Consider the following 49,823-nt stretch of genomic DNA (forward strand, 5'->3'; position numbering starts at 1 on the left):
AGGACGCCCAGTGCGCGAGGGGGAAGAGTGAATTTCCTGGATCTAGCCCCTTTGGCCGTGGTGCTGCCGATCTTCGGCGCCGGGGCAGCCTTCCTGGCCCGCCGCCAGGTCCGCCTGCAGCGCCTGATCACCATCGGCATCCTGTGCCTGACCCTGGTGCTCGAAGCGGGAATGCTCGCCGCCGTATGGGGCGGGGAAAGCTATGCCATCCATATTGGCGGCTGGGAGTCGCCCTTCGGCATCGCCCTGATGGTCGACGGGTTCAGCGCCTTCATGCTGCTGGTCTCCACCGTCGTCTCGCTGGCTGTGCTGCTCTTCGCCACCAGCCAGGGCCTGGCCGACGGGGACGAGCCCGGACCGGTGTCGATATTCCACCCGGCGTACCTGATCCTGCTGGCCGGAGTGTCCAACGCCTTCCTGGCCGCTGACCTTTTCAACTTGTACGTCGGATTCGAAATCCTGCTCACCGCCAGCTACGTGCTGCTGACCTTGGGCGGTACCGCCGAGCGCATCCGCGCCGGTACCACCTATGTGGTGGTTTCCGTGGTTTCCTCGGTGATCTTCCTGATGGCCATCGCGATGACCTATGCGGCCACCGGCACGGTGAACATGGCTGACCTTGCGGTGAAGCTGCCCGAGCTGGGCCAGGGCCCGCAGCTGATCTTGCATGTGCTGCTGCTGATCGCTTTCGGCATCAAGGCCGCGGTCTTCCCGCTGTCCCTGTGGCTGCCGGACTCCTACCCGACCGCACCGGCCCCGGTGACCGCCGTGTTCGCCGGGTTGCTGACCAAGGTGGGCGTCTACGCGATCGTCCGCACCGAAACCCTGCTCTTCCCGGGCGGCTCGGTCAACGCCGGACTGCTGGTGGTGGCCGCGCTGACCATGGTCATCGGTATCCTCGGTGCGCTGGCGCAGACGGACTTCAAGCGCATGCTTTCCTTCACGCTCACCAGCCACATCGGCTACCTGATCTTCGGCGTGGCCGTGGGCGGGCCGCTGGCCATCGCCGCGACCATCTACTACGTGGGCCACCACATCATCGTGCAGACTTCGCTGTTCATGGTGGCGGGACTGATCGAACGCCGTGCCGGTAGCTCGAATGTCACCCGGCTCGGCTCGCTGGCCAAGCTCTCCCCGGCATTGGCCCTGCTCTTCTTCATCCCGGCCATCAATCTGGGCGGCATCCCGCCGTTCTCCGGATTCCTGGGCAAATTCGGGCTATTGCATGCGGCCGCGCAGGATGCCGATCCGCTGACCTGGGTCGTGATCGGCGCCGGATTGCTGACCAGCCTGCTGACCTTGATGGCGATCATCCGCGTGTGGGCCCGTGTGTTCTGGCGCCGTGCCGCTGATGCCGAGGTGCCCAACCAGGACCTGGTGGCCGAAGCGACGCAGGTCGCCGACGAGACGTTGGCCGGCGGCGCGCAGAACCCCCGCTTGGGGTTGAAACTGGCCAAGCAGCTGGAAGCCGACTCCTTGCCGTGGGGCATGCGCTACGCCACCGGTTCGCTGGTGCTTGCGGGCATCGCCCTGACCGTCTTTGCCGGGCCGATCTTCGAATTCTGCCAGCGGGTGGCTGCGGAACTGATCGCCCGCGAACCGTATATCAGCTCGATCTTGCCATTCTGATTGGAGGGATGATGCCGAACAAGAACTTTGAACCGCGTGACCAGCGCATTGACGATGCGCTGGATACCTCCGGTGTGCGCCACCGCGCGACACTCAAGCAGGAATGGCCGCTGCTTCTGCTGCTGCTCTTTGTCTGGGGTGCTCTCTGGCAGGACTTCTCCCTGGGGAACATGGTCTTCGGCGTGATCATCGCGCTGCTGATCGTGAACCTGTTCCCGCTGCCGCCGGTGGTCCTTTCGGGCCGGATCAATGCCTGGTACTGCCTGAAGCTGTTCATCTGGTTCCTCGGACAGGTCTTCGCCGCCAGCGTCCATGTGGCCTGGCTGGCGCTGGTCCGCGGGAAGCGCACCCGCAGCGCGGTCATTGCGGTCCCGCTGCGCACCGACTCGGACCTGATCGTGATGACCGTGGGACACGTGCTCACGCTGATCCCGGGCTCCTTCGTGATCGACGTGGACCGCAGCTCGTCGACGCTGTACCTGCACTACATCGACATCGAGTCGCCTGCGGACGTGGAGAAGGCGCGTGCCGGCATCCGGGACATCGAACGCCGGCTGATCATGGCTATTGGCAGCCGAGACGAGTACGAAGCGATCAAGAGCGAATGCGGACCGAACTTTGATGCGAGGAAGGGGTAACATGCTGGATATCGTCATTTGGATCTGCGGCATCATGCTCGGGCTCGGTGCTGTCGCCTGCCTGGTCCGTGTTGCCAAGGGGCCGTCAATCCTTGACCGGGTGCTGGCCCTGGACGTGATGCTGCTGATCATCTCCGCCGCGCTGTGCCTGGAAATGGTGCTGCACAAGCACACCGACTACTTGCTGTTCGTCGTGGCCGCCTGCATGCTCGGGTTCATCGGTTCGGTGACCGTCTCGCGCTTCGTTTCGGATCAGAGGAACGCCTAATGGAAATCTTCCTCGATGTCCTCGTTGCCGTCCTGCTGATCCTTGGCTGCCTGATGTCATTGATCGCAGGTATCGGCTTGCTGACCTTCCCGGACATGCTCACCCGCATGCATGCAGCGACCAAACCGCAGGTACTCGGCTTCCTGCTGATTTTCGCTGGACTGGCCATTTACCTGCGCAGCTGGGCTGTGGTCCCGGTACTCGTGCTGGCCTGGGGAATGCAGCTATTGACCGCACCGGTTTCGGCCCACATGATTGGCCGTTCCGGCTACCGGACCAAGCACGCTGCCAAGGAAACCCTGTTCTCCGATGAGCTGAGCCACGTGGTCAACAAGGTCAACGGAACACCGCCGACCGGAACCACCCCGGTTTCCAAGACCGGATCGCCAGACGAACAAGATTGAGAAAAAGCGGGAGCCGCCCCTCTGGGCGGCTCCCGCTTTTGGCTCAACGCCGAAGCTTACTTGGTGAACTTGGCAACAACCTTGTTGGCGCTGCGGTCAGCCACGGTCTGCAGGATTGCTGCGACCAGGGCCGAAACGACTGCGAAGCCCAAGGCACGGCGGAAAGAAGCTTCCGCTGCTTCCTCAGTGCCCTTGCGTGGTGCTTTGCTGCCGGTTGCCTTCAACCAAAGGAAATCAACCAGCTTGCCGCCGAGCATGCCAGCGCCAACGGTGATACCGGTAGTGGCAAGTTTCTGCACTTTATCCATTTTTTCCTCGCGATCAAGCTCTTGACATATCGTTCCTCTGCCCAGCATACCTGCGGTATGGTGGGGGAGCAGTAATTATTCCGACAGGGGAGCGTCAGACTTTTAAAAAAGTCGCAAGACGCTGAGAGTGCGATAGATCGCAGACCCTCGAACCTGCCCCGGCTAGTACCGGCGAAGGAAGTCGAGCATCTCGGATGCGGATAGGCGCGGCAGTATGCCCTCATTCCGTCCATCTCCCCTCCTTTCCACAGGAGGACCAGCAATGAACGAAACAGTTTCGAAGCAGCGTACCGGCTGGCGTGTAGTTGATATCGTCGTCGCCTCGGTGATCGCCGTCGCTTCAGGGGTCATTTTCTGGGCGTGGAGTGCCGGCTATGGCCTGTTCTCGCTCGCCTTTGCGGCTTTCCCGCCAGCCACCGCGTTGCTCACCGGCATGTGGCTCTTCCCGGCGGTGCTCGGCGCACTGATCATCCGCAAGCCAGGCGCCGCAATCTACTGCGAGCTGCTGGCCGCTGTGGTTGAAGCGCTGCTCGGCTCGCACTACGGCTTGACCGTACTGATCTCCGGCCTGGTCCAGGGCCTGGGTGCAGAGCTGGTCTTCGCAGCATTCCGCTACCGCAAGTGGAACCTGGGCGTGGCGCTGCTGGCAGGCTTGTTCGCCGGCTTGTTCGCCGGCATTTCCGAGGCCTACATCCTGGCCTACTATGTTGAGTACACCGCCGGAATGAAGATCTTCCACGTGATCGCCACCGGCATTTCCGGCGTAGTCATCGCAGGGCTGCTGTCCTGGTTGGCCACGTGTGGACTGGCGAAGACCGGTGCATTGAGCGCCCTGCCGAGCCGGCGTGCTCACCTGGAAAGCGCAAAATGAGTTCCTTTGCCAATTCCGGCGCAGCCTCGCTGACCCAGCGCGGTGCCGCCATCACCGCAACGGGGTTCGGCTGGCAGCACTCCGAGAGGAAGAATCCTGCCATCTCGGGACTGGACCTTGTGATCCACGCCGGTGAGAAGGTGCTGCTGGTCGGTCCATCGGGCGCCGGCAAGTCAACCTTGCTGCACGCGATGGCCGGGTTGCTGGAAGCGGATGAGGACGATCAGGTCGCTGGCCGGCTGCTCATAGATGGCAGCGATGCCTTCATCCGGAGCCACCCGGTGGGCTTGATGCAGCAAGACCCGGAAACCCAGGTAGTGCAAAGCAGGGTCGCCGATGACGTGGCCTTTGGCGCCGAGAATCTCGGAATGGATCCCGAACTGATCCGCCAGCGGATCCCCGAAGTGCTGGACGCTGTGGGTCTGGGTGCGCTGTCCTTCGAGCACCGCACCCAGCAACTTTCCGGCGGACAGAAACAGCGGTTGGCCTTGGCCGGCATTCTGGCCATGGAACCCAGCGTCATGCTGCTCGATGAACCGACTGCCAATGTGGACCCGCAGAGCATTGAGCTCTTGCGCGATGCGGTGCTGAACGCCGCCCGGCTTTCCGGTGCCACGCTGGTCGTCGTGGAACACCGGATTGAAGCCTGGGCGCAGCATGTGGACCGGGTTATCGTGCTGCAGCCCGGTGGGGGAGTCGCGCACGATCTGGACCCGCAGCAGCTGTACACCGATGAAACGGTGCGCGAGGAGCTGGCTGCTGCCGGGCTGTGGATTCCAGGCTACTTCCCGCAGGTGGCTCGGGCAACGAACGGTGCCGGTGCCACGCTGCTGGAAGCGCAGCAGCTGGTATCCGCCCGCACCGCCACGGCACCGCGCACCCAAGCGGTGGACGTGAATGTGCAAGCGGGCACCGCGACGGTGATTCGCGGTGAGAATGGCGCTGGAAAGTCGACGCTGGCCTTGACCTTGGGCGGATTGCTCGTCCCGGCCGACGGCGGGTTGGCGGCCACCGCGCAACTGGCCGACGGCCTGGGCAACTCCCCGTTTGCCTGGAAGGCCGGTGCATTGATTGGGCGGATCGGTTCGGTGTTCCAGGAACCCGAACACCAATTCGTGACCCAGAGCGTTCGGGAAGAGCTGGCTTTCGCTCCCAGCCGCGCGCAGGCCAGCAGCGCCGATGCGCCGAAATACGAGCCGGCCCAGGTCCAAGCGCGCGTGGACGCGTTGCTGGAACGCTTGGGCCTGGCGCATTTGGCAGACGCGAACCCGTTCACTCTCTCCGGGGGCGAGAAGCGGCGCTTGTCCGTGGCCACTGTTCTGGCCGCATCCCCCCAGGTGCTGATCCTCGACGAACCGACCTTCGGGCAGGATGCGAATACGTGGAGGGAACTGGCCGGGCTGCTGGTTGAGGAATTGCAGCAGGGCACCGCGATCATTGCTGTGACCCACGACGATCACTTTGCCTCGGTGCTCAAAGCAAGGGACCTGGTGCTCACTGCCGGCACCCCGGAAGCTGGTACCCCGCGACAGGGGCCGGTGCTTGATGCGCCGGTAGGGCATAGCTGGTTGGCGAAGATCAATCCGCTGGCCAAGCTCGGTGCGGTGGCTGCGGCAACACTGCCGTTGATCACCACCTTGGATTGGGTTTCGGCGCTGGTGGTGATCGTGGCGACCGTGGTGTTCTTCCCCCTGGCAGGGCTGAGCCCGCTGAAATTCCTCAAGCGCGCGTGGCCACTGCTGATTGCCGGAATCCTTGCGGCGTGGGGCATCGCCTTGGTGGGCCAGGATAGCGGCATGGTCTACGCCCAATTCGGCGCCTTCAGCATCACCGAGGGATCGGTGGCCGGGGGCATTGCCACCGGACTGCGCGCTTTCGCGCTGGCCATCCCGTGCATCTTGCTGCTGGCCACCACGAATCCAAGCGATTTGGGCGGGGCGCTGTCTCAGCAGCTGAAGGTACCCCACCGGTTTGTGCTCGGGGCCTTGGCCGGCATGCGCCTACTCGGGTTGATGGTGGAAGAATTCACCACGCTCACGCTGGCCCGGCGCGCTCGCGGTGTCGGGAACTTCGGCACCGTGGGCCAACGCATCAAGGCAACCCTCGGCCAGGTGCTGGCCTTGCTGGTGCAAGCGATTCGCCGCGCCGGACGGTTGGCCACCACGATGGAGGCCAAGGGGTTTGGCACGGCCAAGCGTACATGGATTCGCACGGCCACCTTCACCTGGCGTGATGGCATGGTGCTGGCCACGGGGATCCTGTTTGGCACGGCCGCAATGGCTGCGGCCGTGCTGGCAGGGACCTACAACTTGGTGTGGTCCTAGCGGATTGCTTCGCTCAGGGCGCTGAGCTCTTCATGGAGCTCAGCGTCCAGGCGCAACGGCTTGGCATCGATGGTGCGCACCGGGGTCAGCAGGCGGATGGAGGAAACCAGCCACACGCCATCGGCCTGGTACAGGTCTTCCGGGCGCAACGGGCCGTAGCCCAGCTCCCAGCCATCCTGGGCCGCGGCGTCGAAAATGGCGCTTTGCGTGGTGCCTGGCAGGATGCCGGTTTCAAGCATCGGGGTCAGCAGCCGCTTGGTCTCGCCATCGCGCTGGGCTACCAGCACGGTCGAGGTCGGAGCTTCCAGGATGATCCCGTCGGCGGAGGTGAAAATGACATCATGGGCGCCGTGCTTGTGCGCGTAGCGCAGGGCGGCCATGTTGATCGAATAGGAAAGGGTCTTGGCGCCCATCATGAGCCATGGCGCACGTTCGGCCAGCTTCGAGTCGTAGCCGCGATCCAGCATCAGGACATCCACACCGGTTTCACGCTGTTCCCTGCCCAAGGCCGGGGCAGGGGTCACGGTGACCCAGCAAATGGCAGGATCATTGTCGTGCTCGCCGCGCGCGGCGACCAGCTTGACCACCGCTTCTTCAGCGCCGCCGGTGGCATCGAAATCGGCCACAGCGGTATCTACCGCGGCAAACCAGCTGCGCGCATCGGGAATGGCCAAGTCGGCAACTTCAGCCGAGGTCGCCAAGCGTGCCAGGTGCGCTTCGAATTTGCGTACGGCCTGGTTGGTGTAGAGCATCGATTCAAAGATGCCATCACCTCGCGTGACTCCCTGTGCTGTGACCAGAAGTTGCGGTGCAGTGATGTCTGCAAGACGACCAGCCGGATAGGCCGGATCCAAGAATACAAGTGAGCTCATAAAGACAGATTATCGAACCCCAGCGTCTTCTGCGCGATTTCTGCAGGCGGAGATTCAGACAAGTCCGGCAATGTTCGATAAGCTAAGCGAAGGATTTTGGCCTGTACATCGCAGATCAGAGGCCGATAATGCCGAATTCGCGGGGTGTAGCCAAGGGGGTGCCCGAGTGTGGCCAAGTAATGAAGTCTTCTTGCAGATTGGCGGCGTTCTCTGGAGCGTGCTGGTCGCAATAGAGCTAGCGGTTCGCTACTTCATGATCGGCATCGTTCCGGGCAACCGGCGCCCCACCACCGCCATGGCATGGCTATTGGCTATCTTCTTCCTGCCCGTTGTGGGACTTGTCGCATACTGGCTTTTCGCCAATCCGCACCTGTCGCGCCGCCGCTTGGAAAAGCAGCGGCGTGCGCACGATGAAATCATGAAGGCCACGAGCCACATGCAGCTGCCCGAAGAATTCCATTCCCAGGAGGAATGGGTCGAATCGGCAGTCATGCTCAACCGCAATCTTGGTGCCATGCCGCTGGAAGGCGGCAACCAGGTAGAGGTCATTTCCGATTACCGGGCTTCGCTCGATGCCATGCGCAAGGAAATCGATAACGCCACCCGCTATGTGCACATCCAGTTCTACATCATGGGCGATGACCCGGATTATGTTGGACCGGTACTCGATGCGCTGGAAGCGGCCGCGGAGCGCGGCGTGCACGTCCGGTTGCTCTTCGACCACCTGGGAACCTTGCGCGTCAAGGGCTACAAGGATTTCAAGAAGCGGCTGAAGAAATCCGGTATCAACTGGCGCCCGATGCTGCCCATCGACCTGATTGGCCGTCGTTGGCGCCGCCCGGATCTGCGCAACCACCGCAAGATCCTCGTTGTTGATGGCGAGGTGGCCTTCACCGGAAGCCAGAACCTGATTGAACCCGGCTACAAGCGCGAGTCCTCGCATAAGGTGGGCCGCGAATGGGTTGAAATGATGCTCCGGGTCGAAGGTCCGCTGGTGCGCAGCCTCGACGTCACTTTCGCTACCGACTGGTGGCAGGAGGACGACGACCAGGAAGTGCTGATGGACATGGCCGAGGCCCGCCACCCGCTGGCCTATGAGGAACGTCCCGGTTCCACCCTGGCGCAGCTGCTGCCCAGCGGCCCCGGATACGGTACCGAGAACAACCTCAGGCTGTTCAATACGCTGATCTATTCTGCCTCCGAACGCCTGGAAATCACCAGCCCCTACTTCGTTCCCGACGATTCGCTGCTCTATGCCATCACCACTGCCGCCCAGCGCGGAGTAGAAGTGGAATTGTATGTTTGCGAAGAGGGCGACCAGTTCCTGGTGCACCACGCGCAGCAGTCCTACTACCAGCAGCTGCTGGAAGCCGGCGTGCGCATTCACCGCTACCCGGCACCGATGGTGCTGCATACCAAGTGCTTCACCGTGGATAACGACGTGGCCGTGGTGGGATCCTCGAATATGGACATGCGCTCATTCAGCCTGAACATGGAAATTTCCGTGATGCTGCTGGGCAAGGAAATGGTCGATGCGGTTAACCAGGTGCAGAACCACTACCGCGGGATTTCCTCGGAAATCACCCTCTCGCAGTGGCGCCGCCGTCCTCGCATGCAACGCTGGATCGACAATGTGGCTCGCTTGACGGCCACCTTGCAATAATTCAGTTGGCTTAAGTGTCTTGCGGGAAACTGGCGCCCAGTGCTTGAAGCACGCCGCGGGATTTGGTGATGACCTCGTCCCACTCTTCAGCGGGCACCGAATCAGCGGTGATTGCCCCGCCAAGGCCCAGGCTCAACCGCCATGACTGGTCAGCTAGCCGGTCGCACACCAGGGTTCGGATCACCACGGAGAAATCGGCGGCACCATCAGCACCCAGATACCCCACGGCCCCGGAGTACAGGCCGCGGGCACGGTGCTCTTCGAGCTCATCCAAGATGCTCATCGTGGACAGCTTCGGTGCACCGGTCATGGAGCCCGGCGGGAAAGCTTCGCGCAGGGCTTCGGCGGCCAGCTGCGGGGCGGATAGCGTGGCGTCGATGGTGGAGACCATCTGGTGCACTGTCGCGTAGGTTTCCACCGCGCACAGCCGGGCAACCTTCACCGACCCGGGAACCGCATGGTGCGAAAGGTCGTTGCGCAACAGGTCAACGATCATGATGTTCTCGGCCCGGTCCTTGGGATGGGTGGCCAGATCATGCTTCAACGCGAGATCTGATTCTTCATTTTCGCCACGCGGCCGGGTGCCCTTGATAGGCTCGGCCCGCAACTGCCCGTCCTTGGACAGCGCGAGGAACCGTTCCGGTGAAATGCTGGCGATTTGCAGATCAGTGAAACGCAGGTAGTGGGCAAACGGTGCAGGGCTGGAGCGGCGCATCCGGCAGTAGGCCTCGAACGGATCGAACAGTTCGGCATGGGCCGTCAGTTCGGTAGTCAGGCAAACTTCGTAGGTGTTGCCTTCATAGATCTCGCGTTGGGCCTGGCGTATCTTTTGCTTGTAACCGGCTTCGGTATCCGCGCAGCTGAACTGCGGGATAGGCAACGGGTGGTGGGCGCGCAGTTCTGGAGGATTGCCCAACAGGATGCTCAGCGCTGCTGCCGGTTCGCTAATGCTGTGCAGATGCATCTGGCCTTCTTGATGGTCAATGACCACCACGGTATCCGGCGCAAAGAACTGGGCATCGGGGCGCACCCGCCCGGGTTCAACCACTGCCTGCAGATCCGCGGCGCCGAGCTCGCGCTTGAGCTCATAACCGAGGTACCCCACCCATGCCGGCAGCGGGTAGCCGACTTTAGCGGTGGTTCCGGCAGGCCAGAGGCCTGCCAGCGCGCGGAAGAAATCCTCGCCCAGCCGTACTTGCGCTCCGGGCAAGCTGACGGTGGTGCCGTGGCTGGTGGCGCTCAGTACCGGGGGCTGTTCTGCCGCCGAAAGCGCGATCAACGAATAGCGGTTGCGTCCCAACGGGTCGCTGAGCTTATGGCTTGTTGATTCCAGTAGTGCGGCATGCGGAAGGGACCGGGCCAGTTCCTCGAAGAGTGACGCCGTATCGGCTGGCGCCTCGTAGCTCTGGCGGAAGGTTGGGGCAGTGGGGGACTGGTTGGAGCGGAGGCAAAGCTGGCGCATCATGGCAGGCAGGTAGCGGCAGGAACGCGCCCAGATCTCGATGGGGTCGTGGTCGCCAGCGGCATCAATGATCAGGGTTGCTGCGGCGTGCGGCTGATGGGCCAGCAGGTACCGTTCCTCTTGTTCGGCCCACATCTGCCAGTACGGACGGTAGGCCTGTCCATCGCGTGCCAGCGCCCGATCGCGGCGGAAGCTTTCGGGTGCTTCCAGCCAGATCCCGATATCGAGGAATTCTCGGGCGTCGGAATGGATCGCTCCTACGCCTTCGATGATCACTACCTCGGCCGGAGTGAAGTTCTTGGATGCGCCAAGGGCACCCGCGGCCCAGTCCCAGGTGGGGTAGGTGATCGTGTTGCCTGCTGCGAGCTGAGGCAGGATCCGGTGGTAGAGATCGAAGGACAGGTGCAGCCCGTCCCAACCGTGGTAGAGCTCTTCGAGGCGCAAAATAGCTATGGAGGCGGTGGCTTCCAGGTATTTCGCTAGGTCTGTTGCAAAGGTGCTTTTGCCGGATCCGGAACGCCCGTCAATGGCAATCAGCGTTGGTCTAGCGGTTTCCACGAGAGGCGATGTTACTCCGCACGTAATCTACAAGGGCAGGCAGGGAAGCAGAAATGAGTTTCCAGGTCTCGCGGAAGTCTCCGGCATCACCGTACCAGGGGTCATAGATGCCCTGCTGGTCGTGCGGGGAGCTCGCGGTTCCCGGATCAAAGGAACGGAACATCCGCAGTTGCGGACGTTCGCTCGGATCGATTTCGGCCAATTCGGGAACGAGTTCCTCGAAGTGGTCGGTGTCCATCGCCAGTACGAGATCCATCTTGGCGATTTCGTCCGAGTCGATCTGGGCAGCAATGTGCTCGGATGCATCAAGTCCATGGCTGCGCAGAGTACTGGCAGCACGCTCATCGATGCGCTTGCCGACTTCACCATCGGTGATGGCTCGCGATATGACCTCGACCTGCGAGACCTCGGCATCCTTGAGCGCATTCTTGAGCATGTACTCGGCCATAGGCGAACGGCAAATATTTCCCGTGCACACGATCATTATCCGGAACATGGCATCAGTCTATGGGCACAAGGCGATTCGATCGATAGCTACGCGCCCGTTTCCCGGCAACAAATCGGCAACGATTCGGAAATTGGCCCGGGAATCGGTTCACGGCTAGGAGTTCTGCGGCAAGAGCGGGGCGAAAATGCTAGTGCATGAGCAGCAGGAGCGCGGCGACCAGGATGAACAGTACGCCGAAGAGGACGTTCAGCAACTTGGCGCCGCGGTAAGTAGCGGTGAAGCGCTGGAAGGTGCGGGCCGTGCCGGCAAAGAAGAAGAACATCACCGCAATGTCCACCACGATGACCGTGCCGATGAAGATGGCGTATTGGGCCAGGAGCGGCTGATCGGTGCGGATGAACTGCGGGGTGAAAGCCAAGAAGAAGACGATGGCCTTCGGATTGAGCAGGTTGACCAGGATGCCCCGGTTGAGCATGGACCAGCGGGTCAGGCGGTGCCCGGTGCTGGTTCCATCGGAGGCGACCTCCGGCTTGGAGAGCAGCATGCGGATACCGAGATACACCAGATAGGCAGCGCCTGCGTAGCGGATGATGGCGAACAGCAACGGCGAGCTGGCCACGAGCAAACCGACTCCGGCGGCAACGATCACCACATGGATCAGCAAGGCGATCTGCTGCCCGAGCACGCCCCAAATGGAAGCACGCCAGCCTTGGCGCATCGAATTGCTCATCGTGTTGATGGCTCCGGCGCCGGGGGTGAAGCTGATGACGATGCAGGCGCTGAGAAGGGATATCCAGAGTGAAAGGGTCACTGCTTAAGGCTAGTGTCCGTCGCGCTCTTGGCTGGTTTCGTTGCCCGCTGTGTTACGACTTCTTCGCGCGCGCTGTCCACGCCGGCGACGGCTTCTGCCATGAAGCGGGCTATGACCTGCAGCTGCTGTTCGTCGTAGTGGCTGATCACTTCCCGCATTTTGGCACCTAGCGGCATGAACATTTCCATGCCCTTGCCGCGGGCTTTGGGTGTCATGGCGATGCGGATGACACGGCGATCCCGGTCCGAGCGCTGGCGCTCGATCATTCCCAGTTTTTCCAGGCGGTCGAGCATGGCGGTGGTAGCCGGAGAACTCAGTTGCAGGTCGCGGCTCAGGTCGCGCGGGGAAGGCAGAAGGCTGCGCTGCTCGTATTTCATGATGATCGACAGCGCATTCATATCCGTGCGGTGCGTTGCGTAAAGTGCTCCGGTGGACTCAACGTAGCGGTCCGAGGCTTGGCCGAATTCCTGCAGGAGCATGACCAAATTGTGCTGTTCTCTTGCGCTCATAGGCGCAATCCTAGTCGGAAAAGCATTTAATAGCCTGGGAAGTATTTCGACGATGGAAGTAAGTCTTGTAGTATGGCATTCGGATCGCCCTTTGATCCACCGCCAGCAATCACGAGTGAGGACGGATCAGTGGCGCATGTAGCGAAAACCGACCAGCCATCGGGCAAGAAGCGATTGGACAAGAAGGGTATCGGCATCAGGGCAGGAATCTACGCCCTGCTGATCATCCTCTGGCTGGGTGTAGCCGGAATCGGCGGCCCGACCTTCGGCAAGCTTTCCGAGGTCCAGACCAACGACCAGACCTCATTCCTGCCGGCCACCGCCGAAGCAACCGAAGCCCTGGAATGGCAAAATAAATTCCGCTCCACCGAAGCAATCCCAGCGGTGGTCCTGCTCACCAGCGATGGCGAGGTCAGCAAGGAAACTGCTGGAGGGATCGGCGAGGCGCTGAAGGACTTCACGCATCTGGACGGGCAGATCACCGGGCCCTTCCTCTCCGAAGACGGCAAGGCCGCTGAATTCATCGTTCCGGTCTCCGGCGAGGTGGAGGCCGATACCGGAGTCGAAGAGCTGCGGGCGCTCCTGGCTGCCGAGAAGCCCGAGGGCACCACCGCCTATGTCACCGGGCCGGCAGGCTTCAGCGCCGACCTGGTCGAGGCCTTCGGCGGCATCGACGGCGTGCTGCTGGGCGTGGCCCTGGTAGCTGTGCTGGTGATCCTGCTGCTGGTCTACCGTTCGATCCTGCTTCCCTTCACGGTGCTGCTCACCTCGGTCGTCGCGCTGTGCGCGGCAATTGTCGCGGTGTACTTCATGGCATCCGAAGGCTGGATCCGGCTCGACGGCCAGGCCCAGGGCATCTTGTCCATCCTGGTCATCGGTGCGGCTACCGACTACTCGCTGCTGTTCGTGGCCAGGCACAAGGAAGCGCTCATGGCCGGCCAGGACAAGTGGCAGGCCGTGGCTTCCGCATGGAAAGGCTCGCTGGAACCGATTGTCGCTTCGGGCGGCACCGTGACGGTGGGCCTGCTGTGCCTGCTGTTCTCCGATCTGAACTCCAATAAGGCACTGGGACCCATTGGCGCCTCGGGCATCATCTTCTCGATCATTGCCGCGTTGACGTTCCTGCCAGCGGTGCTCGGCTTGCTGGGACGGGCCGCTTACTGGCCCTTCCCGCCCAAGCCGGCGGCCGTGGACGCCCAAGGCCAGGAGAAGGAAGGCTTGTGGGGCCGCATCGCGCGGTTCGTTGCCAGCCATCCGCGCCCGATCTGGATCATCACCGCTCTGGTGCTCGCCGTGGGAGCGCTGGGCATGACCCAGCTCAAGGCCCATGGCGTGCCGCAGAGCGAGCTGGTGGTAGGCGGTTCGGAGTCGCGTGACGGGCAGATCGCCCTGGGCGAGCACTTCCCTGGCGGCTCGGGATCCCCGGCCACGGTGATTGTCGATGAAGCCGAAGCGCAGACGGCCCTGGAAAAGGCCCTTGAAGTCTCCGGCGTGGATTCGGCCTACTTGCAGGCTGAAGACGGCGGACCGGCCATGGCCGCCCGCGGGGCCGAGCCAATGAGCGTCGATGGCCGCAACCTGATGTCGGTGACGCTGGCCGATGCAGCGGACTCGGATGCCGCCAAGCAGACCGTGGTCGAGCTGCGCGAGCAGCTGCATGCGGTCGACGCCGACGCGCTGGTCGGCGGCACCACTGCGACCCAGCTCGATACCAACGAGACGGCCATCGCGGATCTGTTCAAGATCATTCCGATTACCCTCCTGGCCATTTTGCTGATCTTGATGCTGCTTCTGCGTTCCATTCTGGCTCCGGTGCTGCTGATCCTGACCACCGTGCTGTCCTACGGCACAGCGATGGGTGTCAGTGCACTGGTCTTCAACAATGTCTTCGGCTACGTGGGTGCCGATCCATCCGTACCGCTGTTCGGCTTCGTCTTCCTGGTGGCGCTGGGCGTTGACTACAACATCTTCTTGATGACCCGTGTGCGCGAGGAATCCTTGAAGCGCGGAACCCGTGAGGGCATGCGGGTGGGCTTGAAGGTCACCGGCGGCGTGATTACCTCCGCCGGCGTGGTGCTTGCCGCTACCTTCGCCGCACTGGGTGTGGTGCCAATCATGTTCCTGGGCCAGTTGGGCTTCATCGTGGCCTTCGGGGTGCTCTTGGATACCTTCGTCGTGCGAAGCCTGCTGGTGCCGGCGCTGGTCGAAGAAATCGGACCAAAGGTCTGGTGGCCCTCGAAATTGGCGAAGAAGGAATTCGAGCTGAATTAGGCAGCGCGGCGGCCTGTCCCGGGAGCCCTAGTGGTGAACGTCTCCCGGGGCGGCAGTGCAAAGCGGGGCCGCTCACAGACGGGCCCCGCTTTCGCACTGTAGTATGGATACTTGTGCGTCACCGGAAAATTCTGTGGCGCATGCGTCGACAGTTTAGATTTCCCTCCTGTGAATCGCCCGGAAAACCTCCGCCGGTCCACTTTTGGCAGCAGGCCTTCCTTGGCCTTGCATGTTGCGGACTTCCTCCTGGCTCGGCGAAACCCAACGCCTGAAGCAGGCGTGCGAATCAGAGAGAAAGTTTGAATATGTCCGTAACTTTTAGCGCCCTCGGCGTGCCCGAATACCTGTCGAAAGTCCTTGCTGCCAGCGGGATCGAAGCCGCTTTCCCGATCCAGGAAGCCACCTTGCCTTCGACCTTGGCTGGCGGCGACGTCCTGGGCCGCGGCCAGACCGGCTCCGGCAAGACTTTGGCCTTCTCGCTGCCCCTGGTAGCCCGGCTGGCAGATCGCCCACAGCGCCGCAAGGCCCGTTTCCCACGCGCGCTGATCATGGCTCCAACCCGTGAACTGGCGACCCAGATTGCCAAGACCGTTGACCCCCTGGCAAAGGCCGCAGGCCTGCGTACCACCGTGATCTACGGTGGCGTGGCCCAGAGCCGCCAGGAAAAGGCCATGAGCGAGGGCGTGGACATTGTCATCGCCTGCCCGGGCCGCCTGGATGACCTGATCAAGCAGAAGGTCGTGGACCTGTCCCAGCTGGAAATCTCCGTGCTGGATGAAGCCGACCACATGGCCGACATGGGCTTCCTGCCTGTAGTTCGCCGCATCATGGACCGCATGCCAACCGGCATCCAGCACATGCTGTTCTCCGCTACCTTGGACAACGGTGTGGACAAGGTGGTCAAGCGCTACCTGAGCAACCCGACCATTCACTCGGTGGATGCACCCAAGGCCGCTGTGAACACCATGGAGCACCACGTCTTCGTCATCGGCAACGATGATAAGAAGGACCTGATCCGCGTTCTGGCCCAGGGCACTGCCCGTCGCATCATGTTCATGCGCACCAAGCACCACGCCAAGAAGATGGCGCTCACCCTGTCCAAGGCTGGCGTTCCGGCGGTAGACCTGCACGGTAACCTCTCGCAGAATGCCCGTGACCGCAACCTTGCTGCTTTTGCTTCAGGCGAGGCGAAGGTTCTTGTCGCCACCGACGTTGCCGCTCGTGGCGTGCACGTTGATGGTGTGGAGCTGGTTGTCCACGTTGATCCACCAGCAGAGCACAAGGCCTACACCCACCGCTCCGGCCGTACCGCACGTGCGGGTTCGGATGGAACTGTAGTGACCATCTGCACCCCTGATCAGCAGGGCGACGTTTCGACTTTGCTGAAGCAGGCCGGACTGAAGGTGCCTTTCGAAAAGGTCAACCTGAATTCTCCGGTTGTGGCCAAGGTCGTCGGCGAAGTTGCCGAGCCGGTTGCCTACGTTGCTCCGGTTCAGCAGAAGCGCAATCCTGCCAAGAGCAAGCCTGCCGGTGAAGGTGCCGGCCGCGGTGGCCGCGGCCAGCGCCCGGCGCGTGGCGCCAAGCCAGCTGCCGAAGCCCAGGGCCGTGGCGGCGAACGCCGCCGTACGGAACGTGACGGCGCTAGCCAGGGCGAGCGTCCAGCGCGCAGCGCTCGCGGTGCGAACACCGACCGTCCAGCCCGCGGCGCACGAGGTGCCAACGCTGAACGCCCGTCGAGCCCTTCGCGCTCACCGCGAACCGGCGGCCGCAATGCCGCTGGCGGTGCAACCGGTGGCCGTTCGCGTGGCCCGCGTCGCGCATCGAGCCCGGCTGGTCGCGGCAACTAGGCGCTGGCACTAATCCTTGCGGAGTACTCCCTCGCATCCATCCCAATGGATGCGGGGGAGTTTTGCGTTAAACCCGGGAATTTGCGCGTCAAAAGTTTAGATCTGCTGGCTGATCCCGTTTCGACTAGGCGATACATAGGATTGAAGCAACGAGCCGCCGATTAACCTTCACCGCTTCAGGAGCACCAGCCATGATTGAATCCCTGCAGAATTTCGCCGCGTCCTTCCCGGAGCCACTGCAATTCTTGGCGGTTGCCTTGCTAGCTGCCATTCCGCTGATCGAGTCCTACTTTGGTTCGGCCATTGGCGTGGTCATCGGTGTTCCGGTGGTTGCTGCCATCGCCACCGCCGTGATCGGCAACGTGATTTCCATGCTGTTGTTCGTCAACAGCGCCCACGCCGTGCGCAACAAGGTTCGCAAGGGCAAGGACTCGGAGAAGAAGGAACGAAAGTTCGAGAAGCTGCGCCGAGCTTTCGATAAATACGGCATTGCCGGGGTGAGCCTTCTGGGGCAGACCATCCTGCCTTCGCAGGTGACCTCGGCTGCCTTGGTCTCCTTCGGCGCCAATAAGCAGAAGGTGATCATCTGGCAGATCATCTCGATTATCTTGTGGGGCACCGCGTTTGGCGTTCTGGCTGCCCGGGGAATTAGCCTGATGGGCTAACCGGAACTCGCTGAAAGCGAACAAGCCGTCCTCGAATGACCGAGGACGGCTTGTTTTCCAGTGGCTATGGAATGCCAAGGGATTACTTGCGGCGTCCAAAAGCAAAATAGGCGATGGGGCCAAGGAAATTGATCATGCTGGCCGCTGCCCATGCCGACTTTGGACCCTTGACCTGTTCGGCGGGGCGCTTGTGCAAATCCCGCAGTGCCGCAACCATCAAGGTCAGCTCGGCAATTGCCGCAGAGGCGACCGCGATCTTTCCGCCCGGTGGCAGATCCTGGAACTTGCGCTTTGTTTCCATGAGGTGGCTCCTAGCTGCCGCTTTTCCCGCCCGCTGGAAGCGTTGAAAGCGGATGAATGAAAAATTTTTTCAGGACGGGAATTATTCTCTCACCACCGCAGTTGAAATGAGCAGAACGCAAAGTTGAGTCACCTTCGCTCAAGTTGATTTGACAGCCGAAAGCGGCTGAGTAAACTTGAGTGCAGAACGCTCAATGAGGATAAATGTCCTCAGCGTTAGTACTTTCAACCAAGGCAAAGGAGAGCCATTATGTCGCGTGCCGTAGGTATCGACCTAGGAACCACCAACTCCGTCGTTTCCGTGCTCGAAGGTGGTGAGCCAACCGTTATCGCAAACGCGGAAGGCAACCGCACTACCCCGTCGATCGTTGCTTTCTCGAAGAGCGGCGAAGTCCTGGTTGGCGATATCGCCAAGCGCCAGGCCGTCAACAACATCGACCGCACCATCGCATCGGTCAAGCGTCACATGGGTACCGATTGGACCATTGACGTTGACGAGAAGAAGTACACCGCTCAGGAAATCTCGGCTCGTACCCTGATGAAGCTGAAGAACGACGCTGAGTCGTACCTGGGCGAGAAGGTCACCGACGCGGTGATCACCGTTCCTGCATACTTCAACGACGCAGAGCGCCAGGCCACCAAGGAAGCTGGCGAGATCGCCGGCCTGAACGTCCTGCGCATCGTCAACGAGCCAACCGCAGCTGCGCTGGCTTACGGCCTGGAAAAGGGCCAGGAAGACGAGCTCATCCTGGTCTTCGACCTCGGTGGCGGCACCTTCGACGTTTCCCTGCTGGAAGTCGGCAAGGACGACGACGGCTTCTCGACCATCCAGGTCCGCTCCACCGCAGGCGATAACCGCCTGGGCGGCGACGACTGGGATCAGCGCATCGTGGATTGGCTGCTGGCCCAGGCCAAGGCCAAGGGCGCGGACCTGTCCAAGGACAAGATCGCGCTGCAGCGCCTGAAGGAATCTGCTGAGCAGGCCAAGAAGGAACTGTCCTCGGCTACCAGCACCAACATCTCGCTGCAGTACCTCTCGGTGACCCCGGAAGGCCCAGTGCACCTGGACGAGCACCTCTCGCGTGCCAAGTTCCAGGACCTGACCAAGGACCTGCTGGAGCGCACCCGCAAGCCATTCAACGACGTCATCGCCGAGGCAGGCGTCAAGGTTTCGGACATCGCCCACGTGATCCTGGTTGGCGGTTCCACCCGCATGCCAGCCGTTGCCGAACTGGTCAAGGACCTGGCCGGCAAGGAAGCGAACAAGGGCGTGAACCCAGATGAGGTTGTCGCCGTGGGCGCAGCGCTGCAGGCAGGCGTGCTGAAGGGCGAGCGCAAGGACGTTCTGCTCATCGACGTCACCCCACTGTCCTTGGGTATCGAGACCAAGGGCGGCGTGATGACCAAGCTGATCGAGCGCAACACCGCGATCCCGACCAAGCGTTCGGAGACCTTCACCACCGCCGAGGACAACCAGCCTTCGGTATCCATCCAGGTCTTCCAGGGCGAGCGCGAGTTCACCCGCGACAACAAGGCGCTGGGCACCTTCGAGCTGACCGGTATCGCACCGGCTCCTCGCGGCATCCCGCAGGTTGAGGTCACCTTCGACATCGACGCCAACGGCATCGTGCACGTATCCGCCAAGGACAAGGGCACCGGCACCGAGCAGTCGATGACCATCACCGGTGGTTCCTCGCTGTCCAAGGAAGACATCGAGCGCATGGTCCAGGAAGCTGAAGCACACGCCGAAGAGGACAAGGCACGCCGCGAGGCCGCTGAGACCCGTAACGCCGCTGAGCAGGCTGCCTACTCCGTAGACAAGCTGATCAAGGACAACGAAGACAAGCTGCCTGAAGAGGTCAAGACCGAGGTCCAGGCTGACGTCGACGCCCTGAAGGCTGCCCTGGAGAAGCAGGACAACGACGACGAGGTCAAGGCCGCGTTCGAGAAGCTGCAGGCATCGCAGACCAAGCTGGGCGAGGCAATCTACGCCAACGCGCAGGCCGAGGGCGCCCAGGCTCCTGAGGGCGAGCAGGCACCGAACGCTGATGAAGACATCGTCGACGCCGAGGTCATCGACGAAGACGAAGCCGACAAGAAGTAAGGAGTTTAGGAATATGTCCGAGGCAAAGGACCAGAACGAGAACTCCGGCCAGGAGCCGGAGAACCAGCCAGAGGCCGCCAACGAGCAGCCAACCGCTGACGCCCTGGGTCAGGCCGAGGCGATCCTGAACGAAGCTGCTGCTGGCGCTGAAGCCGATTCGGCGCAGCCGGAAGAGGCCGGTGCGGTGGAAACCGAACTGCGCAACGACCTGCTGCGCCTGCAGGCCGAATACGTCAACTACCGCAAGCGCGTGGAACGCGACCGGGCCGTAGCGCGTGAAAACGCCGTGCAGTCCGTGCTCAACACCCTGCTTCCGGTGCTTGACGACATCGATGCGGCACGAGCCCACGGCGACCTCGCCGACGGCCCGTTCGCATCGATCGCCAACAAGCTGGATGGAATTCTGGCTCAGCATGGCCTGGAGCGCATCAACGAGGCCGGCGTGGAATTCGACCCGAACATCCACGAAGCCCTGCTTCGCCAGGCTGTTGACGAGATTCCAGCCGACCACGTGGGACAGGTGCTGCGCACCGGTTACCGCAAGGGAACCATCATCCTGCGTGCAGCTCAGGTGCTGGTAGCAACCGGCGAATAGCCACGAATAGCACAATCGATACTGCCCACTGCCGAGTCTTCGACAGTGGGCAGTGTCGAATTGGCACTGAAAGGATGGGGCCCTGATGGCAAGTCAGGACTGGATCGAAAAAGACTTTTACGCCATTCTGGGCGTCTCCAAGGACGCCAGCGAGGCGGACATCAAGAAGGCGTACCGCAAGCTTGCGCGCAAGTACCACCCGGATACCAACCAGGGTGATGCGGCCGCTGAAAAGAAATTCAAGGACATCTCCGAAGCCAACTCGGTGCTTTCGGACAAGGAAGAGCGCGAGCAGTACGACGCGATCCGCGCCATGGGCGGCGGAGCGCGATTCTCTGCTGGTGGCGGACCGGGCGGCCCCGGCGGGCAAGCCGGCTTCGAGGACATCTTCTCCAACCTCTTCGGAGGCGGCGGAGCGGGCGCACGTGGCCGCGGCGGGCAGCCGGACTTCTCCGACCTCTTCGGTGGTGGCGGCGGTTTCGGTGGCGGCGGCTTCGGCCAGAGCGCACCACCGCGCAAGGGTGCTGACCGCACGGCGAGCACCACGATTTCCTTCTCCGGATCAATTAAGGGCACCACCATTGGCCTGCGCGAGCAGAATGGCGAGGTCATTGACGTGCGCATACCGGCGGGCATCAAGGATGGCCAGTCGGTGCGCGTGCGCGGCAAGGGCCAGCCTGGTGCTGCCGGCAACGGCGACCTGCTGGTCAAGGTCAAGGTCAGCGAGCACCCGTTCTTCAAGCGCGAAGAGAACAACATCCGCATCCACGTGCCGGTGACCTTCGCTGAAGCGGTGCTTGGAGCAAAGATCCACGTACCGACCCTGGACGGGGATTCCGTTGCGGTGAAGGTTCCCGCTGGATCCAACTCCGGGCGCACCTTGCGTCTGAAGGGCCGCGGCGTGAAGACCTCCAAGGCCACCGGCGATCTGCTGATCGTCCTGGATGTCGCGATTCCGCAGAACCTCTCGGATGCTGCAAAGAAGGCCGTGGAGGACTTCGCATCAGCCACCGAGGGCGAGGATCCACGAGTGGATTTGGCTGCCAAAGCCAAGCTCTGAACCCAATAGGCTGTCTTCCCTGCCCCGTCATCGAATTGGCTGGGCAGGGAAGATAGACTCGAAGGCAATAGGGACCGAATCCAAGGTCCTTGCAGAAAGGTGGTAGAAGCAACGTGAACGGGGAGTACCTGCGACCTGTCTTCGTCATTTCCGTCGCCGCGCAACTTGCAGACATGCATCCGCAGACGCTGCGCCAGTATGACCGCATTGGTTTGGTTTCGCCCAGCCGCCAGAGCGGAAAGCAACGCCGCTACTCGCAGCGCGACGTATCACTGTTGCGCCAGGTGCAGGCCCTGAGCAAGGAAGGCGTCTCGCTCGAGGGCATCAAGCGCATCCTGGACCTGCAAGATCAAGTCGCCTATCTGCAAACCGAAGTCAATGGGCTTCGCCAAGAACTTTCCGCCGTACGCCAGGGCCAATCTCGCATCTTCGCTGCGGGCACCGCTGGAGGCGACATCGTTTCGTTGGCTAGGGGCATGCGCCCTGAACGCCGTGAACCGACCGTGACGCTGTTTACCGCGCGCCGCGCTATCGGACGCTAGATCCGTCCGTGCCGGGCCAAGCGCGCTTCCAATTGGGTGCGCACGGCAGGCCATTCGTGCGGGAGTATTGAGAACATCACCGTATCGCGCAGGGTGCCGCTCTTTGGATCATATTTGTGATTGCGCAGCACGCCATCCTGCTTGGCGCCGAGCCGTGCAATCGCGGCGCGTGAAGCGGCATTGTGCCAGTGCGTGCAGAAAGCCACTGAATAGCAATCCAGTTCCTCGAAAGCCCGGCGCAGCAGCATGAACTTGGCAGCTGGATTGATCCCGGTGCCTTGGGCTGGCATGGCCAGGAACGTTGAGCCGATTTCCACGCGGTGATTTGCCGCGTCGATATTCAAGTAAGTCGTGGCCCCCACCGCTTTGCCGGTGGACAGGTCGATGATCGCAAAGGGAGCCATCTCGCCAGTTTCCTGCAATGCCAAGCGGCGCTGGATATCCAAGCGCATGGATTCGGCCGATGGAGTGGTGGCAAACCACGCTTCATCCAACTGGCCGTTGGCTGCGAGCTGGATCAGATCCGGGGCGTGGTCCATTGACAATTGTTCTAGCCGCACCCCGGCATAGTCCATTCTCGGAGCTTTGGCGTAGTGCAGACTTTGCGCAGAAGAAGAGGCCATGGAATCCATCCTATGGATTCCATGGCCTCTTCAATGCTTTATTTCGGCGACTAGCCGATGCGGGTGTACGCCAGATCGAAGACCAGACGACCAGCCTTGAGCGCCTTGCCTTCGAAGCTGGTCAGGATCCGGCGCTCGAAACGCGGGGCCCAGCCACCCTGGGCATCGGTGAATTCTGGCTCGGGGTCGAAGCCTTCCATGCCCTCGCGGCGCACCTTGGTCAGGTTGCTCTCAGTGCCGGACAGATTGCCATGATGCTGGTTCTCGAAGTCCGGATGGGCTTCGAGGACTTCGCGCATTTGCTCGGCGTAGTTGGACCAGTCGGTGGCCAAGCGCAGGGTGCCTCCCGGCTTGAGCACGCGGGAGACCTTGTCCAGGAACGAGGCCTTGATCAGGCGACGCTTATGGTGGCGCGGCTTGTGCCATGGATCTGAGAAGAAGATCCAGATCTCATCGGCGCTGTTCTCGTCCAGCATGACATCCAGAACCTCTGGGGCATTGGCCTGCACTGCGCGGACGTTGGTGATGCCGAAAGACTCGACCTTCAGCATCAGCTGGGCCAGGCCCGGACGGTAGACCTCAACGGCGAGGTAGTTGCGCTCGGGATCATCCTTGGCGGCGTTGGCGATGCATTCGCCCAGGCCGGTGCCGATCTCCACGATCAGCGGTGCGGTGCGTCCGAAAGCCTCGGCAGGATCGAGCTGGAAGTCATCGGCAACCGAAGTGTCGGCGATCTTGCGGGGCGGCTCAATGACGTACTGATCGGCATTGCGCTCCCAGGCGCTGGCACGGCGGCCCTGCAGGCGGTTGCCGCGGCGCACGAAGGATACCGGCTCGGCACGGAAAAGGTCTGGGTTCCTAGGGGCAGTGCCGTGGGCTGGGCGCTGCTGCTCGCTCGATTCGCTCATGATGATTAATCCTATCCGAGCAAGCTGCTTCGATGCTTGCCGAACGGTAGGGGATTGGACACCCCTAGAAGAAAATCGGGGGGATCCCCGATGGAGTAAAACAGGCAAAAGACAGAGAATATAACCATGACTGATTTAGTGCGCGGTATTCTCAACATTATTTGGCTGCTTTTCGGCGGCCTGTGGCTGGCCTTGGGCTACGTGTTGGCAGGCATCATCTGCTGCGTGCTGATCGTGACCATTCCATTCGGCATCGCCTCGTTCCGCATTGCCGGCTATGCGCTGTGGCCGTTTGGCCGCACCGTGGTCGACAACGGCCCGGTAGGCGCGTTCTCCACCCTGGGCAACATCATCTGGATCATTTTTGCTGGTATCTGGATTGCCGTTGGGCACGTGGTAACCGCGATCCCGATGTTCATTTCGATTATCGGCATCCCGCTGGGGATCGCAAACTTGAAGATGATCCCGGTTTCCCTGATGCCTCTGGGCAAGGTCATTGTGCCTTCGGACTATTTCATCGGCGGTGTTCGCCGCTAGGCTGCGCCAAGACAGCGAATGGCTGCCAACCCTTGATGGGGTTGGCAGCCATTCGCTTTATGTACGAACCTGATCAGCTCTTGAGGTACTCATCGTGCTGGCGGTGCGCTTCGGCGACCTCGACACGGATCTTGTCCACGTCCTTGGCCTTGTCGCGGTACTTCTTTTCCATGGTTTTCACATACGCTTCTTCCTCCACCAAGGCGCGGTAGATGCGTTCGCGTTCGACCGCGTCCGAGGTGTAGCTCAGGTCGTTGTAGCTGTTGGCATGGCGGCGCAGGTTGCCGATGGCAGTCTGGGCCTTGCCTGCCTTGCTGAACAGCGAAGCGAGAATTGTCAGCACCAGGACGCCGATAATGACGCTCAGCGACAGGCCGGTGCTGATTTCAATGACCATCACGTGCTCACCATCATTGATGAATGGCAAGTTGTTCTCGTGCAGTGCATGCAGGATCAGCTTCACGCCGATGAATGCCAGGATTGCTGCCAACCCGTAGGACAGGTAGATCAAGCGGTCCAGCAATCCGTCGAGCAGGAAGTAGAGCTGGCGCAGTCCCATGAGCGAGAAGGCGGTAGCCGTGAACACGATGTAGACGTTCTGGGTGAGTCCGAAGATCGCAGGGATGGAATCCAGAGCGAAGAGAATATCGGTACCGCCGATGGCCACCATGACCAGCAGCATCGGAGTCAGGACCTTCTTGCCATCGATCTTGGTGAACAGCTTGTCGCCGTCATAGTTGTCGGTAGTGTGGAATAGCTTCTTGGCGATCCGGATGATGAAGTTGTTGGCCTCATCGGATTCGTCATCCTTCTTCAGCAGGTTGCCTGCGGTCAACAGCAGGATCAGGCCGAACAGGTAGAAGACCCAAGCGAACTGGTTGATCAGCGCCGCGCCGACAAAGATGAAGGCGGTACGTGCGATCAGCGAGAAGACGATGCCGAAGAGCAGGACTTTCTGCTGGTCTTCGCGGGGTACGCGGAAGCTGGCGATGATAATCAGGAAGACGAACAGGTTGTCGACCGACAGGGCCTTCTCGGTAATGTAGCCGGCAAAGTACTCGGCACCCATGTCGATTCCGCCGAAGACCAGCACCAGCACACCGAAAACGAGGGCCAAGCCAACATAGATGCTGGACCAGATCGCTGCTTCACGCAGCGATGGAACGTGGGCCTTGCGGATGTGGAAGAAATAGTCGAAGGCCAGAAGGGCGAGAATCACGACAATCGTGATGCCCCAAATCATAGGGGAAACTCCCATAGGGATTCCTGCTTTCGTAAGTAGCGCGCGAACGCATCTGAGTAAGTCTCTTCACCGACCCCGGGGCTGGCCGCAAAACCCGGCAGGACCATGAAGTCCTGCGTATTGACGGATTCAACGATTATGAATACTCCCTTACGTTCTACCAGCTTATCCCGATGCGGTGCTTCTGGAAAAATCTTGGTCCGTGGATGTCATGATGATCTGTAATGTACTTTGTCTTTGTGCAGTTGGGTAGGCGTCAATAGCAATTCGAAGAATGCACTTCGCTTGGAGCAACGTGGGCTAGGGGCAGGAACTAGGCGCTGCTAGAGCGACTTGTGCATCTTGATGCTGGTGGTTTCATATCCAAGCGATTCATAGAGGCCGCGAGCGCTCTGGTTGAATCCGAACACATTCAGCCCCAGGGTACGTGCGCCGTGGGCACGGGCGTATTCTTCGGCCAAATTCATGGCCTGGCGTCCGAACCCCTTGCCGCGGTGCCCGGGGTCGACAACTATGTACCAAACCCACCATGAAGCCGGATCGCCTGAGGTGTCGTGGCCGATCCAGACATAGCCCACATCGCCGAAAATGCCATGCTCCAGGGTGAATACCGCATTGGTGCAACTTGGCAATCCGGTGGGAAAGGCCCGGGTCATGGCCCGGTCTGCATCTTCCTGCGCCTTGTGCTGGGAACTGCCAGCGGCAACAAGGTCCGATACGTACTCGGCGGTACTTCGTGCCATCCACGAATGGAATTCTTCAGCGGGAAGCGGGTGGAGTTCTAATGGCATGCCCGGAGTCTACCGGTTGAGGGCGGCACGCTATTTCCGCGCGGCCAGGATTTGTTCACGCAGGATATCTGCGTGTCCGCAATGCTGTGCCAGTTCACGCAGCATATGCAGCTGGATCCAGCGCAGCGGCAGCGGTCCACGCCGGTTGCCTGAGAAGACGTCATCTCCTGTTTTGCCTTCGACTGCTTGATGCGACAGTTCGATGGCTTGGGCATATTCGTGCCGAATCGAATCGATGGTGTCGGAAGCCTCCAAGTCGAATGATTTGCTGGGCGAAGAGGCAATGCCCAGCTCTGCACGGCTGCGGCCGGTGGCTGCTTCACCGAACCAGACCCGTTCCACGAAGATCGCATGTTTCACCAGCCCGAGCAGCGTGGTCTTGGATTCAACCAACTTCAATCTGGCTTCGGCTTCACTCAGTCCGCCGGTGCAGGAAAGCAGCATCTGCCGGTGCTGATCGATGAAAACTTGGACCATATCATCGTGGGTCAGTGAAAAAATGTCTTTGGAATCCGGGTTGGCCATGCTTTATCTTAAGTCGGCAAATCGTTAGTGACAAGGGATTTTGCCTCTGGGGCAAGTGAAATAGAAAATCTTTCGAAAATCTTGCTCTAGCTGGAATACGAAGAGTGCGAGTAGAGTTGAGTTAAGTACACTCAAGTTTATGGGTTCACCCAATTAGAGAAAGGATGCGCGTGGACACCAAACTCACCACTAAGAGCCAAGAAGCTCTCTCGGCTTCCGGGATGAACGCTTCAACCGCAGGCAATCCGCAGATTGAACCTGCGCACCTGCTGAAGGCCTTGCTGGACCAGCGCGACTCCGTCGCAGTCGCCCTCCTGAAGACCGCCGGATTGGATGTCGACGCGCTTTCGATCAAGGCAAGCGCTGTCATCAACGCATTGCCTTCCAGCTCCGGCAGTTCAGTGGCCCAGGCCCAGTACTCCCGACAGCTGCTGCAGGTTGTGAGCAACGCCCAAGCGGCTGCCGCAGAAATGGGGGACACCTACGTCTCCACGGAGCACCTGCTTATCGCCTTGGCGTCAGACCAGACCAAGGCCGGCGACGCGCTGCGCGAATTCGGGGCCACCCGCGAACTGCTGGTGGGCACCTTGCCCACCATCCGCGGCGACCGCAAGGTCGATAATCCGGATCCGGAGGCCACCTTCCAGTCCCTGGAGAAGTTCGGTACCGACATGACCGCCCTGGCTCGCTCGGGCAAGCTGGATCCAGTCATCGGCCGCGACCGCGAGATCCGCCGCGTGGTCCAGGTGCTCTCCCGCCGAACCAAGAACAACCCGGTGCTGATCGGCGAGCCAGGCGTTGGCAAAACCGCTGTCGTTGAGGGGCTTGCCCAGCGCATGATCGCGGGCGACGTGCCGGAATCCCTGCGTGGCAAGACCCTGATCTCGCTGGATTTGGGCGCCATGGTCGCCGGCGCCAAGTACCGTGGCGAATTCGAGGAGCGGCTGAAGTCGGTATTGGAAGAGATCAAGGCTTCGGACGGCCAGATTGTCACCTTCATTGACGAGATCCACACCGTGGTCGGCGCCGGAGCCTCCGAAGGCGCCATGGACGCGGGGAACATGCTCAAGCCAATGCTCGCCCGCGGCGAGTTGCGCTTGATTGGTGCTACTACCTTGGACGAGTACCGCGAGAACATCGAGAAGGATCCCGCCCTGGAACGCCGCTTCGCACAGGTGTATGTCGGTGAGCCCAGCGTGGATGATACCATTGCCATCCTGCGTGGGTTGAAGGAGCGCTACGAGGCGCACCACAAGGTTTCCATTGCGGACTCCGCCTTGGTGGCAGCATCCACGCTGTCCAACAGGTACATCTCCGGCCGCCAGCTGCCAGACAAGGCCATCGACCTGGTTGATGAGGCCGCTAGCCGCCTGCGCATGGAGATCGACTCGGCTCCGGAGGAAATCGATGAGCTGCGCCGCGAGGTGGACCGGCTGACCATGGAGGAGCTGGCGCTGTCCGATGAAACGGATCCAGCTTCGGTGGAACGCCTGGATGCGCTGCGCAAGGACATGGCCGACAAGAAGGAACAGCTGGACGCGCTGAACTCCCAGTGGGAAGCCGAGAAGGCTGGCTTGAACCGCGTCGGTGACCTGAAGGTCAGGCTCGACGAATTACGCAGCCAGGCCGACAAGGCCCAGCGCGAGGGCGACCTGGAGCAGGCCTCTCGCCTGCTCTACGGGGAGATCCCAACGCTGCAGCAGGAACTGGATGCGGCGGCAGCTGCCGAAGCCGATAAGGCCGATACGCACACCATGGTTGCCGAGGAAGTCACCGCGGATGACATTGCAGAAGTCATCTCGGCGTGGACCGGTATTCCGGCCGGGCGCATGCTGCAGGGTGAAAGCCAGAAGTTGCTGGATATGGAAGAAATCATCGGGCAGCGCCTGATGGGGCAGAAGCAGGCTATTGCCGCTGTCTCTGATGCCGTTCGCCGTACCCGCGCCGGCATTGCCGACCCGAACCGCCCTACCGGATCCTTCCTGTTCCTGGGTCCTACCGGTGTCGGCAAGACGGAGCTGGCCAAGTCCCTGGCTGACTTCCTCTTCGATGATCCACGGGCGATGGTGCGGATCGACATGTCCGAATACTCGGAGAAGCATGCGGTTTCGCGCCTGGTCGGTGCCCCTCCGGGCTACGTAGGGTATGAAGAGGGCGGGCAGCTGACCGAAGCTGTGCGCCGCCGCCCGTACTCGGTGATTCTGCTGGACGAGGTGGAAAAGGCGCATCCGGAAGTATTCGATATCCTGCTGCAGGTGCTCGATGACGGGCGGCTGACCGATGGCCAAGGCCGCACCGTGGACTTCAGGAATACCATTCTGATCCTCACCTCGAATCTGGGTTCCCAGTTCCTGGTGGACCAGAGCATGGAAGACGAGGCCAAGAAGTCAGCGGTGATGAGCGTGGTCAATGCATCGTTCAAGCCGGAGTTCTTGAACCGTCTCGATGAGGTCATCCTCTTCGACCCATTGAGCATCGAAGAGCTGGGCAGCATCGTCAAGCTGCAGATCGACCTGCTCGCACAGCGCTTGGCCGACCGCCGCTTGAACCTGGAGGTGGATCAGGCCGCCAGCGATTGGCTGGCCCTGACCGGTTACGATCCTGCCTACGGCGCTCGTCCGCTGCGCCGCCTGGTGCAGCGCGAGATCGGAGACCGGCTGGCCAAGGAGATCCTGGCTGGAACGGTGCAGGACGGGGATACTGTAGGGGTCACCCTGGACGAAGTTGGCGACAAGCTCAAAGTTGCCAAGAAGGCCTAGGAGCCTGGCAATGGCGAGGGCGTGAACGGATGGAATCCCGTTCATGCCCTCGCCATTTTTCCTGAACGCAGACTTAGCTGTCGGTGGTCTCCTGTGCCTTGGACGGCTCCTCTTCGGAGTTCTCCGATTCTCCATCCGTAGAGCCCTCTGGCAGCAATGAGTTGCGGACGTCGCCCTCGGACAGGCTCAGGAAGCACGAAACGGTGCGGTCGCCCTGGCCCCAGGTGCTCTCCGAGGGACGCGAGAAGTGATAGGTCCAGGTGGAGTCCAGCCCTGCACGAGGATCCAGTGACACCGATTTGCACAGGTCTTCGGATTGGGTGAGCAGCACGTTGGCTCCCGGGTACTCCTCGCCAGTGACCTGGAAGATGCCGATCAGTTGGGCATTGTGGGAGGAATCACAGGTTACGACCGTCTGCGGATCCAGTGGTGAATTGAATCCGCGCAGGCAGTCGCCTTGCTCCAACTGGGTTGGAGGCATCTCGGTGGCAACAATGCCGTCGAGGCCTGGATTCTCGTTGCGCTCCACGTTGTTCGCAGTTGGCGAAGCAGGGGGATCCACTAGTCTCAACACCACGAAAACCACTGCCGCGGCCAGTGCGAGAACGGCGACAATCATCAAGGCCCATTGGGCACTTTGACGCTTGGGCTTCTCCGGTTCTGGCTGCAATGGCGGCAAAGCCGCCTGCGGCTCGGGCAGATTGTTTTCCACCACCTGTTGAGCTCCTTCGTGGTTGGGTCGGGCGATCGCTCGCCGGCTCAATACATAGTCGTTGGACTAATCGACAGTCTAGCGGTTTCGGAGGGTGTTGCATTCAGCGCTCGCCGGTGAATCGTGTTAACCTTTAATTACGAAAGAACTGATCACATATTCGGGGGCCTTCATCTTTTCAAGGTGGACCACCTCCCGACTCTACTGAAAAGAGGGGGTCACGCCATGGGGCGCGGCCGTCAAAAGGCTAAAGCACAGCGTCAGGCGCGAGATATCAAGTACTACTCGCCGTCCACTGACCTTTCGGCACTTGAACGCGAGTTGGGCGTTCAGTCCGATCATCATGCTCAGAACACTGAGCGTAATGATTCATCGTATGACGAAGAATATTCGGAATACGACGAGCTGACTAAGAAGTACTCGGGAGATGACGAAGACGAGTAGCCTCGTCTTCTGATGCCGGGAGTCCTTGGCTCAGAGTGCCACACCTTAAGCATTGAGTGGTACAGCTCTTCAGTACATTTTGCGACAAGCCGCAGCGACTAAGCTAAATTAGCTTTTAGTCGTTGCGGCCTTTGTCGTGCCCAGTAATTGTTAGGTGGAACGTGAGCACTCCAGAAGAGCTATCCATCCAGATGGCGCATCATTCGGCCATCCGGTCGATGCAGCGCATTGTCGAGCAGCAGGCACCTGAATCCCCGGAAGCTGAAGCGCGTGCCGGGGTGCGCCAAATGCTTTCCGCTGGCGGGGTCCTGGTGGTCACCGGAGCCGGTGTTTCTACCGATTCCGGAATCCCCGACTACCGGGGACCCAACGGTTCATTGCAGCGCCACCGGCCGATGACCTATCAAGAATTCCGATTCCGTCCTGAAGCCCGGCAGCGCTATTGGGCCCGTGGCTACGTCGGCTGGCGCCATATGGACAAAGCCGAGCCTAACCACATTCACCAGCGCTTGGTGCAGTGGGAAGAGCACGGGAAACTCAGTGGAATCATTACGCAGAACGTTGACGGGCTGCACCAGCAGGCCGGATCCAAACGGGTCATTCCGGTCCATGGCGACTTGTCGATCGTCCGCTGCCTGGACTGCGGGTACAGCGAGAACCGCAATGACTTTGATCTGCGCCTGCAGGCGGCCAACGAAGGCTATTTGGAAGCCGTGGAAATCGACCCCAGCGCGGTGAACCCCGATGGGGATGTGGAGCTGCCCCAGTATCTGGTTGACCGGTTCAACATGGTGGCCTGCTTGAGCTGCGGCTCGCTGGCCCTGAAGCCTGATGTGGTGTATTTCGGCGAGAACGTTCCGGTTGAACGCAAGGAACGCATTGCGGCACTGGAAGCGGAATCCACATCGCTCTTGGTGCTGGGCTCCTCCCTTGCAGTGATGAGCGGGTACAAGATCCTGTTGAACTTCGTCAAGCGGGATTTGCCGGTGGCGCTGATTACCAACGGCCACGTCCGCGGTGAACAAAAAGCAACCTGGCGCTGGCGTGTGCCTTTGGAGCACGCCCTGAAGCAACTGGACTAGCAGGCCGGTATTTCGTCCCGCAAGGGACACCAATGAAGCGTGCCAAATGCTGCTCTGGGCACTCAGCCCGGCAGGAAGCTCGCACTGGTGCAGCACCACCGGCAGCATTGCCTGGCGCCTGGAAGCCGGGCAAGAGGGCTCCGGTCAACCCTGCATCCCCATTCGCATGGCGATGGCGTTAAAGAACCGATGCGCCGCACTGGGATCAGTGCGGCGCATCGGCAAGGAAGCGGATCCTGCGAGTACTACTTGGCGTAGTTGCCGGTCAGCAGCACTGCGCCGCCGTCAACGCCCTTGGCTCCCTGGACGTAGTCCAGTCCGGCATCGGCTGCCGCTGGATCGATATTCTCGACGCCGCCCATGACCCAAGCTCCCATGCCAGCCTTGTTCAGCAGCTCTACGGCACGATCAGCTACAGCTGGATCAACAACAGCAACCATGCCCACACCCAGGTTCAGGGTGCGCTCAAGGTCAGGCTGTGGCACGTTGCCCAGCTGGGCGATGGTGGAGAAGACTGCTGGCAGGGACCAGGTCGAGCGGTCCACACGGGCCATCAGGCCCTGGGGCAGCACGCGAGCCAGGTTGGCAGCCAGGCCCCCACCGGTGACGTGGCTGAAGCCGTGCACGCCGAAGTTCTCGCCGTCGTTCAGCTCGCCCACCAGATCCAGGCAAGCGGTGGTGTAGATGCGGGTCGGAACCAGCAGTTCCTCGCCCAAGGTCTTGCCGAACTCTGCAACTTCGCGTTCCAGCTCCCACTTGGCGTGGGCGATGACGCGGCGCACCAGCGAGTAGCCGTTGGAGTGGATGCCCGAGGACGCCATGCCGATGACGACGTCGCCGGCCCGCACGCGCTCCGGGCCCAGCAGCTGGTCAGCTTCGATGACACCGGTAGCAGCACCGGCAACATCGTATTCGTCCTCGGCTAGCAGGCCCGGGTGCTCCGCGGTTTCGCCGCCAACCAGCGCGGTGCCGGCCAGCTTGCAGCCTTCCGCGATGCCGCGCACGATATCCGCGATGCGCTCCGGGACGACCTTGCCGGTGGCGATGTAGTCGGTCATGAACAGAGGCTTGGCGCCCACCACGACAATATCGTCGACCACCATGCCGACCAGGTCCTGGCCGATGGTGTCGTGGATGTCCAGCTTCTGGGCGATGGCAACCTTGGTGCCTACCCCGTCGGTGGAGGTAGCCAAGTACGGCTTCTTGTAACCGGTCAGGAACGATACATCGAAGAGCCCGGCGAAGCCGCCGACCCCTCCGACAACGCCCGCGGTGTGGGTTGCCTTGATCGCGCCCTTCATCAACTCAACGGCACGGTCACCGGCCTCAACGTCAACGCCGGCACCGGCATAGGTGATGGAAGTTGGCTGCTGATCATTGCCGCTCATGGCAGTCGGTTCCTTTTCTGTTCTGGGCGCCGTATTTCCGGCGCCCTTTGCAACGAGATGGTTGGGATCGTGGAGGGGATTAGCTGTTGGTTTCGAACTCGGCATCAGGACCTGGCTCGCAGCCGCCCTGGTTGCTGCGCTCCAGCAGGTTCTTGCCGCGGCGCTCCTCGTTCGGCAAGGCGATCGGGTACTCGCCGGTGAAGCACGCGGTGCACAGGCGCTCGCGCGGCTGGCGGGTCGCTTCGATCATGCCGTCTTCGGAAATGTAGGCCAAGGAGTCCGCGCCGATGGAGGTCGCGATCTCAGCCACGGCAGCGCCGTTGGCGATCAGCTCGGCACGCGAGGCGAAGTCGATGCCGTAGAAGCAAGGCCACTTGACCGGAGGCGAGGAGATCTTCACATGCACCTCGGCGGCACCGGCCTCGCGCAGCATGCGCACCACCGCGCGCTGGGTGTTGCCGCGGACGATCGAATCATCCACCACCACGACGCGCTTGCCGCGCAGCACGGTTTCCAGCGCATTGAGCTTGAGCTTGATGCCCAGCTGGCGCAGGGTCTGCGATGGCTGGATGAAGGTACGGCCCACGTAGGCGTTCTTCACGAAGCCGTGGGTGAATGGAATGCCCGATTCCTCGGCGTAGCCGATGGCGGCCGGGGTGCCGGACTCCGGAACCGGGATCACGATGTCCGCGTCCGCGCTGTTCTCGCGGGCCAGCTGGCGGCCCATTTCCACGCGGGATTCGTAGACCGAGCGGCCGGCAATGGCAGCATCGGGACGAGCCAGGTAGACGTACTCGAAGACGCAGCCCTTGGGAGTGGCTTCGGCGAAGCGGGTGGAACGCACGCCGTTCTCGTCGATGGCGATCATTTCGCCGGGTTCGATTTCGCGGATGAACGAGGCGCCAACGGTAGCCAGTGCAGGCTGCTCCGAAGCAACAACCCAGCCTCGGTCCAGCCGGCCCAGGACCAGGGGGCGAACACCATGCGGGTCGCGGGCTGCGTAGAGGGTGTCCTCGTTCATGAAGACGAAGCAGAAGGCGCCTTCGATCTTCGGCAGCAGCTCCAGCGCGGTTTCTTCCAGCGACTGGCCTTCGGAACCGGCCAGCAAGGCGGTGACCAAGGCGGTGTCGGTGGTGTTGCCCTGGGCGAGTTCGCCGCGGACCTTGCCGCCTTCGGCCTGCTGCTTGGCGGAGACCATATCGGCCAGATCAGCGGAGTTGGTCAGATTGCCGTTGTGGGCCAGGGCGACGGTACCGGCCTGGGTCGGGCCCAAGGTCGGCTGCGCATTGGCCCAGTGGCTGGCACCGGTGGTCGAGTAGCGGCAGTGGCCGATAGCCAGCTGGCCGGCCATGGAGTTCAGCGTATTCTCGTCGAACACCTGGGAGACCAGGCCCATGTCCTTGTAGACGTTGATACGCGCACCGTCGCTCGTGGCAATACCAGCGGATTCCTGTCCGCGGTGCTGCAGGGCATACAGGCCGTAATAGGTGAGTTTTGCGACCTCTTCGCCAGGAGCCCAAACGCCAAAAACGCCGCATTCATCCTGCGGCCCCTTTTCGTTTGGAAGCAGGTCGTGATTTAAGAATCCATCGCCACGCGCCATGTTGGTTATTCTCTCATGTTCCAGTTGGTCGACACCGACCAAAAATGTGGTGGGTGGCGGCCAGGTGCGCGGCCGCCTGCTCTTCTAATTCAGGAGAAAAGCTGCCTAGCCTTGTAGTCCGCTGGAGTCAGTGTCCTCGGCCAGAGGAACTGCCAGATGCTTGGTGGTTTTGCGTGAGGTCACGCGATCAACAATCACATACGCCAATGCGCCGATGCCTACGCCCAGGCCTGCACCGAATATGGCGAAGAATCCGGACGCCGAGGTGCGGGTGTAATCCTGCGATGGTTCGCCAAGCAGGCCAATGATGAGACCGGCTAGCGCGCCAAGGACCGCGAAAGTCAAAATGAACGGCCAGAACTTGGGCGACGAGTGAATATGCACTTCAACACTCTGATCGGCAGAAGACGGGGTAGCGGGGTGTTGCTCCATACCCTTAAGGGTACTCAATAAGTGGTAGGTGCGCTGACAAGTCTGCCCTAAGTCCCGAAGCATGCAATTGCCCAGTCTGCAAGGCCTCGGCCCAGCCGATACGCCCAGTAGCAAGGGAAAGCCAGAGCTCAGCAGGCATTTCGACTACATTCGGAGGTGTTCCGCGGGTGTGCCGGGGACCCGCTATGCACTGAGTCACACCGAAGGGCGGAACGCGTACCTCGACCGAGTTGCCCTCGGCGCGGGAGGCCAGCTCCTCCAGCGAAAAGCGCACCGCGGTGGCGAGCACCGGGCGGGCTATTTTTCCTTGTCCCTGCGTGGTTCCGGACCATTCGCGCAGGGCCGCTCGGCCAGCGGTTTCATCAACGCGCCGTTTGATTGCCATGGGTCGATTCCACTTTCTCTCAATGACGGAGAAACGTCATATTTGCGTGCGCTGGGCATCTACTGTGGATCTGGAAAACCGAGAAATCCAGCCATGCCAACTCTAGTTCAGCCAACGCAGCGCCGGTTGGATGCCGGCATGATGCTGTGCCGAAGACTTCCAGGGGGCGCTTTGGGCTTGCTGGCGCCGAATTCGCCCCTCGGCCCGGTGCCAGGCGGGCGGCCAGATGGACGGGGCCTGCGGCTAATGCCTGCGCGTCATAGACGCGGTTGACCCGCTGGATCTCCGGTAAACTCGACCGGGTGAAGGTACTGGTTATTGGCCCAGGCGGCCGTGAGCATGCAATTGTCCGTGCACTGAGTGCAGACCCCTACGTCAACGAAGTTCATTGCGCCCCCGGCAACGCCGGTATCGCACAGGACGTCACTACCCACGCGATCGATGCGCAGGATCCTGCCGCAGTCGTCGCGCTCGCCCGGGAACTGGGCAGCGATCTGGTGGTCGTCGGCCCCGAAGCGCCGCTGGCTTCCGGTGTTTCCGATGCGCTGATCGCAGCGCAGATCCCGGTCTTCGGCCCGACCCAGGCTGCCGCGCAGCTCGAAGCGTCCAAGGCTTTTGCCAAGAACGTCATGGCTGCCGCTGAGGTTCCCACCGCCATGGCCCATGTGGCCACCAACCGCGAGGAAGCCGCCAGTGCGCTGGATGACTTCGGTGCGCCGTACGTGGTCAAGGACGATGGCCTGGCCGCCGGCAAGGGCGTCGTGGTCACCGGCGATCGCGACGAAGCGCTGGAGCACGCAGAAGCCTGTTTTGCCGCCGGCGGAACCGTAGTGATCGAAGAATTCCTCGATGGCCCAGAAGTTTCCCTGTTTGTCATCTGCGATGGCAAGCATGCTGTTCCGCTGGCCCCGGCACAGGACTTCAAGCGCATCTTCGATAACGACGAAGGCCCGAACACCGGTGGCATGGGTGCCTACTCGCCGCTGGAATGGCTGCCGGAGAGCTTCGTCGACGAGGTCATGGACCGCGTCGCCTACCCGACCCTGCGCGAAATGGAAAAGCGCGGCACCCCGTTCACCGGCGTGCTGTACTGCGGCTTGGCGATCACCAAGCGCGGCATCCGCGTCATCGAGTTCAATGCCCGCTTCGGCGACCCGGAAACCCAGGCTGTCCTTGCCCGGCTGAAGACTCCGCTGGGCGGTGTGCTGATGGCTGCCGCCAAGGGCCGGCTCGATGATGCCGAGCAGCTGACCTGGTCCGCGCAGACCGCAGTTGATGTGGTCATCGCCGCCGAGAACTACCCGGACACCCCGGTCAAGGGAGCGGTGATCTCCGGGCTGGAGGCAGCCAACGGAATTGACGGCGTGCACGTGATGCATGCCGGAACTTCCGCGGATGCTGAAGGGAACATCATTGTTTCCGGTGGCCGCGTACTGGCCGTGGTGGGCCTGGGCGATGACCTCGCCGCGGCCCGCGCCGCAGCGTACGCCGGGGTTGCCGAGATCAGCTGGGACGGTGCCCAGTCGCGCACCGACATTGCGTTGAAGGCCGAACGCGGCGAAATCGCCATCGCCAACGAAAGCAAGTAGAGGACTACAGAACTCATGGCAGGATTCCAGACCGAAGTGCTCGACCTAGAAGGTTGGGACCATTACTACTCGGGCAAGGTACGCGACCTGTACGTGCCTGCGGGCGCCAGCTTCGAAGGCACCGACCGTGTCCTCGTGGTGGCCTCCGACCGCATCAGCGCCTACGACTTCGTGCTGGCCAGCGAAATCCCGGACAAGGGCAAGGTGCTGACCCAGCTCAGCCTCTGGTGGTTCGAGCAGCTGGGCGACTTCGCCAACCATGTCATCTCCACCGATGTTCCAGCCGAGGTGGCCGGACGCGCGATGGTGTGCAAGAAGCTGGAGATGTACCCGATCGAGTGCATCGCCCGCGGATACCTGACCGGATCGGGCCTGGCCGAGTACAAGGCCTCGCAGACCGTGTGCGAGCTGCCACTGCCGGCAGGACTGGTGGATGGCTCGCGCCTGGAACCGGCGCTGTTCACCCCATCGGCCAAGGCCGAGGTGGGGGAGCACGACGAGAACATCTCCTTCGAGCAGACCGTGGAACGCGTTGGCGCCGAAGTTTCCGAGGCGCTGCGGGAGAAGACCGTGGCCCTGTACGAGCAGGCCGAGCAGATCGCCCGCGCGCGCGGCATCATCCTGGCCGATACCAAGGTGGAGTTCGGAGCTGATCCGGCCACCGGCGAGATCACCCTGGGCGATGAGGTGCTGACCCCGGATTCCTCGCGTTTCTGGGATGCCGAATCCTACAAGCCGGGCCAGGCGCAGGCCAGCTTCGACAAGCAGTTCGTCCGCGACTGGCTGACCTCCGCCGAATCGGGTTGGGACAAGAACTCGGGCGAAGAACCGCCTCAGCTGCCAGCCGGAATCATCGAGAAGACCCGTGCCCGCTACATCGAGGCCTACGAACGGCTCACCGGCCAGGTCTTCAGCGCCTAGGCGCAGGCGAAGAACAACCACGCACGGCAAAGCCCTCCGCTGATCGAAGTGATCTGCGGAGGGCTTTGCGCTGTCCTGGACGGGATCAGACCAGCGAGTCCTTCCACGCCTTGTGCAGGGCCGCGAAGCGCCCCTCATCGGCAATCAGCTGCGCTGGGGTGCCGTCCTCGGTGATCTTGCCATCGTGGACCACCAGCACGCGGTCCGCGATCTGCACGGTGGACAGGCGGTGCGCGATGATCAGCGCGGTGCGGTTGCCCAGCAGGGTTTGCAGTCCGCGCTGCACTGCCCGTTCCGAAGGGATATCCAGGGAGCTGGTGGCCTCATCAAGGATCAGCACCGCAGGATCGGCAAGGAAGGCGCGGGCAAAGGAAATCAGCTGGCGCTGGCCGGCCGAGACCCGTCCGCCTCGCTTGTTCACGTCGGTGCCGTAGCCCTCAGGCAGATCCAAGATGAACTCGTGGGCGCCGACCGCACGGGCGGCGTACTCGATATCCTCCGGCGAGGCGCCCGGCCGGCCCAGCGCGATGTTCTCGGCCACCGATCCGGAGAAGAGGAACGCCTCCTGGGTGACCATCACCACGTGCTGGCGCAGTTCCTTGTTCGACAGCTCGTTGATCGGCACCGAATCCAGTTCCAAGGTGCCCGAACGCAGGTCGTAGAAGCGGGCAATGAGCTTGGCCAGCGTGGACTTGCCGGCACCGGTCTGGCCTACCACGGCCACCGTTTGGCCCGCCGGGATCCGCAGGTCGAATTCCTCCATGATCACCGGGCCCTCGCCGTAGCCGAAGACCGCATCCTTGAAGACCAGCTCGCCGGCCACCTTGCGGATGGTGCGAGGGGCCGCAGGCTCGCGCACCGTCGGTTCTTCCTCCAGCAGCCCCGAAACCTTCTCCAGGGCGGCGGTGGCCGACTGCAGCGAGGAATAGAACATGGCGATCTGCTCGACTGGCTGGAACAGGCGCTTGGAGGCCAGCAGGATGGCCACCATCGCACCGACCTGCATGGTGCCGTCGATGATGCGGAATCCGCCGTAGGCGAGCAATGCCGCCACCGTCAGGTTGCCGATCAGGACCAGTCCCGGCTGCAGGACGCCGAAGAGGTTGAAGGAACGCACCGAGTTCACCCGGTACTGCTCCGCGAGATCCGAGTAGTTCGCGTCGTTGGCTTCCTCGCGGCGGAAGGCCTTGACCGCGCGGATGCCGGTCATGGTTTCCACGAAGGTGGAGATGACCTTGGCCGAGACCACGCGGGATTCGCGGTAGAGCAGCTCGGAGCGGCGCTGGTACCAGAAGAAGAGGATCGCTACCGGAAGGACGGCCACGCAGACCACCAGGCCGCTGCGCCAGTCGAGGAAGAAAATCGAGACCAGGGTGAAGACCACGAACACGCAGGAGGAGGCCAGTTCCGAGACGCCTTGATCGAGCAGCTCGCGCAGCGTTTCCAGATCGGAGGTCTGCCGGGAAATGATCCGCCCGGAGGTGTAGTTCTCGTGGAATTCGAGGCTCAGCCGCTGGGTATGGCGGAAGACCTGCTGGCGCAGATCCAGGAGCATCGCCTGGGAGATCTTCGCCGCACTGGTGATGTACCAGGAGAGCAGCACGCCGCTGAGCACGGCGCACACGATGTATCCGGCCCCGGTCATCCCCAGGGCGCCCCAGTTGCCTTCGCGCACCTGCGGCAGGGTCCAGTCGATCGAGAAGGCGATCAGCACCGGAAGCAGCACGCGTGCCGCGTTGGAGAACAGCACCAGCACCACGGTGAGGACGAACAGCTTCTTCTGCGGCACGGCCAGCGAGGCCAGCAACCGGAAGGAACGTTGCCGCACGACCTTGCGCTCGGCGGCAGAGAGCTTGATGGCGTCTTCATTGGCGACGCCCAGTGGCTTGCTCATCGGGAGACCTCCACGGTGGCTGGCTGGTCTTCGTCATCCAGGCTGGCGATGACGAATCGGTAATGCTCATTGGTGCTCAACAGGTGGGCATGGCTTCCCACCGCGTCGATGCGGCCATCGCGCAGCAGCGCCACGCGGTCGGCGAGCATCACGGTCGAGGGCCGGTGGGCCACGATCAGCGTGGTGGTTCCGGCCAGGACTTCGCGCAGCCTCTCGGTGACCAGTTCCTCGGTGCGCACATCCAGGGCGGACAGCGGATCGTCGAGGACCAGCACGCTCGGGCGCGCTGCGATGGCGCGGGCCAAGGCGATGCGCTGGCGCTGCCCGCCCGATAGCGACAGGCCTTCCTCGCCGATCAAGGTGTCTACCCCTTCGGGCAACGCGTAGGCAAACTGCGCCTGGGCGACGTCCAGGGCTTCGGCGAGCAGGGCTTCGCGCTGCTGCTCATCCAGGTTTTCCGGGGCGCCGAGCAGCACGTTGCCGCGGATGGAGGTGGAGAACAAGGTGGTGTCCTCGAAAGCCACGGCGATCTCGGTTCGCAGTTCCTGGAGGTCCCAGTCCTTGACGTCCTGTCCGTGGATGAGCACCTCGCCGGAGGTCGCTTCATGCAGGCGCGGAACCAGGTTCAGCAAGGTGGACTTGCCCGAACCGGTGATGCCGACAAGGGCCATGGTTTCCCCGGGACGGATCTCCAGATTGATGTCGGCCAGGATCGGCCGGTGGGTACCGGCGGTATCCGGGTAGGCGAAGCGCACATGCTCCAGCTTCACGCTGCCATCGCGTTCTGCAGGGACCCGGGGCTGCGCGGGGGAATCGATGTCATTGATTGAATCCATGACCTCGAAGTGGCGGTCCAGCGCAGTTTTGGTGCTCAGCGTCATGCCCAGCAGCATTCCCATGCCCTCGACGGGGCCGGCGATGACCGCGGCGATGGCGAAGTAGGCCACCAGCGAGCCGACGCTCAGCGTGCCGTTGGCGACCTGGGCAATGCCGATGAGCAAGCCGATGCCCAGAATGGTTTCGGGCACCGCAACCACGGTGAGCAGGAAGCTGGCCAGCGTCTTGGCCTTGGTTATTTCGGTTTCCTGCAGGGACTTTGCCTGGGCGCTGAAGCCCGCGTAGACATGCGGCCCGCGGCCGAAGGCCTTGATGACGCGGATACCGTGCACTGATTCTTCCACCGCGGTGGCCAGGTCCCCAGCCTGGTCCTGGCTGCGGCGGCTGGCGGCCCGGTAGTCGTTGCGGAAACGGTAGGCCTTGATGGCAATCGGGATAGATCCCAGCAGGTAGAGCAGTCCCAGGATCCATGAATGGGTGAACATCAGCACCAGCCCGGTGATGACGGTGACGGTTTCAACAACCAGCATCATCGCGCCGAACGCGAGCCAACGGCGCAACAAGGAGAGATCCGACATGGAGCGGGAGAGAAGCTGCCCCGAGCCCCAGCGTTCGTGGAACGCCACGGGCAGGCGCTGCAGGTGCTTGTAGAAGCGGATGCGCATCTGCGCTTCAAGGCCTGCTGCGGGATTCAGCACGAATTGGCGGCGCAGGAAGATCAGCAGGGCTTCGACAAGGCCCAATGCGGCAACGATGCCAACAGAGAGCCACACCTCCGAGGCTGCCCCATCACGATGCAGGACGACATTGACCAGCCAGGCGAGCACCTGGGGGATGGCCAGCGCGACAATTCCGGCGCCGAGCGCGCAGAGGAAACCGCAAAAGAGCCGGGGGAAGATCGGCTTGACGAAAGGAGCAAGCCGTTTCAGTGTTGCGGAGAGCGGGACCGGATCTTTCGAACCGGCCTGTTGAGCTTGAGCCACGGTACCCCGCATTCATCCAGAAGTTTGACAGAGTTACAGACTACCGGCAGTAGTTGGGATAATTCAATCAATAGGCAACTATTGGAAAGAAGTGCTTCACATTGGAGGCAAATAATCCCCGGTCGAGCACCAAGAAGGTGCTTGACCGGGGATTACCCGAAGAAATTTCGTGGCTTAGTCGCGGGCAGCCAGGGTAACCATGATGGCTTCCGGCGGGCAGGCGAAGCGAATCGGAGCGAAGCGCGAGGTGCCCACGCCAGCGGAAACATTCAACGGAACGGTGTTGCCGTTGTATTCCCAATCGCTCAGGCCGCGGGCGCGCCACGTAGGCAGATCGCAGTTGGAGACCAATGCGCCATAGCCCGGGATGCACACCTGGCCGCCGTGGGTGTGGCCAGCGAAAATGACATCAGCCTTCGCCTCGGTGAATTGGTCAAGAACCCGCTGGTAGGGCGCGTGGGTGAGCGCAATGCGCACGTGGGGCGCCTGGCTGCTTGAGGAGGAACCACGCGGCCAGCCAGCGAAGAGGTCCCGGTCGATGTGCGGATCATCCACGCCGGTAAGATCCAGGCGCAGGCCATTGAGCACCGTGGAATGCGCACGGTTGGACATGTTGATCCAGCCGGCTCCGCCGAAGGCCCGGTGCATTTCTTCGAACGGCAACTGGTCGCGCGGGGCAGGGTTGGGAGTTCCGGTGGAAGGAGCCAAATACCTGAACGGGTTCTTCAGCTTCGGAGCGTAGTAGCAATTGGACCCGGGAACGAAGGCGCCAGGGAAAGCCATCAGCGGTTCCAGCGCCTTGATCAAAGCCGGCACGGCCTTGCGGTGGCTGAGGTTATCCCCGGTGTTGATGACAAAGTCGGGCTTCAGATCAGCCAGACCGCGCAGCCACTGGGTTTTGGCTTCCTGCCCTGGAACCATGTGGATGTCCGAAAGGTGCAGGACCTTGATGTCGCCGTATCCGCGGGGCAGAACCTTAAGCGATTCGTGGCGCAGCCCGAACTTCTGGGCCTCCAGCATGCCATAGCCCACCAGAGCTCCGCCGATGGCCAGAGCGCCGGTGGCGGCAAGGGCCGCAGTACCGCTGGCATGACGTAATGCCGAAGCGAAATTATTCTGTTCAACCATGACTTCTGTGCCATCGTCCTTTCAAGCCCGGAGGCAACTTCTGGTGGAGTTCTCCTATGCCAATCTAAACCGAAAGGCCGCGTCCAACCAAAGTTGAACGCGGCCTTTCGAATATTCAGCTAGTCATCGGACTTCTTGCCGTTGCCGTTTCCATTGCCGTTTCCGTTGCCCTTGTTATTGGAGTCGGGCTTCGGCGAGGATTCTTCCTTAGGCTTGGAATCTTCCTTCGACTCTTCCTTGTCATTGTCCTTCTCATCCGAGTCGGACTTGGAATCGTCTTCTTCCTTCGGCTTTGGCGGAGGCGGCTGGCGACGGGCCGAACCGAAGTTGTTCCGCTCGAATTCGTGCACGGCCTCCTCCATGAAGTCCACCCACAGCGGGGCGGCGAAGGTCGAGGAATCGACCATCCAAGGGGCCTTCTTGTCGTTGACCATCGCGCCGTGCATCTGGTTCTTCTCTTCGCCGGCCTTGCCCTTGAGTCGGCCGACCCAGGTGGCGGTGGAAATTCCGGTGGTGTAGCCGACGAACCAGGTCGAGGACGCGTAGTTGTTGGTACCGGTCTTGCCAGCGATTGGGCCGTCGACGCGGCCCTTGGAGACGCGGTTGGTGGCGATCTTCTTCAGGGTGCCGTTCAGATCGGCAACGTAGGTCGGGTCGATTTCCTGGGAGCAGGATTCCTTCTTGACCTTGTACTCGTTGCCGTCCTTGTCGGTCACGCTGTTGATGGCGCGTGGTTCGCAGTACTCGCCCTTGTTGGCGAATGCAGCGAATGCGGCGGCCTGGGACAGCGGGGTGATTTCTGCCGAGCCGATGATGAACGAAGGGTTCGAAGGCGAGATCGGGGCAGGGCCGCCCTTGGCGCCCTGATCCAGTACGCCAAGCTTCTTGGTGTAATCGGCGATGGTGCACAGGTCGGTCTTGTAGGCCTCCTGCACGGTCGCGGTATTGATCGACCAGTACAGGCCGGTATCCACGGTCATCGAGCGGTAGAAGCCAGGCGATGCATTCTTCGGTTCCCAATTAGAACCAACAGTTGTCGTTCCTCCGGGAAGGCAAGATGCCCGCCACTTGGAGCCGGGTACGAAAACCTGCTTCTTGGCATTGATCTTGTCGTACATGCGGTTGCCTTCGGACAGCCAGCCCAAGGTGGTGTACGGCTTCATGGTAGAACCACCCTGGAACCCGCCAGCGCCACCCAGGGAACGCTCGACAGCGAAGTTGTAATAGGTGTTCTCGCCCGAGTTCTTGACTTCCGGACCGTAGGTGGTGTTCTGCGCCATGGTCAGGATCTTGCCGGTGCCCGGCTCGACCGAAACGATCGAGGAGTAAATGTCGGTGTTGGACTTGGCCTTTGGATCGATAGCCTTCGCTGCGTCCTTGGCGGCCTTCTTGTTCAGCTTGCTGTTCAGGGTGGTCTTGACGGTCAAGCCGCCACGGTACAGCAGGCCTTCGCGATCTTCCTTGGTCTTGCCATAGGTGTCATCGGAAAGGATCAGATTGGTGACGTAGTCGCAGAAGTAGGCATTTTCCTTGGCCGCGGTGCAACCGGAAGGGGACGTGCGCGGATCCAGTTCCAGGTCCGACTTCACCGCCTTGTCGTATTCCTTCTTGGTGATTGCGCCGGTGCGGTACATGTTGCCCAGCACCTTGTTGCGGCGGTCGATGGATCGCTCAGGGTTGTTGATCGGGTTGTAGACGTTTGGCAGCTGGACCATGCCGGCAAGCATGGCCGACTGCTGCACGTTCAAGTCCTTGGCATCGGTTGAGTAGAAGTGCTGAGCGGCAGCCTGCACGCCGTACTCGCGACCCGAGAAGAGCACCAGGTTCAGGTAGCCCTCCAGGATCTGGTCCTTGGACATTTCCTTCTCGATGGCCACCGCGTACTTCAGCTCGCGGATCTTATCCGAGTAGCCCTTCTGGCCGGAAACAGTGGATTCGTCCGAACCGGTGAGCACCTGGTTATTCACTAGCAGGTTGTTCACGTACTGCTGGGTCAGGGTGGAAGCACCAGAGCGGCTCGAAGAGGTGAGGTTGCCAACTACTGCACGGGCGATGCCCTTGGGGTCGATGCCCTTGTGCTCGTAGAAACGCTCATCTTCCACCGAGATGATCGCCTTGCGCATGTTTGGCGAGATGTCATCTAGCTTCACAGGCTGGCGATTTTGCTGGTAGAAGTTCGCAATGGCCTTGCCATCAGCGTCAAGGATCGTGGAAGGCTCCGGGATGGGGAGCTTTTCAAACGAGCTCGGGAGCGCGCTGACGATGTTGTTACCGGTGGTCAAACCGGTTTTTGCGATAGCTGCAATGGGCACGAGCATGCCTGCTGCGAGCACACCACACAGGGCGCTGATTCCGAAGAATGCAACGACTTTTCCCAGGGTGGTAGCGGTATCAAAAAAAGGGGACTTCTTGGCTGCCATACCCACTAGTTTACAAGGACGCGCTAACGTATCGAGTATGACTAAATGGGAATACGCCACTTTGCCGCTTTTGATTCACGCTACGAAGCAGATTTTGGACCAGTGGGGTGACGATGGCTGGGAGCTGGTAACCGTGGTTCCAGGCCCCAACGGCTCATCTCCAGTGGCCTACATGAAGCGTCCGAAAGCGTAACTAGCAACAACATTTACTGAAGGAGAAATCCCATGCAAGAAGCTACTTCCTCGCGTGTCGAGGCTCGTCTGGCCGAGCTCGGTCATGCCTTGCCAGCTGTGGCAAAGCCGGTAGCCGCCTACCTGCCAGCCGTTACCACCGGCAACTATGTCTACACCTCTGGCCAGCTTCCGCTGATTAAGGGTGAACTCACAGCCGTTGGAAAGGTTGGTGCCGAGGTTTCGGCCGAGGAGGCGAAGGCCCAGGCGCAGACCGCTGCGCTTAACGCGCTAGCCGCCATCAAGGCCGAAATTGGTGATCTAGATCGCATTAAGCGCATCGTGAAGGTTGTCGGTTTCGTGTCGTCGGCACCGGACTTCACCGGACAGCCAGGCGTCATCAACGGGGCATCGGAGTTCTTCGGCGAGGTACTCGGCGATGCAGGCTTGCACGCACGCTCGGCCGTCGGCGTTGCCGTTCTGCCGCTGGATGCACCTGTCGAGGTCGAGGTCATCGCCGAATTTGAGTAATTCAAGCCAGATTCCTGCTGCGCGGTCCCGACGGGCATTCCCGGCGGGGCCGCGCAGCGGTATGGTGCGCCGGCTCTTTGATTTGCCACCGCATCAAATTGCCACCGCCGAAAACTGGTTCTCTTTCGGTTCGCGCACGCCGCGCACCCCGCGGCGCGCGTCCTCCATCTGCCTTGTGAGGGATTCTTCCCACGGCGTGGAGACCTATCTGACTTATCGCCCCGGGGGCTCCCCACTGGGCAACGTGGCCTTTCCAGGCGGCAGCCACGAGGCGAGCGACCGTGCCACCTACCAATGGTTCGGTCCGAGCCTGTCCCAATGGTCCAAGCGCATGGACATGCTGGACCAGCAGTTGGCGCAGGCATACATCGTTTGCGCCATCCGCGAGCTTTTCGAAGAGACCGGAATCCTGCTGGCCGGCACCGATGAGCAATCCGTGGTCGAAATGACCGATGCAGAAGACTGGATGACCGCCCGCGAAGCAATCGCCGGACAGGACCTGGCCTTCGACGAATTCCTGCGCCGCCGCGGACTGGGCTTGCGCACAGACCTTTTGCGTCCGGTATCCCACTGGCTCAACCCGAACTTTGCCCTGCGCCGCTTCGACACCTGGTACTTCACTGCCACCGTGCCCAACCGCCAGGAGGCTGCCTTGCTGCGCGGCAAAGGCAAATGGGGGCGCTGGTGTGCCGCCGGGGAAATATTGGCCAAACGCAGCACCAGCGAGCTGGGGGACAGCGTTGGCCAACCCAACACAGTGAACCTCGCGCTCTCGGAGATTAGCTACCCGGCGGTGGAAATGATCCTGGAAGCCATGGCGGAGGCCAATGGAGTGGTCGCCTACCTTTCGCGGGCCCGTTCGTTGAATCTCAAGCATCCGGACCTGCTGGTGCGCGAAGGCATTTACTATCTGGAAGTCCTTGGCTCCATGAGCGCTGAATCCTCCCGCCCATGGCAGACTACTGCCGGGCACTGAGAGCAGAACTTAAACAAAGCAGGCCGGGAATCCTTGAAGGATTCCCGGCCTGTTTGCATCACTGCGGTTTAGCGCGAGCGCTGGCGCAGACGCTGGATATCCAGGATCACGACGGCGCGTGCTTCCAGGCGCAGCCAGCCGCGCTGCACGAACTCGGCCAGAGCCTTGTTCACGGTTTCGCGGGAAGCACCAACGAGCTGAGCCAGCTCTTCCTGAGTCAGTTCGTGGGCAACCAGGATGCCGTCGGTAGCTGGGCGACCGAAGCGGTCAGCCAGATCCAACAGAGCCTTGGCAACACGGCCAGGAACGTCAGAGAAGACCAGATCGGCCAGGGACTCATTGGTACGACGCAGACGTGCAGCCAGAGCCTGCAGCAGCTGGATCGAGACCTCAGGGGAGTTCAAGATAGCCTTGCGCATGTTCTCGTGGCTCAGGCCCGCCAAGCGGGTCTCGGACACGGCGGTTGCAGTTGCGTTGCGTGGGTGTGGATCGAACAATGCCATCTCGCCAAACAGTTCGCCTGGGCCAAGAACAGCAATCAGGTTCTCGCGACCATCCGAAGAGGTGCGACCCAGCTTGATCTTGCCCGAAACGATGAAGTACAGACGGTCACCCTGATCGCCTTCACGGAACACCGATGCGCCGCGGGAGAGATCAACCTCGGTCAATTCTTCGGTTAGCGCGGCGAATACTTCATCACCAAGCGACGCAAACAGTGGCGCGCGACGCAGTACCTCGATATCCATTAAATCTCCTGTCAACAGTAGTAGGCGCTTACTTCATTGTGCCGTATTCGGTAACAATGTGACAGTTTCCACACGTGGTTTAACCAAGAAAATGTTGAAAATCACGCACATTCGACTAAAACTCGCGAATCTGCTCGCAGAAATCCATCAGCTTCTAAGGGTACCTTGGGTCTATACGAACTTTATGAATGAACTGGGGTCTTGGTGCTCGGAATTTTCAGCTGGCTCGACGTAGTCATCTGCGCTGTTTTGCTGACGTTTTTCGTTGTTGGAGTTCGTCGAGGTTTTCTGCTGACCATTGGCGACATGCTCGGCCTGATTGTCGGCGGCGTCGCCGCATTCTTCGCCATCCCGCTGGTTTCCACCTTCGCCACGAACCCCTGGTGGCGGGTCGGCCTGATGATAGCTACCGCAGCCGTGCTGATCATTCTCGGGCAAGCTCTGGGACGGGTGATTGCAACTCGCATCCGCCACTGGATGAATGTCGATTTCCTGCGTGCCGCGGACCGCATTGCCGGTGGCGTGCTGTCGGTGTTCATTACCGCCACAATCATCGGTGGCTTGGCCTTTTCCACTTCAAGCATGGGTATTCCAAGGCTTTCGCTGGAGATCAGCAAGTCCAAGATGATCGACTCGATTCGTGGCCTGACACCCGAGTTTGTCGATGCCGCGATTTCCACCGCACGCTCCAAGGTGATCGCCGAAACCCTCCCCGCATTCCTGGAGCCTTTCGCGCCCCCGGTCCAGGCGCCGGCCAACACCGAATGGGCAGCTAACGACCTGCAGCTGGCCGCTGCCCAATCGGCCGCCAAGATCTCCGGTACCGCGGTGCAATGCGGTGTGAACCTGACCGGCTCAGGCTTCGTTGTCGACCACGAACTGGTCATGACCAACGCGCACGTGGTCGCCGGATTGAGCGCGGCAACCGTGGAGGTCGGCGGTGACGAAGTTCACCGCGGAAAGGTTGTTTATTTCGATCCCAAGGCCGACATCGCGCTGCTTTACGTCGAAGGGCTGGAGGCAGAGCCTATCGACCTCGCCGCTGATGACCTGATGCGCGGCGACTCGGCAACCTTTGTCGGGCACCCAGCGGGCGGCCCGCAGCAGATCCGCGGAGCCTTGATCGCTTCCCGTGCCTTCGTCTCCATTGCCAATATCTATGGCGCGGACCCATCTCGAATCTCTGTCTACCAGCTCACCGCGGAAGTAGCCCAGGGCAATTCCGGCGGACCGCTGCTGGATGAATTCGGCGACGCGGTGGGCTTGATCTTCGCCAAGTCGCGCAGCGATGACGAGGTCGGCTTCGCCCTGAGCCTCGAAGAGATCGAGAACGCCATGGAGCTGGGCGGCGATCGGCGCACCAGCATCAAAACAGGCGACTGCGTCACCGGCTAGAGCTTGCGGCTATTTGCCCAGCAAATGCGCGAGCTGCTGAACCGCCAGCTTGTAGCCGTGCACGCCCGCACCGATGATGATCGAGCTGGCTACCGGCGAGATGAAGGAATGGTGGCGGAACGCTTCACGCTTGTGCACGTTCGAGATGTGCACCTCGATGGCTGGCAACTGCACGCCGCTGATGGCATCGGCAATAGCCACAGAGGTATGGGTGAATGCGCCGGGGTTCATGATGATGCCGGCTGCGGTAGTGCGGGCCTCGTGAATCGCGTCGATGAGCACACCCTCATGGTTGGACTGCAAGGCGCGCAATTCGAAGCCGAGGGCCGCAGCGGTTTCCCGGGCCAGCTGCTCAACATCGGCCAGGGTGTCGTGGCCATAGATTTCCGGCTCCCGGGTGCCCAGCAGATTCAGGTTGGGGCCGTTGAGCAGCAAGATGGTGTTCGATGCGTTCTCAGTCATGAACTCAAATCTATTACACAACCGGGAAATTCCCGCCCGAATTCTTTGGCCCCGTAATACAAGAAGCCGCCGTGGGGGGCCCCCCCCGGGGGGGGGGGGGGGGGGGGGGGGGGGCCGGGGGGGGGGGGCTCACCCGCGGGCCCCTGGGGGGGCGGGGGTGGTTTTTTTCGTTGTCGTTGCGCATCGACT

General features: G+C 61.6%; 47 protein-coding genes and 1 riboswitch (1 of these 48 running past the window's edge). Of the genes, 24 read left to right on the forward strand and 23 right to left on the reverse strand.

Translation table 11 applies throughout. The features are described 5' to 3' along the window. The 5 genes in view from ACIOU9_RS00535 to mnhG are tightly spaced (at most 8 nt apart) and all read left to right on the forward strand, a layout consistent with a single transcriptional unit that may run on beyond the window. Window positions 1–31: the 3' portion of a Na(+)/H(+) antiporter subunit C gene (locus ACIOU9_RS00535; RefSeq protein ID WP_402695827.1), read on the forward strand. Its footprint begins 419 nt before the window's first position; the window shows 31 of its 450 coding nt (coding positions 420–450); its start codon lies beyond the left edge, outside the window; its stop codon occupies window positions 29–31. Further along, window positions 28–1,629, forward strand: coding sequence for a Na+/H+ antiporter subunit D (locus ACIOU9_RS00540; RefSeq protein WP_332727287.1), 1,602 nt, complete (start codon window positions 28–30; stop codon window positions 1,627–1,629). Before ACIOU9_RS00535 ends, ACIOU9_RS00540 begins: the two co-directional genes overlap by 4 nt. A gap of 8 nt (window positions 1,630–1,637) precedes the next feature. After that, window positions 1,638–2,267, forward strand: a complete 630-nt coding sequence (locus tag ACIOU9_RS00545; protein ID WP_105657015.1) for a Na+/H+ antiporter subunit E — start codon at window positions 1,638–1,640, stop codon at window positions 2,265–2,267. A gap of 1 nt (window position 2,268) precedes the next feature. Continuing rightward, entirely contained in the window at window positions 2,269–2,535 is a 267-nt protein-coding gene (locus ACIOU9_RS00550; RefSeq protein ID WP_105657014.1) for a monovalent cation/H+ antiporter complex subunit F, read from the forward strand. Then, on the forward strand, window positions 2,535–2,939 hold the full coding sequence (mnhG, locus tag ACIOU9_RS00555) for a monovalent cation/H(+) antiporter subunit G (RefSeq protein ID WP_105657013.1): 405 nt from the start codon (window positions 2,535–2,537) through the stop codon (window positions 2,937–2,939). Before ACIOU9_RS00550 ends, mnhG begins: the two co-directional genes overlap by 1 nt. Window positions 2,940–2,995: 56 nt before the next feature. Here the strand turns inward: mnhG and ACIOU9_RS00560 are convergent, their stop codons facing one another. Continuing rightward, on the reverse strand, window positions 2,996–3,238 hold the full coding sequence (locus tag ACIOU9_RS00560; protein ID WP_105657090.1) for a DUF4235 domain-containing protein: 243 nt from the start codon (window positions 3,236–3,238) through the stop codon (window positions 2,996–2,998). A gap of 84 nt (window positions 3,239–3,322) precedes the next feature. After that, window positions 3,323–3,444: riboswitch (TPP riboswitch) on the forward strand. 65 nt (window positions 3,445–3,509) lie between these two features. Here ACIOU9_RS00560 and ACIOU9_RS00565 point away from each other — a divergent pair. Continuing rightward, a complete protein-coding gene (locus tag ACIOU9_RS00565) occupies window positions 3,510–4,118 on the forward strand; it encodes an ECF transporter S component (RefSeq protein WP_402695829.1) in 609 nt (202 codons plus the stop codon). After that, window positions 4,115–6,442, forward strand: a complete 2,328-nt coding sequence (locus ACIOU9_RS00570) for an ATP-binding cassette domain-containing protein (RefSeq protein WP_332594641.1) — start codon at window positions 4,115–4,117, stop codon at window positions 6,440–6,442. The genes ACIOU9_RS00565 and ACIOU9_RS00570 overlap by 4 nt, the downstream gene beginning before the upstream one ends. On the opposite strand, the gene ACIOU9_RS00575 is transcribed toward ACIOU9_RS00570, so the two are convergent. Further along, window positions 6,439–7,314, reverse strand: coding sequence for an aminodeoxychorismate lyase (locus ACIOU9_RS00575; protein WP_105657010.1), 876 nt, complete (start codon window positions 7,312–7,314; stop codon window positions 6,439–6,441). The genes ACIOU9_RS00570 and ACIOU9_RS00575 overlap by 4 nt on opposite strands. Window positions 7,315–7,480: 166 nt before the next feature. Here ACIOU9_RS00575 and cls point away from each other — a divergent pair, with 166 nt between their 5' ends. Beyond that, entirely contained in the window at window positions 7,481–8,977 is a 1,497-nt protein-coding gene (gene cls / locus ACIOU9_RS00580; protein WP_286134130.1) for a cardiolipin synthase, read from the forward strand. 10 nt (window positions 8,978–8,987) lie between these two features. Here the strand turns inward: cls and ACIOU9_RS00585 are convergent, their stop codons facing one another. The 4 genes from ACIOU9_RS00585 to ACIOU9_RS00600 form a co-directional block, all read right to left on the reverse strand. Beyond that, on the reverse strand, window positions 8,988–10,997 hold the full coding sequence (locus ACIOU9_RS00585) for a chorismate-binding protein (protein ID WP_402695831.1): 2,010 nt from the start codon (window positions 10,995–10,997) through the stop codon (window positions 8,988–8,990). After that, the gene (locus ACIOU9_RS00590; RefSeq protein WP_105657007.1) at window positions 10,984–11,493 is read right to left on the reverse strand and encodes a low molecular weight protein-tyrosine-phosphatase; all 510 of its coding nucleotides are present in this window, start codon (window positions 11,491–11,493) and stop codon (window positions 10,984–10,986) included. Before ACIOU9_RS00590 ends, ACIOU9_RS00585 begins: the two co-directional genes overlap by 14 nt. A gap of 139 nt (window positions 11,494–11,632) precedes the next feature. Further along, window positions 11,633–12,256, reverse strand: a complete 624-nt coding sequence (locus ACIOU9_RS00595) for a LysE family transporter (protein WP_105657006.1) — start codon at window positions 12,254–12,256, stop codon at window positions 11,633–11,635. Then, window positions 12,253–12,765, reverse strand: a complete 513-nt coding sequence (locus tag ACIOU9_RS00600) for a MarR family winged helix-turn-helix transcriptional regulator (RefSeq protein ID WP_105657005.1) — start codon at window positions 12,763–12,765, stop codon at window positions 12,253–12,255. The genes ACIOU9_RS00595 and ACIOU9_RS00600 overlap by 4 nt, the downstream gene beginning before the upstream one ends. 129 nt (window positions 12,766–12,894) lie before the next feature. Between ACIOU9_RS00600 and ACIOU9_RS00605 the strand changes: the two genes are divergently transcribed. The 3 genes from ACIOU9_RS00605 to ACIOU9_RS00615 all read left to right on the forward strand — a co-directional run bounded on the left by ACIOU9_RS00605 (window position 12,895) and on the right by ACIOU9_RS00615 (window position 17,548). Next, a complete protein-coding gene (locus tag ACIOU9_RS00605) occupies window positions 12,895–15,036 on the forward strand; it encodes an MMPL family transporter (RefSeq protein ID WP_402695833.1) in 2,142 nt (713 codons plus the stop codon). A gap of 305 nt (window positions 15,037–15,341) precedes the next feature. Beyond that, window positions 15,342–16,883, forward strand: coding sequence for a DEAD/DEAH box helicase (locus tag ACIOU9_RS00610; RefSeq protein WP_402695834.1), 1,542 nt, complete (start codon window positions 15,342–15,344; stop codon window positions 16,881–16,883). 191 nt (window positions 16,884–17,074) lie between these two features. After that, complete coding sequence (locus ACIOU9_RS00615) at window positions 17,075–17,548, forward strand: small multi-drug export protein (protein WP_105657003.1); 474 nt, start codon at window positions 17,075–17,077, stop codon at window positions 17,546–17,548. A gap of 82 nt (window positions 17,549–17,630) precedes the next feature. Here ACIOU9_RS00615 and ACIOU9_RS00620 read toward each other — a convergent pair whose 3' ends face one another. After that, window positions 17,631–17,849, reverse strand: a complete 219-nt coding sequence (locus tag ACIOU9_RS00620; protein ID WP_402695836.1) for a PLD nuclease N-terminal domain-containing protein — start codon at window positions 17,847–17,849, stop codon at window positions 17,631–17,633. A gap of 249 nt (window positions 17,850–18,098) precedes the next feature. Between ACIOU9_RS00620 and dnaK the strand changes: the two genes are divergently transcribed. From dnaK to ACIOU9_RS00640, 4 genes are all read left to right on the forward strand, one after another. Further along, entirely contained in the window at window positions 18,099–19,952 is a 1,854-nt protein-coding gene (gene dnaK / locus ACIOU9_RS00625) for a molecular chaperone DnaK (protein WP_105657001.1), read from the forward strand. A gap of 13 nt (window positions 19,953–19,965) precedes the next feature. Further along, window positions 19,966–20,547 carry a nucleotide exchange factor GrpE gene (locus ACIOU9_RS00630; RefSeq protein ID WP_105657000.1) on the forward strand — a complete coding sequence of 194 codons (582 nt, stop codon included), beginning with the start codon at window positions 19,966–19,968 and terminating at the stop codon, window positions 20,545–20,547. Between the two features lie 85 nt (window positions 20,548–20,632). Next, on the forward strand, window positions 20,633–21,607 hold the full coding sequence (locus tag ACIOU9_RS00635; protein WP_402695838.1) for a DnaJ C-terminal domain-containing protein: 975 nt from the start codon (window positions 20,633–20,635) through the stop codon (window positions 21,605–21,607). A gap of 113 nt (window positions 21,608–21,720) precedes the next feature. After that, complete coding sequence (locus ACIOU9_RS00640; RefSeq protein ID WP_105656998.1) at window positions 21,721–22,149, forward strand: heat shock protein transcriptional repressor HspR; 429 nt, start codon at window positions 21,721–21,723, stop codon at window positions 22,147–22,149. Here ACIOU9_RS00640 and ACIOU9_RS00645 read toward each other — a convergent pair. Then, window positions 22,146–22,772, reverse strand: a complete 627-nt coding sequence (locus tag ACIOU9_RS00645; RefSeq protein ID WP_402695839.1) for a GNAT family N-acetyltransferase — start codon at window positions 22,770–22,772, stop codon at window positions 22,146–22,148. The genes ACIOU9_RS00640 and ACIOU9_RS00645 overlap by 4 nt on opposite strands. A 50-nt stretch (window positions 22,773–22,822) precedes the next feature. Further along, window positions 22,823–23,680 carry a tRNA (guanosine(46)-N7)-methyltransferase TrmB gene (trmB, locus tag ACIOU9_RS00650; RefSeq protein WP_133833561.1) on the reverse strand — a complete coding sequence of 286 codons (858 nt, stop codon included), beginning with the start codon at window positions 23,678–23,680 and terminating at the stop codon, window positions 22,823–22,825. Between the two features lie 126 nt (window positions 23,681–23,806). Between trmB and ACIOU9_RS00655 the strand changes: the two genes are divergently transcribed. Next, entirely contained in the window at window positions 23,807–24,217 is a 411-nt protein-coding gene (locus tag ACIOU9_RS00655) for a YccF domain-containing protein (protein ID WP_105656996.1), read from the forward strand. A 73-nt stretch (window positions 24,218–24,290) separates the two neighbouring features. Here ACIOU9_RS00655 and ACIOU9_RS00660 read toward each other — a convergent pair whose 3' ends face one another. The 3 genes from ACIOU9_RS00660 to ACIOU9_RS00670 all read right to left on the reverse strand — a co-directional run bounded on the left by ACIOU9_RS00660 (window position 24,291) and on the right by ACIOU9_RS00670 (window position 26,776). Then, window positions 24,291–25,475 carry a TerC family protein gene (locus ACIOU9_RS00660; RefSeq protein ID WP_105656995.1) on the reverse strand — a complete coding sequence of 395 codons (1,185 nt, stop codon included), beginning with the start codon at window positions 25,473–25,475 and terminating at the stop codon, window positions 24,291–24,293. Window positions 25,476–25,783: 308 nt separating this feature from the next. Beyond that, on the reverse strand, window positions 25,784–26,251 hold the full coding sequence (locus ACIOU9_RS00665) for a GNAT family N-acetyltransferase (protein ID WP_402695841.1): 468 nt from the start codon (window positions 26,249–26,251) through the stop codon (window positions 25,784–25,786). Window positions 26,252–26,281: 30 nt separating this feature from the next. Next, on the reverse strand, window positions 26,282–26,776 hold the full coding sequence (locus ACIOU9_RS00670; RefSeq protein WP_133833563.1) for a DinB family protein: 495 nt from the start codon (window positions 26,774–26,776) through the stop codon (window positions 26,282–26,284). Between the two features lie 170 nt (window positions 26,777–26,946). On the opposite strand from ACIOU9_RS00670, the gene clpB reads away from it, so the two are divergent. After that, window positions 26,947–29,535: an ATP-dependent chaperone ClpB gene (gene clpB, locus ACIOU9_RS00675; protein ID WP_105657087.1), complete on the forward strand. Its 2,589-nt coding sequence runs from the start codon at window positions 26,947–26,949 to the stop codon at window positions 29,533–29,535. Between the two features lie 73 nt (window positions 29,536–29,608). Here clpB and ACIOU9_RS00680 read toward each other — a convergent pair whose 3' ends face one another. Beyond that, window positions 29,609–30,250, reverse strand: coding sequence for a septum formation family protein (locus ACIOU9_RS00680; protein ID WP_133833565.1), 642 nt, complete (start codon window positions 30,248–30,250; stop codon window positions 29,609–29,611). 222 nt (window positions 30,251–30,472) lie between these two features. On the opposite strand from ACIOU9_RS00680, the gene ACIOU9_RS00685 reads away from it, so the two are divergent. Beyond that, window positions 30,473–30,691 carry a DUF3073 domain-containing protein gene (locus ACIOU9_RS00685; protein ID WP_105657086.1) on the forward strand — a complete coding sequence of 73 codons (219 nt, stop codon included), beginning with the start codon at window positions 30,473–30,475 and terminating at the stop codon, window positions 30,689–30,691. Window positions 30,692–30,882: 191 nt separating this feature from the next. Beyond that, on the forward strand, window positions 30,883–31,773 hold the full coding sequence (locus ACIOU9_RS00690) for a Sir2 family NAD-dependent protein deacetylase (RefSeq protein WP_133833708.1): 891 nt from the start codon (window positions 30,883–30,885) through the stop codon (window positions 31,771–31,773). 245 nt (window positions 31,774–32,018) lie between these two features. On the opposite strand, the gene purM is transcribed toward ACIOU9_RS00690, so the two are convergent. From purM to ACIOU9_RS00710, 4 genes are all read right to left on the reverse strand, one after another. Further along, on the reverse strand, window positions 32,019–33,161 hold the full coding sequence (purM, locus tag ACIOU9_RS00695; protein WP_332485915.1) for a phosphoribosylformylglycinamidine cyclo-ligase: 1,143 nt from the start codon (window positions 33,159–33,161) through the stop codon (window positions 32,019–32,021). Window positions 33,162–33,240: 79 nt separating this feature from the next. After that, window positions 33,241–34,764 carry an amidophosphoribosyltransferase gene (purF, locus tag ACIOU9_RS00700; RefSeq protein ID WP_105656990.1) on the reverse strand — a complete coding sequence of 508 codons (1,524 nt, stop codon included), beginning with the start codon at window positions 34,762–34,764 and terminating at the stop codon, window positions 33,241–33,243. Between the two features lie 105 nt (window positions 34,765–34,869). Continuing rightward, window positions 34,870–35,196 carry a hypothetical protein gene (locus tag ACIOU9_RS00705; RefSeq protein ID WP_105656989.1) on the reverse strand — a complete coding sequence of 109 codons (327 nt, stop codon included), beginning with the start codon at window positions 35,194–35,196 and terminating at the stop codon, window positions 34,870–34,872. Window positions 35,197–35,200: 4 nt separating this feature from the next. Further along, entirely contained in the window at window positions 35,201–35,581 is a 381-nt protein-coding gene (locus ACIOU9_RS00710; protein ID WP_105656988.1) for a sterol carrier family protein, read from the reverse strand. A gap of 302 nt (window positions 35,582–35,883) precedes the next feature. Between ACIOU9_RS00710 and purD the strand changes: the two genes are divergently transcribed. Both purD and ACIOU9_RS00720 read left to right on the forward strand, forming a co-directional pair. After that, window positions 35,884–37,170 carry a phosphoribosylamine--glycine ligase gene (gene purD / locus ACIOU9_RS00715; RefSeq protein ID WP_402695843.1) on the forward strand — a complete coding sequence of 429 codons (1,287 nt, stop codon included), beginning with the start codon at window positions 35,884–35,886 and terminating at the stop codon, window positions 37,168–37,170. Window positions 37,171–37,185: 15 nt separating this feature from the next. After that, on the forward strand, window positions 37,186–38,091 hold the full coding sequence (locus ACIOU9_RS00720) for a phosphoribosylaminoimidazolesuccinocarboxamide synthase (RefSeq protein ID WP_332498200.1): 906 nt from the start codon (window positions 37,186–37,188) through the stop codon (window positions 38,089–38,091). Window positions 38,092–38,176: 85 nt separating this feature from the next. On the opposite strand, the gene ACIOU9_RS00725 is transcribed toward ACIOU9_RS00720, so the two are convergent. From ACIOU9_RS00725 to ACIOU9_RS00740, 4 genes are all read right to left on the reverse strand, one after another. Beyond that, the gene (locus ACIOU9_RS00725) at window positions 38,177–39,985 is read right to left on the reverse strand and encodes an ABC transporter ATP-binding protein (protein ID WP_400341982.1); all 1,809 of its coding nucleotides are present in this window, start codon (window positions 39,983–39,985) and stop codon (window positions 38,177–38,179) included. Beyond that, window positions 39,982–41,805 carry an ABC transporter ATP-binding protein gene (locus ACIOU9_RS00730; protein ID WP_133833570.1) on the reverse strand — a complete coding sequence of 608 codons (1,824 nt, stop codon included), beginning with the start codon at window positions 41,803–41,805 and terminating at the stop codon, window positions 39,982–39,984. Before ACIOU9_RS00730 ends, ACIOU9_RS00725 begins: the two co-directional genes overlap by 4 nt. Window positions 41,806–41,979: 174 nt before the next feature. Beyond that, window positions 41,980–42,933, reverse strand: coding sequence for a metallophosphoesterase (locus tag ACIOU9_RS00735; RefSeq protein WP_105656984.1), 954 nt, complete (start codon window positions 42,931–42,933; stop codon window positions 41,980–41,982). Window positions 42,934–43,052: 119 nt separating this feature from the next. Continuing rightward, complete coding sequence (locus ACIOU9_RS00740; protein WP_402695845.1) at window positions 43,053–45,353, reverse strand: transglycosylase domain-containing protein; 2,301 nt, start codon at window positions 45,351–45,353, stop codon at window positions 43,053–43,055. A 225-nt stretch (window positions 45,354–45,578) separates the two neighbouring features. On the opposite strand from ACIOU9_RS00740, the gene ACIOU9_RS00745 reads away from it, so the two are divergent. Beyond that, window positions 45,579–46,055, forward strand: a complete 477-nt coding sequence (locus ACIOU9_RS00745; RefSeq protein WP_105656982.1) for a RidA family protein — start codon at window positions 45,579–45,581, stop codon at window positions 46,053–46,055. 61 nt (window positions 46,056–46,116) lie between these two features. Further along, entirely contained in the window at window positions 46,117–47,031 is a 915-nt protein-coding gene (locus ACIOU9_RS00750; RefSeq protein WP_402696309.1) for an NUDIX hydrolase, read from the forward strand. A gap of 68 nt (window positions 47,032–47,099) precedes the next feature. Here the strand turns inward: ACIOU9_RS00750 and ACIOU9_RS00755 are convergent, their stop codons facing one another. After that, on the reverse strand, window positions 47,100–47,777 hold the full coding sequence (locus ACIOU9_RS00755; RefSeq protein WP_022874282.1) for a Crp/Fnr family transcriptional regulator: 678 nt from the start codon (window positions 47,775–47,777) through the stop codon (window positions 47,100–47,102). A 204-nt stretch (window positions 47,778–47,981) separates the two neighbouring features. On the opposite strand from ACIOU9_RS00755, the gene ACIOU9_RS00760 reads away from it, so the two are divergent. Beyond that, on the forward strand, window positions 47,982–49,172 hold the full coding sequence (locus tag ACIOU9_RS00760) for a MarP family serine protease (RefSeq protein WP_402696310.1): 1,191 nt from the start codon (window positions 47,982–47,984) through the stop codon (window positions 49,170–49,172). Window positions 49,173–49,181: 9 nt separating this feature from the next. Here the strand turns inward: ACIOU9_RS00760 and aroQ are convergent, their stop codons facing one another. Then, window positions 49,182–49,634, reverse strand: coding sequence for a type II 3-dehydroquinate dehydratase (aroQ, locus tag ACIOU9_RS00765; RefSeq protein WP_105656979.1), 453 nt, complete (start codon window positions 49,632–49,634; stop codon window positions 49,182–49,184). Window positions 49,635–49,823: the final 189 nt, after the last annotated feature.

It is taken from the genome of Glutamicibacter sp. NPDC087583 (assembly GCF_044743685.1).
GTDB lineage: Bacteria > Actinomycetota > Actinomycetes > Actinomycetales > Micrococcaceae > Glutamicibacter.

What these genes read in the sequence shown, in the direction of transcription:
- ACIOU9_RS00545 (WP_105657015.1), top strand. Translation starts at nt 1,638, where the DNA reads ATGATGCCGAACAAGAACTTTGAACCGCGTGACCAGCGCATTGACGAT.
- ACIOU9_RS00550 (WP_105657014.1), top strand. Translation starts at nt 2,269, where the DNA reads ATGCTGGATATCGTCATTTGGATCTGCGGCATCATGCTCGGGCTCGGT.
- mnhG (WP_105657013.1), top strand. Translation starts at nt 2,535, where the DNA reads ATGGAAATCTTCCTCGATGTCCTCGTTGCCGTCCTGCTGATCCTTGGC.
- ACIOU9_RS00565 (WP_402695829.1), top strand. Translation starts at nt 3,510, where the DNA reads ATGAACGAAACAGTTTCGAAGCAGCGTACCGGCTGGCGTGTAGTTGAT.
- ACIOU9_RS00570 (WP_332594641.1), top strand. Translation starts at nt 4,115, where the DNA reads ATGAGTTCCTTTGCCAATTCCGGCGCAGCCTCGCTGACCCAGCGCGGT.
- ACIOU9_RS00575 (WP_105657010.1), bottom strand. Translation starts at nt 7,314, where the DNA reads ATGAGCTCACTTGTATTCTTGGATCCGGCCTATCCGGCTGGTCGTCTT.
- ACIOU9_RS00590 (WP_105657007.1), bottom strand. Translation starts at nt 11,493, where the DNA reads ATGTTCCGGATAATGATCGTGTGCACGGGAAATATTTGCCGTTCGCCT.
- ACIOU9_RS00600 (WP_105657005.1), bottom strand. Translation starts at nt 12,765, where the DNA reads ATGAGCGCAAGAGAACAGCACAATTTGGTCATGCTCCTGCAGGAATTC.
- ACIOU9_RS00610 (WP_402695834.1), top strand. Translation starts at nt 15,342, where the DNA reads ATGTCCGTAACTTTTAGCGCCCTCGGCGTGCCCGAATACCTGTCGAAA.
- ACIOU9_RS00615 (WP_105657003.1), top strand. Translation starts at nt 17,075, where the DNA reads ATGATTGAATCCCTGCAGAATTTCGCCGCGTCCTTCCCGGAGCCACTG.
- ACIOU9_RS00620 (WP_402695836.1), bottom strand. Translation starts at nt 17,849, where the DNA reads ATGGAAACAAAGCGCAAGTTCCAGGATCTGCCACCGGGCGGAAAGATC.
- dnaK (WP_105657001.1), top strand. Translation starts at nt 18,099, where the DNA reads ATGTCGCGTGCCGTAGGTATCGACCTAGGAACCACCAACTCCGTCGTT.
- ACIOU9_RS00630 (WP_105657000.1), top strand. Translation starts at nt 19,966, where the DNA reads ATGTCCGAGGCAAAGGACCAGAACGAGAACTCCGGCCAGGAGCCGGAG.
- ACIOU9_RS00635 (WP_402695838.1), top strand. Translation starts at nt 20,633, where the DNA reads ATGGCAAGTCAGGACTGGATCGAAAAAGACTTTTACGCCATTCTGGGC.
- ACIOU9_RS00645 (WP_402695839.1), bottom strand. Translation starts at nt 22,772, where the DNA reads ATGGCCTCTTCTTCTGCGCAAAGTCTGCACTACGCCAAAGCTCCGAGA.
- trmB (WP_133833561.1), bottom strand. Translation starts at nt 23,680, where the DNA reads ATGAGCGAATCGAGCGAGCAGCAGCGCCCAGCCCACGGCACTGCCCCT.
- ACIOU9_RS00655 (WP_105656996.1), top strand. Translation starts at nt 23,807, where the DNA reads ATGACTGATTTAGTGCGCGGTATTCTCAACATTATTTGGCTGCTTTTC.
- ACIOU9_RS00660 (WP_105656995.1), bottom strand. Translation starts at nt 25,475, where the DNA reads ATGGGAGTTTCCCCTATGATTTGGGGCATCACGATTGTCGTGATTCTC.
- ACIOU9_RS00665 (WP_402695841.1), bottom strand. Translation starts at nt 26,251, where the DNA reads ATGCCATTAGAACTCCACCCGCTTCCCGCTGAAGAATTCCATTCGTGG.
- ACIOU9_RS00670 (WP_133833563.1), bottom strand. Translation starts at nt 26,776, where the DNA reads ATGGCCAACCCGGATTCCAAAGACATTTTTTCACTGACCCACGATGAT.
- ACIOU9_RS00685 (WP_105657086.1), top strand. Translation starts at nt 30,473, where the DNA reads ATGGGGCGCGGCCGTCAAAAGGCTAAAGCACAGCGTCAGGCGCGAGAT.
- ACIOU9_RS00690 (WP_133833708.1), top strand. Translation starts at nt 30,883, where the DNA reads ATGGCGCATCATTCGGCCATCCGGTCGATGCAGCGCATTGTCGAGCAG.
- purM (WP_332485915.1), bottom strand. Translation starts at nt 33,161, where the DNA reads ATGAGCGGCAATGATCAGCAGCCAACTTCCATCACCTATGCCGGTGCC.
- purF (WP_105656990.1), bottom strand. Translation starts at nt 34,764, where the DNA reads ATGGCGCGTGGCGATGGATTCTTAAATCACGACCTGCTTCCAAACGAA.
- ACIOU9_RS00705 (WP_105656989.1), bottom strand. Translation starts at nt 35,196, where the DNA reads ATGGAGCAACACCCCGCTACCCCGTCTTCTGCCGATCAGAGTGTTGAA.
- ACIOU9_RS00710 (WP_105656988.1), bottom strand. Translation starts at nt 35,581, where the DNA reads ATGGCAATCAAACGGCGCGTTGATGAAACCGCTGGCCGAGCGGCCCTG.
- ACIOU9_RS00720 (WP_332498200.1), top strand. Translation starts at nt 37,186, where the DNA reads ATGGCAGGATTCCAGACCGAAGTGCTCGACCTAGAAGGTTGGGACCAT.
- ACIOU9_RS00725 (WP_400341982.1), bottom strand. Translation starts at nt 39,985, where the DNA reads ATGAGCAAGCCACTGGGCGTCGCCAATGAAGACGCCATCAAGCTCTCT.
- ACIOU9_RS00735 (WP_105656984.1), bottom strand. Translation starts at nt 42,933, where the DNA reads ATGGTTGAACAGAATAATTTCGCTTCGGCATTACGTCATGCCAGCGGT.
- ACIOU9_RS00740 (WP_402695845.1), bottom strand. Translation starts at nt 45,353, where the DNA reads ATGGCAGCCAAGAAGTCCCCTTTTTTTGATACCGCTACCACCCTGGGA.
- ACIOU9_RS00745 (WP_105656982.1), top strand. Translation starts at nt 45,579, where the DNA reads ATGCAAGAAGCTACTTCCTCGCGTGTCGAGGCTCGTCTGGCCGAGCTC.
- ACIOU9_RS00750 (WP_402696309.1), top strand. Translation starts at nt 46,117, where the DNA reads ATGGTGCGCCGGCTCTTTGATTTGCCACCGCATCAAATTGCCACCGCC.
- ACIOU9_RS00755 (WP_022874282.1), bottom strand. Translation starts at nt 47,777, where the DNA reads ATGGATATCGAGGTACTGCGTCGCGCGCCACTGTTTGCGTCGCTTGGT.
- aroQ (WP_105656979.1), bottom strand. Translation starts at nt 49,634, where the DNA reads ATGACTGAGAACGCATCGAACACCATCTTGCTGCTCAACGGCCCCAAC.